This window comes from Ruegeria arenilitoris, from assembly GCF_013035425.1.
Taxonomy (GTDB): domain Bacteria; phylum Pseudomonadota; class Alphaproteobacteria; order Rhodobacterales; family Rhodobacteraceae; genus Ruegeria; species Ruegeria arenilitoris_A.
Window position 1 is genome coordinate 285871 of sequence record NZ_WQHX01000002.1, and the last position, 56138, is coordinate 342008.

Annotated in this window: 57 protein-coding genes, 2 tRNA genes and 2 pseudogenes (2 of these 61 only partly in view); 18 read left to right on the forward strand and 43 right to left on the reverse strand. The window is 52.3% G+C overall.

Going from position 1 to position 56138, the window contains the following annotated elements:
• The 6 genes from GOV45_RS07025 to GOV45_RS07050 form a co-directional block, all read right to left on the reverse strand.
• Positions 1-917: the 5' portion of an aldehyde dehydrogenase family protein gene (locus GOV45_RS07025; RefSeq protein ID WP_170475907.1), read on the reverse strand. Its footprint begins 466 nt before the window's first position; only the first 917 of its 1383 coding nucleotides appear in the window; its start codon is at positions 915-917; its stop codon lies off the left edge, out of view.
• A gap of 97 nt (positions 918-1014) precedes the next feature.
• Entirely contained in the window at positions 1015-2364 is a 1350-nt protein-coding gene (locus tag GOV45_RS07030; protein ID WP_170475909.1) for a glutamine synthetase family protein, read from the reverse strand.
• A 55-nt stretch (positions 2365-2419) separates the two neighbouring features.
• The gene (locus tag GOV45_RS07035; RefSeq protein WP_170475911.1) at positions 2420-3454 is read right to left on the reverse strand and encodes a TRAP transporter substrate-binding protein; all 1035 of its coding nucleotides are present in this window, start codon (positions 3452-3454) and stop codon (positions 2420-2422) included.
• A gap of 51 nt (positions 3455-3505) precedes the next feature.
• Positions 3506-4825 (reverse strand): TRAP transporter large permease, encoded by a 1320-nt coding sequence (locus GOV45_RS07040; protein WP_170475912.1) that lies wholly within the window; start codon positions 4823-4825, stop codon positions 3506-3508.
• Positions 4822-5394, reverse strand: a complete 573-nt coding sequence (locus tag GOV45_RS07045) for a TRAP transporter small permease subunit (RefSeq protein WP_170475914.1) — start codon at positions 5392-5394, stop codon at positions 4822-4824. The genes GOV45_RS07040 and GOV45_RS07045 overlap by 4 nt, the downstream gene beginning before the upstream one ends.
• 8 nt (positions 5395-5402) lie before the next feature.
• On the reverse strand, positions 5403-6188 hold the full coding sequence (locus GOV45_RS07050) for an N-formylglutamate amidohydrolase (RefSeq protein WP_170475916.1): 786 nt from the start codon (positions 6186-6188) through the stop codon (positions 5403-5405).
• Between the two features lie 120 nt (positions 6189-6308).
• Here GOV45_RS07050 and GOV45_RS07055 point away from each other — a divergent pair, with 120 nt between their 5' ends.
• Together GOV45_RS07055 and GOV45_RS23710 are read left to right on the forward strand one after the other, a co-directional pair.
• Positions 6309-7178, forward strand: a complete 870-nt coding sequence (locus GOV45_RS07055) for a MurR/RpiR family transcriptional regulator (protein ID WP_170475918.1) — start codon at positions 6309-6311, stop codon at positions 7176-7178.
• A 77-nt stretch (positions 7179-7255) separates the two neighbouring features.
• A pseudogene (locus tag GOV45_RS23710) lies at positions 7256-8011 on the forward strand (hypothetical protein); the annotation flags it as partial.
• A 7-nt stretch (positions 8012-8018) separates the two neighbouring features.
• On the opposite strand, the gene GOV45_RS07065 reads toward GOV45_RS23710, so the two are convergent.
• Positions 8019-8693, reverse strand: a complete 675-nt coding sequence (locus GOV45_RS07065) for a TIGR04283 family arsenosugar biosynthesis glycosyltransferase (protein WP_170475920.1) — start codon at positions 8691-8693, stop codon at positions 8019-8021.
• Between the two features lie 72 nt (positions 8694-8765).
• On the opposite strand from GOV45_RS07065, the gene ygfZ reads away from it, so the two are divergent.
• Together ygfZ and GOV45_RS07075 are read left to right on the forward strand one after the other, a co-directional pair.
• Positions 8766-9503, forward strand: coding sequence for a CAF17-like 4Fe-4S cluster assembly/insertion protein YgfZ (ygfZ, locus tag GOV45_RS07070; protein WP_170475922.1), 738 nt, complete (start codon positions 8766-8768; stop codon positions 9501-9503).
• 111 nt (positions 9504-9614) lie between these two features.
• The gene (locus GOV45_RS07075) at positions 9615-10556 is read left to right on the forward strand and encodes an ABC transporter transmembrane domain-containing protein (RefSeq protein ID WP_170475924.1); all 942 of its coding nucleotides are present in this window, start codon (positions 9615-9617) and stop codon (positions 10554-10556) included.
• 50 nt (positions 10557-10606) lie between these two features.
• Here the strand turns inward: GOV45_RS07075 and efp are convergent, their stop codons facing one another.
• Positions 10607-11170 carry an elongation factor P gene (gene efp, locus GOV45_RS07080; RefSeq protein WP_170475925.1) on the reverse strand — a complete coding sequence of 188 codons (564 nt, stop codon included), beginning with the start codon at positions 11168-11170 and terminating at the stop codon, positions 10607-10609.
• Between the two features lie 219 nt (positions 11171-11389).
• Here efp and GOV45_RS07085 point away from each other — a divergent pair, with 219 nt between their 5' ends.
• Positions 11390-11710 (forward strand): DUF6280 family protein, encoded by a 321-nt coding sequence (locus tag GOV45_RS07085; RefSeq protein ID WP_039525333.1) that lies wholly within the window; start codon positions 11390-11392, stop codon positions 11708-11710.
• Positions 11711-12088: 378 nt separating this feature from the next.
• On the forward strand, positions 12089-13546 hold the full coding sequence (locus GOV45_RS07090) for a cobyric acid synthase (RefSeq protein ID WP_170475927.1): 1458 nt from the start codon (positions 12089-12091) through the stop codon (positions 13544-13546).
• Between the two features lie 3 nt (positions 13547-13549).
• Here the strand turns inward: GOV45_RS07090 and GOV45_RS07095 are convergent, their stop codons facing one another.
• The 3 genes from GOV45_RS07095 to GOV45_RS07105 form a co-directional block, all read right to left on the reverse strand.
• Complete coding sequence (locus GOV45_RS07095) at positions 13550-14314, reverse strand: hypothetical protein (RefSeq protein WP_170475929.1); 765 nt, start codon at positions 14312-14314, stop codon at positions 13550-13552.
• 75 nt (positions 14315-14389) lie between these two features.
• On the reverse strand, positions 14390-15808 hold the full coding sequence (locus GOV45_RS07100; protein ID WP_170475930.1) for a TolC family outer membrane protein: 1419 nt from the start codon (positions 15806-15808) through the stop codon (positions 14390-14392).
• A gap of 95 nt (positions 15809-15903) precedes the next feature.
• Positions 15904-16557, reverse strand: coding sequence for a protein-L-isoaspartate O-methyltransferase family protein (locus tag GOV45_RS07105; RefSeq protein WP_170475932.1), 654 nt, complete (start codon positions 16555-16557; stop codon positions 15904-15906).
• A 221-nt stretch (positions 16558-16778) separates the two neighbouring features.
• Here GOV45_RS07105 and GOV45_RS07110 point away from each other — a divergent pair.
• Together GOV45_RS07110 and GOV45_RS23545 are read left to right on the forward strand one after the other, a co-directional pair.
• A tRNA-Cys gene (locus GOV45_RS07110) sits at positions 16779-16852 on the forward strand.
• A 492-nt stretch (positions 16853-17344) separates the two neighbouring features.
• Positions 17345-17950 carry a GntR family transcriptional regulator gene (locus GOV45_RS23545; RefSeq protein WP_170475934.1) on the forward strand — a complete coding sequence of 202 codons (606 nt, stop codon included), beginning with the start codon at positions 17345-17347 and terminating at the stop codon, positions 17948-17950.
• 4 nt (positions 17951-17954) lie between these two features.
• Here the strand turns inward: GOV45_RS23545 and GOV45_RS07120 are convergent, their stop codons facing one another.
• From GOV45_RS07120 to GOV45_RS07165, 12 genes and pseudogenes are all read right to left on the reverse strand, one after another.
• Positions 17955-18713: a methyltransferase domain-containing protein gene (locus GOV45_RS07120; RefSeq protein WP_170475936.1), complete on the reverse strand. Its 759-nt coding sequence runs from the start codon at positions 18711-18713 to the stop codon at positions 17955-17957.
• Positions 18710-19330 carry a pimeloyl-ACP methyl esterase BioG family protein gene (locus GOV45_RS07125; protein ID WP_170475937.1) on the reverse strand — a complete coding sequence of 207 codons (621 nt, stop codon included), beginning with the start codon at positions 19328-19330 and terminating at the stop codon, positions 18710-18712. The genes GOV45_RS07120 and GOV45_RS07125 overlap by 4 nt, the downstream gene beginning before the upstream one ends.
• On the reverse strand, positions 19330-20613 hold the full coding sequence (gene bioA / locus GOV45_RS07130; protein ID WP_170475939.1) for an adenosylmethionine--8-amino-7-oxononanoate transaminase: 1284 nt from the start codon (positions 20611-20613) through the stop codon (positions 19330-19332). The genes GOV45_RS07125 and bioA overlap by 1 nt, the downstream gene beginning before the upstream one ends.
• A complete protein-coding gene (gene bioD / locus GOV45_RS23550; protein WP_367648659.1) occupies positions 20610-20876 on the reverse strand; it encodes an ATP-dependent dethiobiotin synthetase BioD in 267 nt (88 codons plus the stop codon). The genes bioA and bioD (GOV45_RS23550) overlap by 4 nt, the downstream gene beginning before the upstream one ends.
• 82 nt (positions 20877-20958) lie before the next feature.
• Positions 20959-21231 (reverse strand): annotated as a pseudogene (gene bioD / locus GOV45_RS23555) (ATP-dependent dethiobiotin synthetase BioD); the annotation flags it as partial.
• On the reverse strand, positions 21228-22004 hold the full coding sequence (locus GOV45_RS07140; protein WP_367648660.1) for an aminotransferase class I/II-fold pyridoxal phosphate-dependent enzyme: 777 nt from the start codon (positions 22002-22004) through the stop codon (positions 21228-21230). The pseudogene bioD (GOV45_RS23555) and the gene GOV45_RS07140, both read right to left, overlap by 4 nt.
• Positions 21985-22350, reverse strand: coding sequence for an aminotransferase class I/II-fold pyridoxal phosphate-dependent enzyme (locus tag GOV45_RS23560; protein WP_367648661.1), 366 nt, complete (start codon positions 22348-22350; stop codon positions 21985-21987). The genes GOV45_RS07140 and GOV45_RS23560 overlap by 20 nt, the downstream gene beginning before the upstream one ends.
• A complete protein-coding gene (bioB, locus tag GOV45_RS07145; RefSeq protein WP_170475941.1) occupies positions 22347-23327 on the reverse strand; it encodes a biotin synthase BioB in 981 nt (326 codons plus the stop codon). Before bioB ends, GOV45_RS23560 begins: the two co-directional genes overlap by 4 nt.
• 772 nt (positions 23328-24099) lie before the next feature.
• Positions 24100-25236 carry a DUF1996 domain-containing protein gene (locus GOV45_RS07150; RefSeq protein ID WP_170475942.1) on the reverse strand — a complete coding sequence of 379 codons (1137 nt, stop codon included), beginning with the start codon at positions 25234-25236 and terminating at the stop codon, positions 24100-24102.
• 361 nt (positions 25237-25597) lie between these two features.
• Positions 25598-26413: a hypothetical protein gene (locus tag GOV45_RS07155; protein WP_174823602.1), complete on the reverse strand. Its 816-nt coding sequence runs from the start codon at positions 26411-26413 to the stop codon at positions 25598-25600.
• Positions 26414-26651: 238 nt separating this feature from the next.
• Positions 26652-26728 (reverse strand) — tRNA-His (locus GOV45_RS07160).
• A 47-nt stretch (positions 26729-26775) separates the two neighbouring features.
• Complete coding sequence (locus GOV45_RS07165) at positions 26776-27258, reverse strand: GNAT family N-acetyltransferase (RefSeq protein ID WP_170475944.1); 483 nt, start codon at positions 27256-27258, stop codon at positions 26776-26778.
• A gap of 74 nt (positions 27259-27332) precedes the next feature.
• Here GOV45_RS07165 and GOV45_RS07170 point away from each other — a divergent pair, with 74 nt between their 5' ends.
• A complete protein-coding gene (locus tag GOV45_RS07170; protein ID WP_170475946.1) occupies positions 27333-27521 on the forward strand; it encodes a DUF6324 family protein in 189 nt (62 codons plus the stop codon).
• 4 nt (positions 27522-27525) lie between these two features.
• Here the strand turns inward: GOV45_RS07170 and GOV45_RS07175 are convergent, their stop codons facing one another.
• The gene (locus GOV45_RS07175; protein WP_170475948.1) at positions 27526-27957 is read right to left on the reverse strand and encodes an MmcB family DNA repair protein; all 432 of its coding nucleotides are present in this window, start codon (positions 27955-27957) and stop codon (positions 27526-27528) included.
• A gap of 110 nt (positions 27958-28067) precedes the next feature.
• Here GOV45_RS07175 and GOV45_RS07180 point away from each other — a divergent pair, with 110 nt between their 5' ends.
• Positions 28068-28388: an ArsR/SmtB family transcription factor gene (locus GOV45_RS07180; RefSeq protein ID WP_170475950.1), complete on the forward strand. Its 321-nt coding sequence runs from the start codon at positions 28068-28070 to the stop codon at positions 28386-28388.
• A complete protein-coding gene (locus GOV45_RS07185; protein WP_170475952.1) occupies positions 28385-28810 on the forward strand; it encodes an SRPBCC family protein in 426 nt (141 codons plus the stop codon). Before GOV45_RS07180 ends, GOV45_RS07185 begins: the two co-directional genes overlap by 4 nt.
• 208 nt (positions 28811-29018) lie before the next feature.
• On the opposite strand, the gene GOV45_RS07190 is transcribed toward GOV45_RS07185, so the two are convergent.
• The 4 genes from GOV45_RS07190 to ribB form a co-directional block, all read right to left on the reverse strand.
• Positions 29019-29324 carry a hypothetical protein gene (locus GOV45_RS07190; protein WP_170475954.1) on the reverse strand — a complete coding sequence of 102 codons (306 nt, stop codon included), beginning with the start codon at positions 29322-29324 and terminating at the stop codon, positions 29019-29021.
• A gap of 69 nt (positions 29325-29393) precedes the next feature.
• On the reverse strand, positions 29394-29879 hold the full coding sequence (gene nusB / locus GOV45_RS07195) for a transcription antitermination factor NusB (protein ID WP_170475955.1): 486 nt from the start codon (positions 29877-29879) through the stop codon (positions 29394-29396).
• Positions 29876-30427: a 6,7-dimethyl-8-ribityllumazine synthase gene (locus tag GOV45_RS07200; protein WP_170475957.1), complete on the reverse strand. Its 552-nt coding sequence runs from the start codon at positions 30425-30427 to the stop codon at positions 29876-29878. The genes nusB and GOV45_RS07200 overlap by 4 nt, the downstream gene beginning before the upstream one ends.
• 2 nt (positions 30428-30429) lie before the next feature.
• Positions 30430-31551 (reverse strand): 3,4-dihydroxy-2-butanone-4-phosphate synthase, encoded by a 1122-nt coding sequence (gene ribB / locus GOV45_RS07205; protein ID WP_170475959.1) that lies wholly within the window; start codon positions 31549-31551, stop codon positions 30430-30432.
• Positions 31552-31872: 321 nt separating this feature from the next.
• On the opposite strand from ribB, the gene GOV45_RS07210 reads away from it, so the two are divergent.
• Entirely contained in the window at positions 31873-32934 is a 1062-nt protein-coding gene (locus GOV45_RS07210) for a phosphatase PAP2 family protein (protein WP_254447934.1), read from the forward strand.
• Here GOV45_RS07210 and GOV45_RS07215 read toward each other — a convergent pair.
• Positions 32929-33516, reverse strand: a complete 588-nt coding sequence (locus GOV45_RS07215) for a riboflavin synthase (RefSeq protein ID WP_170475961.1) — start codon at positions 33514-33516, stop codon at positions 32929-32931. The genes GOV45_RS07210 and GOV45_RS07215 overlap by 6 nt on opposite strands.
• 139 nt (positions 33517-33655) lie before the next feature.
• Here GOV45_RS07215 and GOV45_RS07220 point away from each other — a divergent pair, with 139 nt between their 5' ends.
• The 3 genes from GOV45_RS07220 to GOV45_RS07230 all read left to right on the forward strand — a co-directional run bounded on the left by GOV45_RS07220 (position 33656) and on the right by GOV45_RS07230 (position 38172).
• Positions 33656-34954 carry a capsule biosynthesis protein gene (locus tag GOV45_RS07220; protein WP_170475963.1) on the forward strand — a complete coding sequence of 433 codons (1299 nt, stop codon included), beginning with the start codon at positions 33656-33658 and terminating at the stop codon, positions 34952-34954.
• A gap of 80 nt (positions 34955-35034) precedes the next feature.
• Positions 35035-36168, forward strand: coding sequence for a polysaccharide biosynthesis/export family protein (locus GOV45_RS07225; protein ID WP_367648107.1), 1134 nt, complete (start codon positions 35035-35037; stop codon positions 36166-36168).
• 15 nt (positions 36169-36183) lie between these two features.
• Positions 36184-38172: a capsular polysaccharide biosynthesis protein gene (locus tag GOV45_RS07230; protein ID WP_170476591.1), complete on the forward strand. Its 1989-nt coding sequence runs from the start codon at positions 36184-36186 to the stop codon at positions 38170-38172.
• Here GOV45_RS07230 and ribD read toward each other — a convergent pair.
• From ribD to GOV45_RS07255, 5 genes are all read right to left on the reverse strand, one after another.
• Positions 38169-39272 (reverse strand): bifunctional diaminohydroxyphosphoribosylaminopyrimidine deaminase/5-amino-6-(5-phosphoribosylamino)uracil reductase RibD, encoded by a 1104-nt coding sequence (ribD, locus tag GOV45_RS07235; protein ID WP_170475965.1) that lies wholly within the window; start codon positions 39270-39272, stop codon positions 38169-38171. The genes GOV45_RS07230 and ribD overlap by 4 nt on opposite strands.
• Entirely contained in the window at positions 39269-39739 is a 471-nt protein-coding gene (gene nrdR, locus GOV45_RS07240; RefSeq protein ID WP_170475967.1) for a transcriptional regulator NrdR, read from the reverse strand. Before nrdR ends, ribD begins: the two co-directional genes overlap by 4 nt.
• 121 nt (positions 39740-39860) lie before the next feature.
• The gene (locus tag GOV45_RS07245; RefSeq protein ID WP_170475969.1) at positions 39861-40274 is read right to left on the reverse strand and encodes a secondary thiamine-phosphate synthase enzyme YjbQ; all 414 of its coding nucleotides are present in this window, start codon (positions 40272-40274) and stop codon (positions 39861-39863) included.
• Between the two features lie 17 nt (positions 40275-40291).
• Positions 40292-40687: a hypothetical protein gene (locus GOV45_RS07250; RefSeq protein ID WP_170475971.1), complete on the reverse strand. Its 396-nt coding sequence runs from the start codon at positions 40685-40687 to the stop codon at positions 40292-40294.
• 131 nt (positions 40688-40818) lie between these two features.
• On the reverse strand, positions 40819-41046 hold the full coding sequence (locus GOV45_RS07255) for a hypothetical protein (RefSeq protein ID WP_170475973.1): 228 nt from the start codon (positions 41044-41046) through the stop codon (positions 40819-40821).
• Positions 41047-41141: 95 nt separating this feature from the next.
• Here GOV45_RS07255 and GOV45_RS07260 point away from each other — a divergent pair, with 95 nt between their 5' ends.
• A complete protein-coding gene (locus GOV45_RS07260) occupies positions 41142-42164 on the forward strand; it encodes a helix-turn-helix domain-containing protein (RefSeq protein WP_170475975.1) in 1023 nt (340 codons plus the stop codon).
• Positions 42165-42355: 191 nt separating this feature from the next.
• Here GOV45_RS07260 and rpoD read toward each other — a convergent pair whose 3' ends face one another.
• From rpoD to GOV45_RS07305, 9 genes are all read right to left on the reverse strand, one after another.
• Positions 42356-44344, reverse strand: coding sequence for an RNA polymerase sigma factor RpoD (gene rpoD, locus GOV45_RS07265; RefSeq protein WP_170475976.1), 1989 nt, complete (start codon positions 44342-44344; stop codon positions 42356-42358).
• 113 nt (positions 44345-44457) lie between these two features.
• Positions 44458-46404: a DNA primase gene (gene dnaG / locus GOV45_RS07270; RefSeq protein WP_170475978.1), complete on the reverse strand. Its 1947-nt coding sequence runs from the start codon at positions 46402-46404 to the stop codon at positions 44458-44460.
• 80 nt (positions 46405-46484) lie between these two features.
• The gene (locus GOV45_RS07275) at positions 46485-46781 is read right to left on the reverse strand and encodes a hypothetical protein (RefSeq protein ID WP_170475980.1); all 297 of its coding nucleotides are present in this window, start codon (positions 46779-46781) and stop codon (positions 46485-46487) included.
• Positions 46782-46815: 34 nt separating this feature from the next.
• Positions 46816-47361 carry a sarcosine oxidase subunit gamma gene (locus GOV45_RS07280; protein ID WP_170475982.1) on the reverse strand — a complete coding sequence of 182 codons (546 nt, stop codon included), beginning with the start codon at positions 47359-47361 and terminating at the stop codon, positions 46816-46818.
• Positions 47354-50287 carry a sarcosine oxidase subunit alpha family protein gene (locus GOV45_RS07285; protein ID WP_170475984.1) on the reverse strand — a complete coding sequence of 978 codons (2934 nt, stop codon included), beginning with the start codon at positions 50285-50287 and terminating at the stop codon, positions 47354-47356. Before GOV45_RS07285 ends, GOV45_RS07280 begins: the two co-directional genes overlap by 8 nt.
• Positions 50284-50547 (reverse strand): sarcosine oxidase subunit delta, encoded by a 264-nt coding sequence (locus tag GOV45_RS07290; RefSeq protein WP_170475986.1) that lies wholly within the window; start codon positions 50545-50547, stop codon positions 50284-50286. The genes GOV45_RS07285 and GOV45_RS07290 overlap by 4 nt, the downstream gene beginning before the upstream one ends.
• A 55-nt stretch (positions 50548-50602) precedes the next feature.
• Entirely contained in the window at positions 50603-51856 is a 1254-nt protein-coding gene (locus GOV45_RS07295) for a sarcosine oxidase subunit beta family protein (protein ID WP_170475988.1), read from the reverse strand.
• 141 nt (positions 51857-51997) lie between these two features.
• Positions 51998-52900, reverse strand: a complete 903-nt coding sequence (locus GOV45_RS07300; RefSeq protein WP_174823603.1) for a hypothetical protein — start codon at positions 52898-52900, stop codon at positions 51998-52000.
• Between the two features lie 93 nt (positions 52901-52993).
• Positions 52994-54424 carry a Glu/Leu/Phe/Val family dehydrogenase gene (locus GOV45_RS07305; RefSeq protein ID WP_170475990.1) on the reverse strand — a complete coding sequence of 477 codons (1431 nt, stop codon included), beginning with the start codon at positions 54422-54424 and terminating at the stop codon, positions 52994-52996.
• Between the two features lie 421 nt (positions 54425-54845).
• On the opposite strand from GOV45_RS07305, the gene GOV45_RS23240 reads away from it, so the two are divergent.
• The gene (locus GOV45_RS23240) at positions 54846-55994 is read left to right on the forward strand and encodes a pilus assembly protein TadG-related protein (protein ID WP_254447935.1); all 1149 of its coding nucleotides are present in this window, start codon (positions 54846-54848) and stop codon (positions 55992-55994) included.
• 4 nt (positions 55995-55998) lie between these two features.
• A protein-coding gene (locus GOV45_RS23245; RefSeq protein WP_254447936.1) for a hypothetical protein crosses the window boundary here: on the forward strand, positions 55999-56138 show its 5' portion. The gene runs 127 nt beyond the window's last position; 140 of the gene's 267 nt are visible here — the first part of the coding sequence; its start codon is at positions 55999-56001; its stop codon lies beyond the right edge, outside the window.

The window sequence follows — 56138 nt, forward strand, 5'->3', positions numbered from 1 at the left end:
ATCGGACCAATCGTCGTTTCCGCGTCCAGGGGGTTGCCCAATTTGTATCCTTTAACCGCCTCAATCGCCTTGGCAACGAAATCGTCATAGAGGCTTTCATGGACATAGATTCTTTCGATCCCGCAGCAACACTGCCCTGAATTGAACATTGCCCCATCGATCAAGGTTTCGACTGCTGCATCCAGTTCAGCATCGTCCATTACATATCCTGGGTCCTTGCCGCCCAGCTCAGTTCCGACGCCAGTAAATGTTCCCGCAGCTGCCAGTTCCATTGATTTGCCGCCGCCAACAGACCCCGTGAAATTCACAAAGTCAAATGCGTTACCTGAGATCAGCTCGTTGGTAAGGTCATGGTTTAAGAAAACGTTCTGAAAGACATCCTCGGGTATCCCTGCGGCTTGGAAGGCATTTGCCATACGCTCGCCCACCAAAAGGGTTTGTGTTGCGTGCTTCAGGATGACGGTATTGCCCGCAATAAGTGCCGGAGCAACTGTGTTGATGGCAGTCATATAGGGGTAGTTCCAAGGCGCGACGACAAAGACGACTCCATGCGGAATGCGTTTGATATAGCGTCTGAAAGATTCGTCTTCTCCGACCTCTATATCAGCTAGAGAAGAGTCTGCGATCTCCGCCATATAGCTTGCGCGCTCGTTGAACCCCGCAAACTCACCACCATAACGGACAGGACGGCCCATCATGTGCGCCAGTTCCAGCACAACTTCCTCGTTCATCGCACCGACGGCGGCGACGCCAGCCATCACGAGATCAATCCGTTCGCGCAACGGCCGCGCCGCCCATGCTGGCTGTGCAGCACGTGCATTTGACGCGATCTCGAACGCCTCATCCCGGGATAGAATGTTACGCTCGGCATAAACCGATCCGTCAATCGGCGAAATGCATTTTAACACCTGACCCATGGTCTCTCCGTTATCAAAAAAATGCAGATCAACTGCTTCACCATGTCCAAAAACTGTGCCCGAGGCTAAAGGATGCGCCCGAATACTTGATCAGAGCTCACGCCCGTTCGAACCCCCTGGCCACCTCCCAATCCGTCACTACGCGATCGAACTCTTCGATTTCGACCTCGGCTGCGCGAACGTAATGGTTTACAACTTCATCACCCATCGCTGACCGCAGCATTTTGGAATCGTTGAGCGCATCCCTTGCAGAACGCAGATTTCCAGGGATCATACCAGTTTCTCCCTGATAAACGTCGCCCTTGGCTGGCGGTTGCAACTCCAGCTTTTCCTCAATGCCGGCGATACCTGCCGCCAGCATCCCTGCCATCGCTAGATAAGGATTCATGTCGGAACCCGGGATGCGGCACTCGACCCGGACTGCCTTTGATCCTTCCCCGCAAAGTCTGAAACCAGCCGTTCGGTTGTCTACCGACCAAATGATTCTTGTGGGCGCAAAGGTGCCTTTCATAAAGCGCTTGTAGCTATTGATGTAGGGCGCCATGAAATAGGTGTAGTCGGCAGCGTATTTCAGCAATCCGGCCATGTAATTTTTCATCAGTGCAGACATACCCAGATCGTCAGACTTGTCGTAAAACGCTGGCTGCCCATCCGACCAAAGCGATTGATGCACGTGTGAGGAACTACCAACTTTGTCGTGATGCCATTTCGGTAAAAACGTGGCGGCATGGCCGTGCTGCCACGCGATTTCCTTAACCGCGTTCTTGGCGATTGAGTGGTATTCAGCTGTAGCCATCGCTGGCGCATATTTGATGTTCAGCTCTTCCTGTCCTGTCTCGGCCTCACCCTTAGAGTTTTCTACCGGTATACCCGCATTCCATAGATGATTGCGGATCGGGCGCATCACATGTTCTTCTTTGGTGGTCTGAAGTATGTGATAGTCCTCGTTATAACCCGAAATAGGTTCCAGATCGCGAAAGCCTTCTTTTCGGATCTGGTCAAAGCTTTTTTCGAAAAGAAAAAACTCCAGCTCTGTAGCACACATCGCCTCAAAACCCATATTTTTCAGTCGATTAACCTGCTTTTTCAGGATTGACCTGGGCGCGTGCGGAACTTCTTCGTGGGTGTGGTGATCCAACACGTCACACATTACCATCGCTGTGCCATCCAACCACGGAACCGGGCGCAGAGTGCCAAGGTCAGGCTTCATTACGTAGTCGCCGTACCCCCTTTCCCAACTGGTCGAGGCATATCCGTCCGGTGTACCCATCTCGATATCCGTGGCTAGCAAGTAATTGCAGCAATGGGTTTCTTCCCAAGCCCCAGCCACAAAGTGGCCAGCGTGGAACCGCTTGCCCATCAAGCGCCCCTGCATATCGACCATGCAGACCAGCACTGTATCAGTTTCACCAGCTGCCACCTGCGCCTTGAGATCGTCCAGCGTCATTTAAGCCTCATTCCCAGAGTTTCAGGGCAGGCGCCCTCGCCTGCCCTGTTTCGTCTCAGCCGTAGCGATATGGCCGACCCGCCTTGAGCATTTCGGCGTTATAGCGTTTGAAGATATCGACGACTTTGGCTTTCGTCTCAGATTCAGCTGCTATCTCATCCCAGAACTTCACAGCGGCTTCTTCAACAGTTGCCCATTCTTCGTCTGGAATGGTGGTGAGCTGCATCTTGGTTCCGTTTACACGTAGATTGGCCTCACCGCCCCAATACCACCATTGGCGATAATAATGCGATTGATCGCAGCACACTTTGAACAGGGTCTGCAGATCTTCGGGCAATTCATTCCAACGGTCCATGTTGGCAAAGAAATGACCCGCCCAAGCACCCGAGATGTTGTTGGTCAGGAAATAGTTGGTCACATCTGCCCAACCGACGGTGTAGTCTTCGGTGATGCCCGACCACGCGATACCATCCAGCTCGCCCGTCTGAACAGCAACCTCAATGTCTTCCCACGGCAGAGTTACTGGAACCACACCAAACTGGCTGAGGAAACGACCAGCTGTTGGGAATGTAAAGACACGTTTGCCCTTCATATCCTCCAACGAGTTGATTGGGTCCTTTGTTGCAAAGTGGCACGGGTCCCAAGCGCCAGCACTGATGTGTTTCACGCCGACTTTGGAGTATTCTTCGTCCCAGATCTCGTTCAGGCCCCATTGATTAAATAACACCGGAACATCCAGAGAATAGCGTGAAGCAAATGGGAAGTATCCCCCGAAAACCGTAACCTCAGTCGGCGAAGCCATCGAGTCATCATCAGATTGCACCGCGTCGATCGTGCCTTTCTGCATGGCACGGAACAGTTCACCCGTAGGAACCAGTTGGTCGGCATAGAACAGTTCGATCTGCATCCTGTCACCGGCGATCTTGTTGAACATTTCGATTGCAGGATCGATCACATGCGCCGCCAGTGCAGGTCCGGCATAGGTCTGCATCCGCCATGTTATCGTGCTTTGCGCCAATGCTGGCGTTGCCAAGGGGGCAGCAGCCACACCGACCCCAGCTGTTTTCAGAAACTTACGTCTTGTCGTCATGTCAATTTCCTCTCCGTTAAAGTTCCCGCACCCGTTCGCCGGGCATTCTTGTTAGTTTCCATAAATGTATCCGGGCAGCCAAAGAGCGATCTCCGGAAAAACCATTATTATGATCAAGGCCAAAACCATCACGCCCACAAACGGTATGATCGACCGATAAATGTCACTGAGCCCGATTTCAGGTGGGGCCATCGCACGCATCAGGAACAGGTTGTAACCGAATGGCGGCGTCATATAGGCAATCTGTGTGGTGATCGTGTACAGAACACCGTACCAAATCAAATCAAAGCCCAGTGCTCCGACCAACGGCACATACAATGGTGCCACGATAACCAACATCGCCGTATCATCCAGAAATGTCCCCATTACAATAAAGCTTAGCTGCATCAGGATCAGGATCATCCAGGGAGAAAGACCGAGCTGCTCTGTAAAAAGATTGTCGATGGCTTTCACAGCACCCAGACCATCAAACACAGCACCAAACCCAAGCGCGGCCAAAATGATCCACATGAACATGCAGGAAATCGCCAATGTCTGCTTGGTACATGTCTCGAAAATCTTCCACGTCATTCGACGCTTTAGGACAGAAATAACAAGAGCGGTCAGCGCACCGATGGCCGAGCTTTCTACAAGCGAGGTCCACCCGTTCACGAAAGGCACCATCATCGCGGCAAAAATGATTAGCGGCAGCGCCCCTGCCCCAAGCAGCCGTATTTTTTCGGTTTGCGTTACTTCGTGCACGTCCTCCATTGCAGGACCAAGATGCGGTTGAATTCGACAGCGTATCCAAATGTAAAGAATGAACATGCCCGCCATCATCAACCCCGGTACGATGCCAGCCAACCAAAGTTGACCAACGGGCTGGCGCGCAATCATCGCGTACAAAACCAACACCACCGATGGCGGAACAAGTATCCCCAAGCTGGAACCGGCCTGAATGACTCCCGTCACCATTGTCTTGTCATAACCTCGCCGCAAAAGTTCGGGCAAAGCTATCGTCGCGCCAATGGCCATTCCTGCCACACTGAGACCATTCATCGCCGAGACCAATACCATCAGGCCAATTGTGCCTATGGCCAGACCGCCATTCACTGGCCCCATCCAGACATGGAACATGCGATAAAGATCGTCGGCCAAACGGCTCTCGCTAAGCACGTAGCCCATAAAAATGAACATCGGCAATGTCAGCAGCGGGTACCATTTCATCAGCTTCATCGCTGCAGAAAACGTTATGTCCTGCCCGCCAGTGCCCCACAGCGCCAACGCCGCAATTGTCGCCACAGCCCCGATTGCGCCAAAGACGCGTTGACCCGTAAAGAGCATCAGCATCATTAGCGCGAACATGAAAATGGCGATGTATTCCTGGCTCATGCCCGCCTGACCCCGATTTCCTGCCCGTTTATTCGGGCAATGTCTTTGAAGAATTCGGAAACCGCTTGAAGCAGCATCAGAAAAAAGCCGAAGACCATGATGACTTTTACTGGCCAGATGTATGGGCGCCACGCCGTGGACGAGCGTTCCAGGCGTCCAATTTCCTCATTGCCCGTCAAAAGCCCGGTGAAATATGATAACGGCGCATCGCCCCAATACCCTAGGCTGTAAGCGGTGGAACCCATGCCTCCGTAAAACAATACGCCCAAATACAGAATCAAAAGAAGCACAGTGAACGCATCAAACCACGCTTTTTTGTGCGGGCTCCAATTGTGGTAAAAAAGGTCCATTCGCACATTGGACCCCAATTGGATCGAATATGGCCCCCCTACAATGTAATAGGTGACCATAGCAAACTGCGCCATTTCCAGCGTCCAAAGAGATGGTGTAAAAAAGGTCTTTGATATTGAGGACCACAACAAGATCCCCATCATCACAAAAAGACCCCACATCATAACGCGGCCAACCCGGTAATTTACCGCGTCCACGATCCGGACATATCTGGCCATAAATCCGATCACGCTGAGCGCCTTTCGTTCAAACCAGCGAGCGTTTGCCCAATCCACGGCGTTAACCAGTCAACCATAGTCTTTTGTTGCTGGGGCGTTTCAATTAAGTCGTTTCGGATTTCTATCATTACATTCAGCAGATCGTTTTGAACCGCATGTACATCCAAAGTGTGCGCAACGCCGTCCGCCGCAGAATACGGTTCGTTCAACCGGATGGTGTAAGGCTGTGGTACGGGACGGGTCGCTAACATTGCCTCAGCAAACCGCGCGTCCTTTCCGTGCAAGAGCCCCAACTCGACCGTGCGTGTCTTGCCGCGAAAGACAGGGGTGAAGCTGTGTATTGTAACCATCAACTCCAAGGTTTCGCGGTTTTTTGCGATTTCGTTAGAAAGAACAGAAAAAAACGGGTGGTAGACCTCGGTAACTCTATTCGACTTTTCCTTTTGGGTCATACGCGCGTTCGCTGGGATTGTGATATCCTCGCTCTGAGACGGCATCGCGTCATCGGCATCTGGCGGGCGGTTACAGTCATAAACCAGCCTCGATACCCCGCCGAAAACTAGTGAAGCACACATGCTACCTGCGATGCCGCGTGCCACTGATAACGCTCCGGGGTCCCAGGCAATGTGGGTGCGCAACGCGTCACGACTCAGCCCCATATTATCCAGAAACCCAGGTACCCGATTAGACGCATGCTCACACACCACCACAATCGAAGGCGCACCCTGAGCGGACACTTTGTGCACGACCGGGCCATACCCTGACTTACCTTGATGCGATTCCATCTGGCTCATGCGGAAAAATCTCTACATTGGATGTTCACCTGTCAATATTTTTCCTGTACAAATTTCTTCAGGCTTGCCTCTCATGTCAAAAAATGGACAAACCGGCCTTTGCAAACTAGGGAGTGATCCATGCGAGTGACAGAAAAGCTCCTTGCACACCGGGAGGATATGACCCCGTCGGAACGTCAATTGGTAAACGTGTTGCTCGATGATTATCCTATGGCGGGTCTTGGCAGCATAACTGAGCTGGCCAGTATCGCCTCGGTTTCGACAACCACCGTTGCACGCATGTTGCAAAAGACAGGATTTGAGGGCTACCCGCAGTTCCAAGCCGCCGTGCGTGGCGAAGTCAAAGAGATGATTTCTGGGCCAGAAGCCAAGCGCGACGTCTGGCAGAACGACCTTCCGGAAGAACACATCCTCAACCGTTATTCGCGTCAGGCACTCGAAAACCAAAAGCGTTCAATCGACGAGATCGACCCAGAGGAGTTCGACAGCTTCTGCCGAATGTTGTGCGACCCCGATCGACGCGTGTTCATAACTGGCGGCCGGATCACCGGAACTCTAGCGAGATATCTGTACCTGCACCTGCAAATGATACGGCCAGATGTTAAACTGCTGGCTGATGCCGCGTCTTGGACACATGATCTGTTAGAAGTGCGCAAGGGTGATATTTTAGTGGCTTTGGATGTTCGCCGTTACGAAAATACCACGTTGCTAATCGGGCAACTGTGCCACGAGCGTGAGGCGGAAGTTGTACTGCTTACAGATCAGTGGCGTTCACCTATCCATCGGCTGGCGAAGCACACATTTGCAGCGCGTATCGCCGTTCCATCTGCATGGGACTCAATGGCTGCACTGTTGGTTTTTTTGGAATGCGTGATTGCAGAGGTTCAAGAACGACTTTGGGACAGCGTAAAGGAACGAACTGACGCATTGGAAAAGGCTTTTGATCGAACAAAACTATTCCGCAAATTTGGTCAAAGTGCCAGCTCATGATTGCTGGCCGGGTTTAGCGAATACAACTGCGCGTGAGGACTGTTGCCAGCCTTCACTCAAGACGTACACTCGGTCCCATGACCTTTGTTACGGAAAACCAACTCTCCTTGCTGATCCTCTTTTTTCTCGCCGGTTTGATAGGTACTGCCTTTTTGTTCCGCAAACCCGCCAGACATCGCGCTTGGAAACTCGCCGATCTGGTTTGGGTCGTGTTAGGAGGAATCGGAGCGTTGGTTGCAGTACTGGCTGGTCTGTATACCTCTGATAGCTCACGACTGGACCGCCAAATCGATGTTGCCTACGCCGCGACTTTGGCGTTTGACCGCGATGCAGCCCGGTTTCGCCTGCGATTTTGCGATCCGGCCTATGATCCGGACACTGCCATCTTGTGCGACAAGGTCGAATTCTTGTCTGCATCAACGGCCAGCAACGCCGACCTCCCGCTATTTATCGCAGTTACAAACGAAGTCGCACCGCTCCAAGGGCTTCATCTGCTGTTCGGGCGCGGCTCTAAAGACGAAATGGATGGGGCCCGCGGCATGGCTGCTAAGGCAGATGCATTCGATATTGAACAGTTTCTTGTGTTCACATCGTTAGATGATGCAACCCAATCCGCTATCGAAAGTTTACGGCGCAAAGTACCCGCCATAGCCGGAGATTACATGATTTTGGCGCAAAGCTATGATGATCTGATCGAACAGGTAAGCAAACTGAAAGATGAATGGGAATTCTTACAAGAGAACGCGCATATTTTGGTTTTGCAAATTATTGCTTTGTGCTTGGTCAGCTTTGCCGCTCCGTTCCGATTGGGTAAATCAGTTGTAGAGCTGCGCGCATCTCTCAGCGGCGATACTTCTGGGCCAATTGCTCAGTGTCAGCCCCAAGAAAGTACTGGGCAAGAACCCAAAGATTCCGAGCGCCCCGCCGCAGCCAACCATGATGAATATAGCGTTCCGCATTCGTGACTGCGTCTGCATCCAGCACGGTTACGCGCGGAAGCGCCCTAACAAGGGCTACATCTTCCATCAATGGTTGATCTGGGAAACCTCCAGCTGCGCAATAATCTTGCCTACGAACTAACAGTCCCTGATCCCCATAGGGCAAAGCAAACAGCCGACTGCGCAGGTTCGCCCACCCAGCTACCCAAGCTGGGCCGAAACCAGTGGCACGAAATCGCAAACGAAATGTAGCCGGATGCCCTAAAGGTAGATGATCAGCTACGACCTCGCTCCAGCCTTCCTGCAATCTCGTATCGGCATGTAGTATCAGCAGCCATTCTCCCTTGGCGGGATCACACCCCCTACGCAATTGTCCCCCGCGAGAAGCGGCACCGGCAACAATGACCGCTCCGGCTTGATCGGCCAACTCAATAGTAGAATCGGTGGACCCACCGTCACTGATTATCAGTTCGTGTATAAGACCGGCTTGCACCCCTTCGAACAAAGCCTGCAGGGTCGCAGGTAGTTCGGCGCCTGCGTTTAAGGTCGGGATCACGATGCTGATCGGAGCGGTCATTCACGAAACCCTCTGGTCACGGCGATGCGATCACCTATATCACGGTGCCAAGACGAAAGACGAGGATACTCAATGCACAACCGCCGCATATTGCGCCTAACCGGGTCAGATACAGATAGTTTTTTGCAAGGCATCGTCACTAATGACGTAAACCGGTTGGATGACGGTTTGGTCTATGCAGCATTGCTGACTCCCCAAGGCAAGTATTTGGCCGATTTCTTTCTTATGCGGCATGGATCGGACGTCTTGCTGGACGTATCTGGCGGTTTGGCGGATGGGTTAATCAAACGCCTAAATATGTATAAATTGCGGGCGGATGTATCGATAGAAGACGCTAACTTAAATTTGCAACGTGGAACGGGGGAAACGCCAGCAGGCGCCCTGCCCGACCCTCGGCATCCGGATTTGGGCTGGCGCGCCTACACCAGTGCGGCACCCAGCGAGGATGGAACCGATTGGGATGAAATTCGCGTTCGCCACTGCATTCCGGAAACGGGAATCGAATTGACGCCTGACAGCTATATCCTGGAGTCCGGGTTCGAGGCGTTAAACGGTCTGGATTTCAAAAAGGGCTGTTATGTTGGGCAGGAAGTAACTGCCCGCATGAAGCACAAAACCGCATTGCGCAAGGGCCTGCGGCAAGTCGCCATTGACGGCGCGGCACCGGTTGGCACTGAAATCACTTCGGGCGGAAAATCAGCAGGAACACTTTTTACGCAGTCGGGAGATCGGGCAATAGCTTTTCTTCGCCTCGACCGAGCAGGCAACGACATGCGCGCAGGCGAAGCCAAAATTCGACTAGTTGAATAGCCTTAATTGCCTCCAAGCCGACAAGCTGTTCTGTAAACTCAAGTCAAGTTCGTTTGACCCTGGCGATATGCACGGTATCACTGGATACAAATAACTGGTCAGGATATTCGCATGTTTCGCCTTTACGCCGCGATCTGGCGCGCCAGCGCCGGACGGCAGATCATCCTAATTCTACTCTCTCTTGCGATCGCAGCGTTGGCTGCAGTTCCACTGGAGTTTCAGCGCGACATCATCAACCACCTGACAAGCGAAGAAATCAAAACTGACCACCTCATTATGCTGGGAACCGGTATGATGGGGGTCATTCTATTGAGCCTGGTTTTGAAATGGATACTCGGATTTCGCGCCGGAACACTGGGTGAGGATCTAATTCGTCTGATCCGTCAACGCCTTCTGGTTCGTGCCATCGACGTAAACGAAACGGGTGAGGATGTCCGCAAAGGCACAATGACCACCGCCATATCCGCCGAAGCAGAGGAACTTGGAAAATTTGCCGGTGGCGCATTTTCCGATCCGGTCGTGCAGATCGGAACCCTGATCAGTGTGATTGGCTATATTTCGTCCACCCAACCCGGTCTGGGGCTAATTGCATTTTCCATGATCATTCCTCAGATCATCATAGTTCTCGTCTCCCAACGCAAAGTTAACACTTTTGTCGCCGAAAGGGTCCACATCTTACGCAGCGCCACGGACAAACTGACAATTGGCGACATTAATGAATTGGCGAAAGAAATCGACGTACAGTTTGATGAGATTTTTGAAACGCGTCGCAAGATGTTCATTTGGAAACTGTCCGCCAAATTTTTGCTTAGCGTTATCAATGGTGCTGGGACAGTCGGCGTCCTAATGTTAGGCGGTTGGCTGGTTCTGAACGGAAAAACTGATGTCGGAACAGTTGTGGCGGCGACCAGCGGTCTTGGTCGTATTCAGGGCCCGACTTCGTTCCTTATTGCGTTTTACCGTCAGGTCAGCGCCAACCGGATAAAATACGATCTTTTGTTGGAGCTATTTGGCGACCATCCCGAGCAGTACCGCAGAATACGGCGTCCCTGAAAACGCAAAGGACCGCCAAAGCGGTCCTTGTTGCCAACTGGATGTATAAGTCAGGCGCGTTCCGAATACTCCATGGTTTCGGTGTTAACCACGATCATCTCGTCCTGACCGATAAATGGTGGGACCATAACTTTGACGCCATTGTCCAAAACCGCTGGCTTAAACGAATTTGCTGCGGTTTGTCCTTTGACTACGGGTTCAGTCTCAACGATTTTGCAAGTGACTTTTTGCGGTAGCGTCGCATTGAGCGCCTCGCTTTCGTAGAATTCCACAACTATGGTCATACCGTCCTGCAGAAATGGTCGGCGTTCACCCAGCAGGTCAGCAGGCAGTTCGATCTGTTCGTAAGATTCGGTGTCCATGAACACCAGCATTCCGTCGGTTTCATAAAGAAATTGCTGATCTTTCTGTTCAAGGCGCACGCGCTCGACTTTGTCTGCCGAACGGAAGCGTTCATTCAGTTTCGAACCATTTCGCAGGTTACGCAATTCGACCTGAGCAAAAGCGCCGCCTTTACCGGGCTTTACGTGATCTACTTTGACTGCTGCCCAAAGTCCGTCATTGTGCTCAAGCACGTTGCCCGGGCGAATTTCGTTCCCATTTATCTTGGGCATGACATAAATCCTTCACAAATGGTTGATGCGCCAGTTGTCGTCCCTATATCTGGCGGGAACACCCCTGGCAAGACAACGAAACCTAGTGCTGCACCTGCAGAGAGCCATGCAAATTACGCAACGCAACTATGCATTTTAGGTGTATCCGAATCGCAACAAATAGGTCATAAGGACCGTCACGCCGAAAAATGCAAGAGCAAGAAAAATAGGGAAAACGAGATGAGAGATTTCGTTGACGGCACAGCCTTTAACAATGAGCAAGGCAACCGTGCTCGGAAACTATTCGCGGCCGTCGTACTGGCCGCACTGGATGATGCCATAGCCGACGACAAGAAATACGGTAATGGCCCTGAACAGATTGCCCGATGGGCCCGCTCGCGCGATGGACGCGAGGTACTGTCGTGCGCCGGGATCGACCCAAACGAACGCGTCGTCAGCGGCCTGATGGAGTTTGTCGGTCGTGGCGTCAGGACCTCTGTCGCGTTGTCACGCGAAGAAAGCGAACGCCGTAATGCAGCGCATCAGGCCGAAGCTGCCTGATCGCACTTAATCTGATGGAAAAAACGCGCTCTTTAAACTGGGGCGCGTTTTTCTTTGGAACAGCGTGCGGCAAATTAAGCCGGATTTGTCGAATCCGCCTATGCTGGCGTTAACCGACCCATGGCAGAAGGGCCAGTCCCTTTGAGTGACAGTGAATTGGCGATCACCGGATGCTAGAAGGGTAAATCGAAACCCCGGCCAAACAATTTACGAAACAGATTTTAAACCGCGACCCTTTTATCACCGGCCAAAGGAAACTATCCAAAGCAGGTCGATAAAAGCTGTGGCGCCTGTCAAAACATGGGCGGACTTGTTCAACTTTGGCTTTTCCTTTGTCCATAAATCAGGTCATCTGCGCGTAAATGCTGGAGGCAACTTATGGCTCGGTCCATCATGATACAGGGCACCGGCAGCAATGTCGGGAAATCGGTTCTTGTGGCCGGTCTGGCACGCGCCTTCACCCGTCGCGGATTGAAGGTGGCGCCATTTAAGCCTCAGAACATGTCAAACAATGCTGCGGTTGCCGAAAACGGCGGCGAGATTGGACGGGCTCAAGCATTGCAGGCCCGCGCAGCGAAACGAAAAACGCACACCGATATGAACCCAATTCTGTTAAAGCCGGAAACAGATACTGGAGCACAAATCATCGTACACGGTCATCGCGCCGGAACGATGAGAGCCGCAGATTACCGAAAAGACAAATCCAAACTGCTTGGTGCGGCGCTGGAGAGTTTTGACAGATTATGCGCAGATGCTGATCTAGTTCTGATCGAAGGGGCCGGTAGCCCGGCTGAAACCAACCTGCGCAAGGGAGACATAGCCAACATGGGCTTTGCCTGTGAGGCTGGTGTTCCGGTCATTTTGGTCGGCGATATCCACCGTGGCGGCGTAATCGCGCAAATAGTTGGAACGCAGGCCGTTCTGGATTCTGATGACCTCGCAATGATCCGCGGCTTTTCCATCAACCGATTCAAGGGCGATGTATCTTTGTTTGATGAAGGACGAGATGTAATTGCGGCTCGCACGGGATGGCCATGTCTGGGTGTTGTGCCATGGTTTGATCAGGCATGGAGGCTACCCGCAGAGGATATGATGGATATCCGTTCTCACCCCGGAGGCGTGCTGAAGGTAGTGGTGCCACAGCTGGAGCGAATGGCCAATTTTGACGATCTCGATCCCCTGTCTGCAGAACCCGAAGTTGCAGTTGAAATTGTGCCCGCCGGCCGAGCCTTGCCCGGGGACGCTGATTTGGTGTTGCTGCCCGGAAGCAAGTCAACAATCGGGGATCTTGCTTTCTTTCGCGCTCAGGGTTGGGATGTGGATCTTTACGCGCATGTGCGGCGTGGGGGGCATGTATTAGGTCTGTGCGGTGGCTACCAAATGCTTGGTAAATCAATATCAGACCCAGACGGAGTAGACGGAAGACCCGGGAATGTACCCGGATTGGGCATGCTTGATGTAACCACCACAATGTCTGGGCAAAAGAAGGTGAGCTTACGCAGCGCGATCGCTGTGCCAGGCAAGGAAAGTGTCAGCGGATATGAAATTCACATGGGTCGGACCGAAGGACCCGATTGCACCCGCGCATGGTTGGAGATTGACGGTCGCCCCGAAGGTGCGGCCAGCCCTAATGGACGAGTTCGCGGAAGCTATTTACACGGAATTTTTGCGTCAGATGCCTTTCGCTCCAGCTTTCTCAAAAATTTGGGCGCAAAATCTGACCTGGCCTACGAAGACGGCGTAGAGAATATTTTGGACGAACTTGCTGAGCATCTGGAAAGACACATGGACTTAGATTTGCTTCTTTCTATGGCAGAAAATCCAAAACGCGCTTAGATGCTAACTCGTTTCCTGCGAAGCGATAACCTTGTTAATCTCTCGTCGTACCATCTTGCGTATGTTGCGCGTGATGCCTTCGCCCAACTTACCCTGTAGTTCCTGACGAACAATCTGAGCTACCAATTCGCTAAGCACGTCTTCGTCCAACGCCTTCGAACCCTCTTCCACCGACGCAGGAGCATCGGCACGATGGCTGAAAATCAAAGGCGTTTCCGTTTCCTCCTCTGCCGATTGATCGGCAGGATCCTGCGGCCATTCAACAGCTTGGTTCGGCGTTCCGGAATAAGCGTCATCACTTTCGCCATCCGGTTCCCACTGATCCTCAGTTCTGGCTATCGCGGCCTCTAGCGCCTCGATCTTCGCGCTAAGGCTGCCCGCGAGATCCCGCCTTTCACCAAGCCTTAAAGGGACGATGGGCATTGGCCCGTCGTCGAACTCTTCGTCTTGAATGTCAGGTTCGCTCGTTTCATCATGTGGTCGAACAATATCACTGAGGTGTAAGCGCATTGGCGCAGCGATGCCAGCTGTCTCAGCCCCAGCTTTCTTTGCCTCTTCGCCACCCTCAGATTCTGTGACCAGCTTCAGTGGCGCGGATTTTTCTTCCTCGCCGACACGAAGCGCTTCGGTCAGAACCAACCTGCCCGGTTTGCGCGCGGCCGTCGGAATAAAAATGAACTCCGATTCTTCGCGTACTTCTTCACTGACCAATCGCTTAACCGAGGACAGAACATCTTCAACATCCGCATTCGTTACACTGTCAGACATAGTTCTCAATCACTCTAACCTTTGAGAACAATAGTACCCAATCCGGACCGCACTCACAACCGATTGTATTATCTCTTATTCGCGTCGCAATGCCTTGAGAACGCGGTCAAGGTCACGACTTTGCTTGCTGACCTGCGCAGGCGCCCTTTTGACTAGGTTGTAATACAATGTAGGGTCATAAATCTGCACCGCGAGGCCAAGACGCTCTGCGGTAAGCAAACCCTGCGCCTGAAGCAACTGGTAAGCTGCCAGCGACCGCTCGGTACGCGAAGCTACTTCTGCCAATTGCGCGTCCAAAAGGTCTTGCTGCGCCGCCAGGACGTCCAACGTTGTCCGAGCACCGAGAGTGGCCTCTTCGCGAATTCCATCGAACGCGACCTGCGAAGCACGAACTCGTTCTGTCGAAGCCGTCAGGCTGGCTGTTGCAGTCTGAAAGCGAACATAGGCATCCGTGACTCCTTGGGTGATGTCCTTTTGCACATTCAGCAAGTTCGCTCGCGACGCGTCCCGCGTCGCCATTGCCCGCCGGATTGACGCAGCCAACCGCCCGCCAGCATAGATTGGTTGCGTTAGATCCAAAGAAACTCTTGCGTCATTCCTATAATCGTCGTCGTCGTAGCTTTCAGTAATTCCAGCGTCCGCGTTCAATCTGACGTTGGGCCCTAAGTTTGCCCGTTGTTGCTGAACAACTAGGTCGAGTGCTCGCACCTGGTGCTGGGCAGACAAGATAGCCGGATGATTACGCTGAGCCAAAGATTGCGCCTCGGATTCCGAACGCGGAAGATTTGGCAAGCTGGGTTGTCCCGCCGTGCGTCCGGGTAACTTACCGACAGCATTCACATATTCCGCCTGAGCGGTGCTTAAAGCGCCGCGAGCATCAGCCAAGTCCGCACGAGAGCTGGCAAGCTGGGCCTCTGACAAGGCAACGTCTGTCCGTGTAACTTCACCTACTTCAAAACGGTCTTGCGAGGCCCGAAGTTCCTCAGCCGACAGGTCAACGTTGTTTTGACGGATGCCGACCGTTTCTTCCTGTAAAAGAACGCTCAAATAGGCGGTTGTTGCTCGAAAAAGGATCTGTTGTTCGATATCGATAAGGGACTGCCGGGTTGAAAGCACCGTTTCCTGCGCGGATTGCTTGCCCAGAACAGATGCTCCGCCGTCGTATATCAATTGGCTGAGCGTCAACCCGGTGAAAAAGGTCGACGGTTCATCCGTGGTCAAAACACCGCCGGTGCGAGCGCGCGAAAAATCCTGACGAACACGTGCCGTCCAGTCGATGATCGGCCGCAGAGCGGAAAGCGCAATTGCGACATCTTCATCCGCTGCACGCAACAAAGCCCTGTTCTGTTCTAACAAGCCACTTGTGTTGTACGCGCCAATGAATGCGTCCGTTAGATTATCAGCCCAGGCAGGCCGCCCGGGAAGGGCCACCATAGCAATGCTTGCTGTCAAAGCCATTGCTTTGATCAGCTTTTTACTTGCCGTCCCACGCATGTCAAATTCCTCTCAAACCAAATTTAGGCAGCGACTGGAACAATTTGCGTCTTTGTTTTCAAGTAATCAAGGCAACAAAAAATTTTGCTGAACGACTATAGCGAAAATGCAAACATTTTGGAAAAAGCACTTAAAACTGGGGCCGATGCGTTGAATGCATATCGCCACGTAACGTGCCCGGCCGACTTGTGTCCGATTTTTACGGTTCCCAAGTCTCCTTCCATGAATATGCAGGCGATACGTCCTTGATCCTTTAGTTGATCCAGAATTGCTTCGGGAACCCGCTCGACACCGCCTTGGATCATAATGACGTCATAGGGGCCATGCTCCGCAGCGCCCAGTTCCAACGGACCAGTGTGCACAATTGCATTGTCAACATCTGCATTCATTAGAATTGTCTGCGCATCTACCGCAAGTTCTTCGTCATCTTCGACGCCAACCACCAACTGAGCCATTCGAGCTGCCACCGCCGTTGAATAGCCAAGTGCGGGGGCAATATCCAAGACAACCTCGTCATTGGAAATATTCAGTATGTCCAAAATCTTGGCAAAGGTCCGTGGTTCTAGAATACAGCGCCCGTTACCCAGATCGATCAAATCCTCAACATAAGCTGCCTCGCGCTGTGCGTCGGGAACGAAGTTTTCGCGCTCAACTGACAGCATTGCGTCTATGATGGGAAACTTGGTCACATCTGAAGGTCGGACTTGAGTATCAACCATTGTAAGGCGGCGGGATGCGAAATCTGTCATGTCATCGCTCGTTCATGTTCCATCTTTCTGCGGCTTGTGCCACATCCATTCGGTTGCGGCAACGTCGTTAGGACCAAAACAGTACTGCGAGTCTATAGATACCTGGCCAAAGCTTGATATGACTGCGGTCGTCAGATTTCCGCTCAAACCACTGGACGTCTTCTTAGAAAGCTGGTAGAACGCCCACCACACCACAGCAAGTAATTGATTTTGCTAGAAAAGGCGAGTTGGCGGAGTGGTGACGCAGCGGATTGCAAATCCGTGTACACCGGTTCGATTCCGGTACTCGCCTCCAAACAATCAGAGATTTACTACAGGGTTTTCCGAAATCGTCAGCAGGTCGTTGCAATTGCAGTAGGTTATGATGTCCATCTAATGACACGGATTTAGTACGAAGCACTTAGGCAATACTACAATTCTATCGAAGACAATCCGCAAGCGCAGGTTGCTTCAGTTTTCGTTTATTTCAGCCGACAAATTTGAATGACGTCAATGTTGGGGTGAAGGTTTACTAACGACAATACCACGCTCTTGGAGGCGGATCGTCGATTTCCGCAGGTGAGTATGCGGAGTAATGGTAAGCTAAAACTTCGCTTCCATTACCCAAAGTGATTAACACAGGTCTTTTTCGGCCGGTGTGATCTTTGTTCTCCGCGCGACTTCCTTATATCCAAAGGCGAAAACTCGAACTTGTCGGCAACACCGGGTCAGCCTGTTGTTCTTCAAAACATGTGACTGTATGCGTCTTGATGTACGATCTATCGAGCGTGAGATTGACGGAGGCTAGGTGACGCAGCAACAGATCAAGAAGTCCGACGAATTAGCTCAAAAACTGTCGGTGAAAATCGTTAGAGGTGAGTTTCACCCCGGAGAAAAGCTTCGGCAGGATCTGATAGCCCGAGAATTTGGGGTAAGCCAAGTAACCGTTAGGGAGGCGTTGCTCAGCCTTGCTTCACAGGGGTTAGCTATTAGTTTGTCGCGTCGGGGCATATGTGTGGCCCCGATGGATCAGAATTCCGTCGACGAACTGCGCACTATGCGATGCGCGCTTGAGCCGGTCGCATTGTATCACTCGGTTCCAAATCTGACGGCAGAGCAAATTAAACAAATTGAGAAAATCCACAAAAGTTGCAACGCCGCTGAAACCTCGGAACATTGGGAGGAGGCAAACCGGGACTTTCATATGGCAGTTATTTCTGCTTGCAAAATGCCACGTCTGATCGCTGAAATCGGAAAATTGCAGCTGTTGTATGCCTGGCATTTTAACGCCCGTTACTCGGCCAGATGGCGACGACGCGACGATCCAGATCACGCAGCCATTTTGGAAGCAATCAAAGACCGTGATGCAAATCGCGCACGGACGATCATGCAACGCCACCTGTCGCGGTTATGATAGGTTAATTCAGCTTTCGAGCGATGATCCAAACCGCATGATAGGTCAGCGGCAAACCTGCCTGATCTTTGTAGGTCTGAGTATAATCGTCGATGAACTGTGTCAGTCGGGATTTTGTCCAATTCTTCTGAGTTCGCCCGTTCACACCTGTCTTGCGTAAGTAGTCGAGAACGTGACGAGCAGAGGGAAAACGGGCTTGCTGCACGGATTCTTCGATTTTCACTACCTCTAGGTCATTCTGCACAGCCGCAGCCAGCTCTCTTGCAGAGCACAAGCCGGGAGCACCGGACGAAGACCCTATTCGTACCAGTTCCCGATATTGTCCATCGCCGAACCCAGACACGGCCAGCCATCCGCCCGGAGCAAGTGCCGATACTGCTCTGTGAAGCAATTTGACGGGATCCGGAAGCCATTGAATCATAGATGAAGATGCGATCAAGTCTGGATGTCTAGGCCATTCAATCTCTACTGCATCACCGCAAATAAATCCGGCATTGAAAGCCTCGGCCGTTTGTTGGGCCTCAGGAGCAAGATCATTAAGTGTCAGCGCTCCGAGCTCGAATTCGGCCCGCAACAGTTGCGTTAAATGGCCAGTGCCGCAACCCAATTCCAATGCAGAAGAGAAATGTTGAGGCGCACCACTGTCATGCAGGTCCTGGATCAACCGATCAGCGATACCAGCCTGTTGGTTCGCTGTTTCGTGATAGCTGCTGAAACTTCGGCTGAAACTGCGTCGCACCCGATCTACAAGCTGTGCTGTCATGAAATCCATTCCGCCCAACTTTGTCCTTGTCCAAACGGGATATGCGGACCGGAAACATGTCGAACTGCCTGAAGTTGCGATGCCCATGCCAACTTTTGCGCCCGCGAAGGAATTATCCGGTCGCGTAGCGGTATCCAAATACGGTCAAACCTGGTTTCCGGCGCTGAACCGCGTTCAATAATCGCGTGTAGCTCTGCACGGGCAGCCGCAATATCAATCGCGGGCACAGATGACTTCAAGCCAGCCCGAAGGCAAAACTTGGAAAAACTATCAGCAGAGAGATTGTCAGCTGTTGAACGGATCAGAGTCGGCGCGATACCTTTTTTGCAATCAGCGGGCATTAAAGTACCACTGATCGCAATCTTCCGCGTTGGCTTAAACCCGATCCTCGCCATCCAATGTGCGGCAGAGGCTACGCCGAAGGAAAAGGCAACAACGCTGACTTCGTCGTACTGAGCCAATTCTGGAATAGGGTCGTCCAATTGGGTGTAATCCTCGACCAGTAGGACTGAACCCTTACCCTGAAGCCCGTTAAAAGCCGCCGCGCCTACAGCCCAGCCGCCAAAGACAACAGTAATCGATGCCGAACCCCCACGTGACAACCACTTCCGCTTCATTAAATTTCCTTGGCTAGTGAGACCATGGCCGCTGTCACACAGCTTAGCTCCTCGGGCGAGATGATATATGGCGGCATACAGTAAATATTGCGGGCATGAGGGCGCAGCCAAACACCTGTTTCAGGTGCAAACCGATGAGCAATCGCTGGATCAACACGTTTTTCCATTTCGATTACACCAATCGCACCTAAGATGCGGGTATTGGCAACGCCAGGTAGTTCTCTTGCTGGGGCCAGTTCCTGATCCATCTGGTTTGCAATATTACTGACATCCTTGCGCCAGCTGCGTTGCTTGAGCTGATCCAAGCTTGCTATGGCTGCGGCGCAAGCCAACGGATTAGCCATGTAAGTCGGCCCATGCATCATTACACCAGCTTTACTTTGACCAATGCCAAGCGCCACTGGTTCCGACGTGACCGTTGCCGCCATAGTAATGTGCCCGCCAGTCAGAGCTTTACCAAGACAAACGATATCCGGCGCGATACCTGCATGATCCATAGCAAACAGCTCACCTGTCCGACCGAACCCAGTGGCGATTTCATCAAGGATTAACAATATCCCATGAGCATTGCATAAATCCCGCGCACCCCGCAGCCATGCGGGATGGTAAAAAAACATACCCCCTGCCCCTTGAACCACAGGTTCAAGAATAATGGCTGCTATCCGATCACCCTTTGATTCCAAGAGCGCCTCAAGCGCCCCAAGCCCATTCAAGCGTGTGTCATCTGTCCAATCCTGATCGAACGCAATAGGTGGTCGCGGAACAAAATGCTGGATAGACAAAACCCCGCGAAAAAATCCGTGCATGCCATTCACCGGATCACAGACACTCATGGCTTTCCATGTATCGCCGTGATAGCCACCACGCACGGTGGCAAATTCAGTTCTTTGGGAATTCCCCCTAGCCATCTGGTATTGAACGGCCATTTTCAGTGCCACTTCGACCGAAACAGAGCCGCTGTCACTGAAAAAAATGCGATTTAGCTCTTTCGGAAGCAACTCGATAAGTCGGCGTCCTAACTCGATTGCGGGTTCATGGGTCAACCCACCGAACATTGTGTGTGGCATCTGCGACAACTGAGCCTTCATTGCGTCTGCGATGGCCGGATGACGATGCCCATGGATTACGCACCACCATGAAGACATGGCATCGATCATCCTGACCCCGTCATCGCGCGTCAGCCACACCCCTTCGGACTGAGCGATCAGATGCACCGGCCCCGGGTCCATGATATTTGTATAAGGGTGCCAAAGATGGCGGGCGTCGAATTCAAGGGGTGTCACAAAAATCTCCGGATCGTATCGGTATCAATCGTAGCAAAGGCCTTAGACAGGGTCGTAGGGGACAAAGGATCAAGATAAGGCAACCGGCCCAGAAACCGGGTATTACCCATTTCGACGATCGTTTTCTCTACGTCCGGTTCTGCGTTGCCAACAAAGGCTACCCCGATCACCGTACAATTGGCATTTCGGAGCGCCTGCAGAGTTAGTATCGTGTGATTGATTGTCCCAAGTGCCGTGCGTGCTACCAAAATGACCGGCGCCAACCATTGTCCAAAGAGATCGAGAAAAAAAATGCTGGCGGTTCAGCGGAACCATAACTCCACCAGCTCCCTCAACGACAAGAGGTCCATCAATTTTAGGAAGCGCCAACTGATCCAGCCAAATTTCCACACCAGCATCTTCAGCGGACAAATGTGGTGAAGACGGTCTGTTCAGCCTAAATGCTTCACTCAGCGTTTCTGCACCGGATAAGGACTTGACGGTATCTGTATCCGTGCGGTCCATTAGACCGGATTGCACCGGTTTCCAGTAGCGGGCTTTAAGAGCCATTGTAAGACCCGCCGCAAAGACAGTTTTGCCGACACCAGTGTCTGTGCCCGCCACTATAAGCGCACTCATTCAGTCTTCCTTTGATAATTGTGGATTGTTTCGAACAAAGCGCTGATATCCTCGTGATTAACGTTTCCGGTAATAGAAATTCGGAGCTGCGACCTACCGCGCGGAACCGTTGGTGGGCGAATGCCGCGAACATCAAAACCCTGCTTTTGCAGCGCGGTAGCCATTCTCATGGCCCGCGCTTCATCACCCAGCATTACTGGAATAATTTGGCTATTGAGCGTTTCCTTCGGAAAACCGTATCGACGAGCAGATAAATGAGCAGAGGCGACACGAGACTTTGCCGAGGCGCTCAGGTCGCTTTCGTTTTGTAAAACCTGCAAGGCGGTCCTTACTAACGCGGCGGTGAGCGGTGCCGGAGCGGTCGCGAAAACAAAAGGGCGCGCACGATTAATCAAAGCTTCGATGAATACTTTCGACCCGCAAATCAACCCACCTGATACGCCTAAACTTTTGCCGCATGTGTGTAATGTCAGTACCTCGGCCTTCAAATCATGGGACAAACCTCGGCCATTTGGCCCATAGATACCGGTCGCATGAGCTTCATCCACGACAAGCACCGCGTCGCTCTCGACGGCCAGCGACGACAGGTCTGGCAAAGGCGCAAGATCCCCTTCCATTGAATAAACGCTCTCCACGGCGATCCAGACTTGCCCCAGGCCACCCAAGGCCCGCCATTTAGCAATAATCTTGCGTGCATCGTTTACATCGTTGTGGGCAAATTTGCGGGTCTCAGCACGACCTCGGCGCATTCCTTCATGAGTCCAAAGCGTCAAATAATACTAGGTCTTCGGCAGCAGGGAGGGTTGAAAATATCGCCTGATTGGCCTGAAAACCTCCCCCCATAAACAACGCTGCCTCAGCGCCAAAGAAATCTGCAGCCTCTTGCTCCAAAGCTTCATGTTCCGCATGGTTTCCGCGCAAAAGACGTGACCCACCGGAACCCAGCGGGACCCCTTTGTCCAACGCGTCCCGCGCGGCCTGCTGCATCAGGCTCGACCGCGCCAATCCCAGGTAATCATTCGACGCAAAGTCTAGCCCGACCGGTTTTGAGAGCGTGCGGCATCGGTTTCGGTTACACAAAATCCGAGATGTCGATGAAAGCCGGTCCAAGGCCCTCATTCAGCTTCGCCTTTACGGCTTTCGCATTCCGCAACTTCAACTCGCAGACCCAATTTGGCAAAAAGCGCGGCATCGGCGTCGGCCTCTGGGTTTTGGGCGGTCAGAAGTGTTTCTCCAACAAATATCGAATTTGCCCCAGCCAGAAAGCACATTGCCTGAACAGCCTCGCTCATTTCACTTCGTCCCGCTGACAACCGCACATAAGATCGAGGCATCATGATCCGAGCCATCGCGATCACGCGAACAAATTCAATCGGGTCAATCGGCTTGGCATCTGCCAACGGTGTATTTTCTTGCGGCATCAACATGTTGATCGGTACAGATTCTGGTGCCGGATCCATGTTGGCAAGCGTCACCAGCATTTCGACCCGGTCCCGGGTGACTTCGCCCAGTCCAAGGATACCCCCGGAGCACACTTTTATTCCTGCATCTTGCACACGCCCTAGGGTCTTTATCCTGTCAGCAAACTTACGAGTCGAAATGACTTGAGGATAATACCGTTCGGACGTGTCGATGTTGTGATTATAGTAATCCAGCCCAGCGTCACGAAGACGGCGAATTTTGTCCTCGTCCAGTGCCCCTAGTGTCATACAGGTTTCCATACCAAGACTGCGGACGCCTTTAACCATCTCTACCAGCGCATCCATGTCTCTATCTTTCGGCTCTCGCCACGCTGCTCCCATGCAAAAACGAGTCGCACCAGCGTCTTGGGCCTTGCGCGCTTCGTGCAATACTCTCTGAACCTCGATCAGTTTAGACGCTGGCAGTTTCGCTCCGTTAAGCGCCGATTGGGAGCAATAAGCGCAATCTTCGGCACAGCCGCCCGTTTTTATGGACAGTAACTTGGACGTCTGAATCCTGTTGGGAACAAAGTTGTCGCGATGCACGATCTGCGCACGAAACAGCAAATCCATTAACGGAAGATCATGCAAGGCTTGCGCGGCCTCCAGCTCCCAATCTTTTATTGTGTTGCTCATTTTATCGATATTTTTAGCCTTGATTCTTGTCTTTGGCTTTTTTATCGATTTTTTCTAAGGTCACAATGTTTTTCTTCAACATTACATTGAGTTAATAGCGCTCAGATGCTTAGGCTTCGTTTCGTTGTAAACTTCAAGAATAATCAGATTCGACACTTTTCCCCTATTCGTCAAAGCTGTGACTTGAAAACACTCAGCCAACCGGGTGGAAAGGGGTTTTTGAGACGAGCAAAACTCAGGCTCTATACTAGTCAGAAAGTCGGCAAGAGAGTTGGATGCGAATTTACCGTCACTGCAAATCCTAGGGCATCATAAAGTAGCTGAGGGTGCGCATTATTTGCGTGGAGAATAATCTCAAAGAACTAAACTCGGTCTCGGTTTTGCGAACACCGTTTTTGCCCCGGCGTTAGTCGTCGCTAAACAAAGAGTGGCACTGGTAAATCAAAGTAGATTTTCTGTCGTCGACCCCGGAAAATTAACGTTTCAACGCATCTCAACTGACAAATCGTTTTTTTGTAGATCGCACTCAACCATTTCAGCCTCCTTTTGATCGAGCCTCACAACTACTCCTCGCGACCCTAGCAACGTCCACCACTGTGTCTTTTCAGCGCCAAGTGTTTAGTGCGGCAAAATCAAAAAGAACAAAGCACTCCGGTGAATGACACTTCGTCACAATACAGACGCCCATTGGCTTTAGGAGAAATCAAGGACGAGACCTTATCGGGTCTACAGCCAGGCATATCAAAGATCTCCGCGTTCGACCTCCAAAAGCCTAATGATTGTGATTAAGCATCCATGGCCATCCCTTAAGCGCTGCAGGCGTCGAAGACACCCCATCTGCAACTTTGAAATCACCGTATACTCGACTGCCATCTGGCGCAAAAAACTGATCATGCTGGTGCGAATGCAGATCGGGGCCGCACTCTGAGACAGCATCGCGCATGCAATTCGCCATAATTTGTGCGGATTCTTCTGTCCAACCGGCGACATAGTCAGCATGAGCGGACGTACCCTTTGGCACATTGTCCATACGATCTGATGCAAAATACCAGTCAGAGTCAAACGGTACATCCGACCAATTAACATTCTGGGTCAGCTGCGGAATCGTATAAGGGTGAGAGCGCGGGCAACGGCCATGAACGGAGTACGCGACGTGCTTGGTGCCGCCCGGGCTGGAAAGTATCGGCGATCCGTCGGCATTCACGGCAACGCAATCAGGAAAAATGACTTCTAATGTCAAACCGTCGTGAGGAGAAATCCGAATGTCACCCCCCCAAATTTCTTGATCTTTCTTGCTTACAACGACACCGCTAGACCCCTTAACATCTGCGTTGGTTAAAATTTCAAGGCCTTGCGGAATTGGTTTGATCTTGCTGCGATCATTCACCCAACTCTTATAATAATTCGTTATAGCTGTAGGGAGAACAACTTCCCCTCTTTCGTTAAAAAGCGCCGGAATCCAATAAGCAGAACGGTTCGTGACACCGCCATCGCAGGTCGTCCGACCCGAGTGGATAATGTCACTACTAGTGCTGTCGGCATCGACCTCGGCATTACCAAAAAACATATGCAGATGAGCTGCACCGGGTTGCCCGGGATAAACAACCGGGTCATCATACGAATAGTGTGAAGGCACGCAAAAAAAGCGAAAACCATGACCGTCTATGTTGCCCTTCTCACCGCGAGGTACAGGCATAGACCCCTTATCGGTGCCGCGCGTAACGACATGGTGGAAATCCGACGAAGCGTGTTGCGCGTTTGTTTGGCTTGCTGTCCCTCCGACGGCTAATATGCACATCGTTATTAGCAAATTGACGTAACTAGATGCAGCGACAGACCTGCGCTTGGTTTGCCCTGAGGATCTTGAAAAGCTCTCGACAAAGGCCGCCAGAAAAAAACGATCGGTCATCTTTGCTGTTCCTTTCACTAACTACAAACTACCACCTCTATGGCGGGCACACGGTTCAATACTAAAATAACTTAGTTATCCCCGCTCTCATATCAAATCCTGCAAAAAAATTGTCGCAGCTTCTTTAAAAAACGGACGTCTTTGTGAATAAATGCACCCAAATCAAAACTATTGTTTAATCCTTTAGGTCTGCTGCCCCAATGAGCTCTTCAATTTCGCGAGAATGTCGCTCGACTATGGTCATTTTGCCCGGCCCGAGGCCTTAAAGACCAGGTCGACGACGCAATCCGACAAGAATCCACTCGATTGTGAATCCATAGACCGTTACTCAGACGCTTTGGTCTGCGAAAATCACGGCAGCTCAGAAGTGAAACGCCACCGCTGCATAAATCCCGTTCTGGTCGACATCATAAGCAAACTCGCCACTATCGCGATCAGTGGAATAGTCTATTCCATAGAATTGATAGCCGAAGCGCAAAGACGTATTCTCCCACCCCTGCCAGTCAAAACCGGCCAAGACTAAATACTGAAGATCATCGCCGTTCACGCCAAATCCGCTCAGTTCCGCACGGGCTCCAAAACCCCATTTATCATTGATTTCAGTCGCATACCGCAGGGTAATCAGCGGCTCGAACCATTCTTCAGTACCACCAAGGGAAAGACTTGGACCCGGGGTATTTATGTCAATTTCTTGCTTGAGCCGATTCCATTTAACACCAATCGCCGCATCAGCAGCGTATCTTCTGCCCGAAGCATTTACACCGTTTGCGAACCGGTAAGCGCCCTGCAGGTTAAAAAACGTTTGACGGACATCCACTTCGACATCCGTTCGTCCTGCGCCAATTGGTAAAGTGCCATCTTCGCCAAGCTTTACATAGTAGAGCTCGGAAACGATGCCAAAATCTCCGTTCCATCCCTCATACCGAACGGACAGAGCACCCTGCAAAATGTCCAACACTTCGTTCAGACTCAAATCCAAATCGACACTGCTACCGTCGACCGTTGATGTGCCCTTGGTAGAGAATGGCAGAAACAAATAAGGAGTAATCGAATGGCGCCAAGATCCATCATCAGCCGGAGATCGTGAAAGCGCCTGGGCATCAGCAATACTCGGCGTCGAAATCGCAATACATGCGCCTAACGCTGCAAACGAAGCAACCTTTCTAACATTCAACATTCTTCATATCCAAATCTGATTTCATGTAATCAGTATGGTAGAGGGTCAGTGGGTGTGCCGACCAGAAAAAAATCCGTTTTGTTGTCCGAAGGATAGAAGACAAATTGCGTTGACGCCACCAAACGTCAGGTGAAAATGGTGTCTGGCATAACAGCCGATCACTAGCGGCAGCCCATCAAAGCGACCAATCACGCAATTGGTGACCCGAACCTTCTGCCTAGAGTTTTTGTTTGAGAAGTGGTACCGCCTCCCTGGCTTGAACAGGGGACCTCTGGATCCACAATCCAGCGCTCTAACCAACTGAGCTAAGGCGGCACTCGTGGAGGGCGATTTATCGAACACGCACTGGGATTGCAAGTCTATTAAAGTTGAATTCTCCAGCTTTGTTCGACCAAATCCACGCCGAAAGAATACACCGGCTTACTATCGACCAACTGCCACCCAAACGCGCGGTAGAGAGCGCAGGCCGCGCGATGGCTTTCATGTGTCCAAAGCACCATCTCGCGATAGCCTGCAGTCCTAGCAAACTCCATACACTCATTTAACAAGTGCCTCCCAATCCCCTGCCCCCGGGCTTCAGGCACTAACAGGAACAAGCGCAGCTTGGCACTATGATCGTCCTGAGCAACACAAAAAATGCTGCCTAAGTGTAATCCGTTCTTCTCGGCGATCCAGCCGCACTCGCGCCTGGGGTCAAAATCCGCAAGGAAGTCATTCAGGATTTGGGCCACCAATCGCCCGAAGGATTCGTTGAACCCTTCATCGCGCGCATATAGCAAGTCATGCTGTTTGACCAACCATTGCGCATCATCGGCGTGAAAGGGCCGAAGGGTAACATTATCCATACTTCTTTTGTGCGCTTTGGTCGCTTGATTCTCAACCCATCGCGCTGTAGCAAAAAGGCTCATCGGAGGCGCACATGGGCATAAATACCGAACGCGACATAGAAGCGAACCTGCAGATCGGACCGACTGATCAGGGCATGGTTCGTCTGTTCATCGAAGCTTCGGATGCTGAGATTCCGATGGACTTTGACCCGGACGAAGCTGAAGAGATCGCCGAAGAAATTCGCGCCGCAGCCCAAGCAGCGCGGGCGTTAAGGGACTAGGCTGTCAGACACGCGGGTCACGCAACACGTGCAATCTGCGTGCAGCGTCGGTGGCGAATTTCTGGATCATTTTCTTTCGCCGCGCTGGTGCGACCTTGGTCTCAGGACCGATGCGGATAATTTCAGCGTCATAAGCATCTGCAATGATCAATCCGGTTTCAGGCGGCAAAAGATCGACGGGAAATTCCGTGTCGACGGCCCAAAAAAATCGATCGCACCATTCCAGATAGCCCTGCCATTTCGAATCTGACTGATAGTCGGCCCGACTTGATTTGCATTCAATCACCCAAAGCTCACCCTTTGGTCCCAATCCCATAACGTCTACACGCAAACCGCGGGTCGGGACAAATTCCTCAATGGAAACATAACCATGGGTTACAAGGTGCCGCGAAACCCCTCGGGCCAATCTTTGTCCAGGATGCAATTCTAGATTCATTCTCAAAATGTGAACAATTAGTGAACAAAAATCAAGCACGACTTCTCTTGACATGATACCTTTCGGTACCGTAAAAACACGAAACCAAAAGGTATCTAATCGAGGAGCGCATGAACACACAAACTCAAAACGCGTTTCGCGCGCTGGCAGATCCAACACGCAGGGACATAGTTCAAATGCTGGCGTCCGAAGACATGACAATCGCGCAGTTGACCGGACATTTCGATATGACCCGCGCTGCCGTCAAAAAGCACTTAACCGTTCTTTCAGACGGCGGACTGATCACGTTCGAGGCTCGCGGACGGGAACGCATCAACCGACTTGAACCTAAGGGAATGGCCCCTGTTCTGGACTGGCTCAGATACTTTGACCGGTTCTGGGACGACCGCCTCGCCAATCTCAAAAATGCTATTGAAGGAACAAATAGATGACTGACGCAGTTTTGCAGAAAACCATTTTTCTTCGCGCAACACCCGAAACGGTTTGGGACTATCTAACCGAACCTGACCGGCTTGCGGAATGGTTTCACAAACCCGAACGCCGTCTGGCAGATGGTCAAAAACTTGAAATGTTTGGAACGACAAGCGGCGACCTATTGATCTGGGGCGAGGTCCGTCAGGCGCGGAGGCCGGAATATCTTGAGTATACTTTTACGGTCAAACCCATGGGAGATGCAGTGAGCGTCGTAAGATGGACGCTAGAGCCAGTTTCAGGTGGCACGCGGCTTGGCCTTGTTCACGAAGGCCTCCCACAAGGAGCAGAGGCCTTTGGGTTGATCCTGGCGTTGGACAATGGTTGGGACGAACACTTTGGCAAGATGCGAACGGCATTACACGAAACTGTTGACGCATGACCTCTTGTGGAATCCCACTTCAGACCCTAACTAGGCGCGTGGCGGGTTCTGCCCTTCTCGTGTTAGGCAGCATTCCGGTGGCCTTAAGCAATTCCGAGGGAGCTGGCTCTGTTCAGGTCCTGGCCTGATTACCTGGCGCCCACCTGTATTAACAGGTCCTCGGGAATCAAAGCCCCACGGATGACTGGCGGTCCCGCCACTTGATCCTTCAACGTGAGGATCGCGACTCTTGCCGGATCAACGCTGGTTTCAAACTTTGCGTGATCGGCGTTCCTCGACGCGGACCATCGTGCTTTTCAGCCAAATTCATGATTGCGTAAGCGAATTGGACACCCGCGAAAACGATCCCGTTCATAAACCAGATCATCAGCAAGGCCATCAGACCAATCTCGGACCCCAAAATGAGATCGCGAAGATTAGCAACGTTAAGTACCAGAAGAACCGCGACGAATATTGCCGAAATCAAAAAACCAAGTGCAACTTGGGTGATGTAAAGACGGATGAGCTTAGGCATTTCAGACCTCCTTACGCGCCTCTCGAAGCTTAGCTCGAATTTGGTCTGGGTAAAATGGTCGGCGGCGTGTCAGAATGCCTCGGGCTTGGCCTCACGCGCCATGTGATCAAGCACCGCGTTAACGAATTTTGGCTCTTTTCCCTCGGGGAAAAAAGCGCGCGCAACGTCGACAAATTCGGTAATGACGACCTTTGGCGGTGTCTGCCCTTGGGTCAATTCTGCACCAGCGGCTCGGAACGTGGCTCGTAACGTCGGGTCTATCCGGTCGATGGGCCACTTTGCCACCAAAGCTCGGTCGGTCATCTGATCAATGGGTGCTTGGTAGTTTACCGCGTCATCCACAAGCTTGCGAAAGATCGAAATGTCGCCGTCCAACATTTCTTCGCCCTCATATACAGCGCCGAAACGGTGATCCAAAAATTCGCGAACCACTTGATCTGTTGTTTGCCCGGACTGTTCCATCTGAAAAAGGGCCTGCACGGCGTAGAGCCGCGCGGCAGATTTCATCAAACGCTTTTTGTCGACCGGTTTTTGGGTCGCTTCTTTTCGGGTCATGCCGTTGTGGATCCGTTACTGCCGTCCGCCAAGAGAATGGACTCTGACGGCGGTTTGAACCCGACGCCCTTACGAGAAGCCCCCCACTTACGGCTGAGCGCAATCAGATGCAAGGCTGCTGCGGCCGCTCCGCCGCCTTTGTTCATTTTTTCAGGGTTAGCGCGTACTTCTGCTTGCTCTTCATTCTCAACAGTCAAAATGCCATTGCCAATGCATAAACCTTGAAGTCCCATCAGTTGAATTGCACGGCTGGAGTCATTGCAAACAGTTTCATAATGAGTTGTCTCACCTCGAATGACGCAGCCCAGTGCGACGTAGCCGTCGAAGTTGCATTGTCGATCCGCCATCGCGATCGCTGTGGGAACTTCCAACGCACCAGGTACTTCGACCACTTCACACGTGCCGCCAACTGCTTCGATCTGGGTTTTGGCACCGGCAACCAAATTGTCAGAAATGGCGCGATAGAAAGGCGCAACGACGATCAGAAGTTTGACCGGATTGTCAAATTCGGGCGTTGGCAGTACGCCATGTTTGTCTTGTTCAGCCACGATCAATCATCCCCAAGAATTGCGCGGGTGCCAACGATGGACAAGCCAAATGCGTCAAGCCCCAGATATTTGGTTTCCGGTGAATCGGTCAGTAGAACCAATTCCTGAATACCCATCTTGGACAAGATCTGAGCCCCAAGACCGGTTTGCTTAATGGTTCTAGGACCTTCCTCTTCCGCAGCGTACAGCGAATTGCGAGGCTGGCGAAACAGGCAAACAACACCACGCCCTTCTTCCGCGATCTTTTCCATCGCACGCGGTAGCTCACGCGGTGACTTTGGGCCCAATCCCAAGATATCCGGCGCTTCGTGCAGGGCATGTGTTCGGGTCAGAACCGGTTCAGGGGTGGTAATGTCGCCCTTTACCATAACAACATGTTCAATGCCGTGCGTTTGGTCAGTGAAAATGCGCATTTCCCACTCACCACCATATTCCGAATTCACCACCTCGCGCGAAGTTTCGACAACAAGATTGTCATTGCGCGAACGGTAGGCAATCAGATCGCTTATCGTACCTATTTTCATATTGTGTTGTTTCGCGAATTCTACCAAATCCGGCAGTCTGGCCATTGTGCCATCCGGATTCATGATTTCGCAAATCACACCAGCGGGTTTCAGACCCGCCAAACGCGATATATCGACTGCCGCCTCTGTATGGCCAGCGCGCACCAGTACACCGCCCCTTTTTGCCCGCAACGGAAAGATATGACCGGGCGTCGCGATGTGGGCCATCGTGTTCTGTTCGTTGATGGCCGTAGAGACTGTCAAAGCGCGATCTGCAGCTGAGATACCCGTCGATACGCCTTCGCGTGCTTCGATCGACACAGTGAACGCGGTTTCATGACGGGACGAGTTGTTTACGGCCATCAGCGGCAGCCCAAGCGCATCAATGCGCTCAGCCGTCATTGGCAAACAGATCAACCCTCGGCCATGCGTGGCCATAAAGTTAATAGCCGCCGCATCCGCGAATTCCGCTGCTATCACCAGGTCACCCTCGTTTTCACGATCTTCGTGATCAACCAGAATGTACATCCGACCCTTACGCGCTTCGTCGATGATTTCTTCGATCGGGCTGATCGCCTCACTTAACTGGGCCTCGACCGGTCCTGGAGTTTCAAAGCTCATTTGGCAGCCTCTCGCTGAGCATTCATGCTGGGCGGGATAGACCAGTCGAACCCCAATGACCAGAGTGCTTAAAGGACCATGCGGTTGAAATGTGCATTCGACTAAGTATCTCGGCTCATTTCCCGCCCCTTTTGCCCGCTGTCAGAGATTGGTGTCGATTGCCACCTCCTGCGGATTTCCCGAATTTCATTAACCAAATGTTAACTAATTTGCGCTTAGCAGATTGTGATTATCCAAAAAGCGGCGCACCAAGTCGCCCATTTTAATTGATGCCGAGCCTGATCGGTCAAAAATTGATTTTACAAATTTAGGACCAGTGAATTGACATATCCGTTGGGCAGTACGGCCTCCGGCGTCTCTCTGAGAGAGGTAATTTGGCGAAATCGGCTTTTGGTGTCTATTGTCGCGCTCCACGCACTTGCTGGAATAGCCGTGGGACAGCATCTTGGCATATCGTATTGGTCGTCGGCTTCCACAAAAATACTGGGTGTTTTGTTAAACCTGTCTGCATTTGCTTTCGCCAACTACGTATTGTGGCGATTTGCGGTTGCAGTTTTTCGTGTGAAACCAAAGAAACCAATAAGTTGGATGATCGCGGATTTCCGAAAGATCGTTTCAAACCGTTCCGCGACCTCAGACACGTTGATTGGTTTTATGTGCATCGCCGTGCTCACAGTTTCATATTCTTATCTCAAAACCGTTTTACCTTTGCTTCAACCTTATTCCTGGGACCCGTTGTTCGCGAATTTAGACAGAACTTTGCACGGCCAAGATACTTGGCAACTGCTGTGGCCGGTTCTTGGAAACCCTTACGTAACGACCTTGGTCAACCTTGCCTACCACAGCTGGTTTTTCCTTATTTATATAGCAGTATGCCTTGCTTGTTTTGACAGGCGAAATCCTGGCCGCAGCATGGTTTTCCTAGTTGCGTTCGCATTGTGTTGGTCACTCGGCGGCAACCTGTTCGCGACCTTGTTCGCATCAGTTGGGCCCGTTTATTTCGAAGTTTTCGGTTTTGGTGACACATTTACTCACCAGATGGAACTCTTGCACGCATCCAACGAAATCAGCCCGGTCGCGGCCTTGCAATGGCAACAAGTCCTGTTCGATGGACATTTCAACGGCGGTCCAATTCGCGGCATTTCAGCAATGCCCAGCATGCATGTTGCGACCAGTACCCTGCTGGCGATTTACGCTTTCAGTTATACACGCTGGTTAGGATGGTTGATGACGGCTTTCGCGGTGGTCATTCTTGTGGGATCCATCCACTTGGCATGGCACTATGCAGTCGACGGCTATGCAGCGCTACTACTGGCGATTTTGTGTTGGCGAACTGCCGATTTGTTAAACAGGCGATTTGGCCCGACAGCGCCACGCCTATGACATCTCGGCCAATCGAGCAACATACCGCGCCAAAGTGTCTATTTCCAAATTAATCCGATCACCGATGGCGACGTCTCCCCATGTAGTGACCTCTTTCGTGTGGGGAATAAAGTTTATGCCAAAGTCGCATCCTTCCACGTCATTGACTGTCAATGACGTGCCATTCAGAGCAACGGAGCCTTTTGGTGCAATAAATCGTGCCAATTCCTTGGGAGCGCGCAATGTCACGCGGGTACTGTCGCCTTCGTCTTCAACAGCCACGACCTCGGCAACACCATCCACATGACCCGAGACAATGTGACCGCCTAGTTCATCCCCAACTTTTAACGCGCGTTCTAGGTTTACGCGCTTACCCAGCTTCCAAGAATCCAGATTGGTTTTTGAGATAGTTTCTGCGCTCACCTGCACGTCGTACCAGTCTTCACCCAACGCAACCACGGTAAGGCACACGCCGTCGCTGGCGATGGAGGCTCCAATATCGATAGAGCTGGTATCATAGCTGGTGCGAATGCGTGCGCGAAGATCGCCCTGCTGATCAAGCTCGGTGATTGTGCCAATGTCAGTGACAATCCCTGTAAACATGCGATAAATCCTTTGAGCCTAGCGTTGAGAGCCGAGGTAAAGGTCACCGTCCCTCCCGGCAAGACCTGTCTTGCCGGGAAACTGACAAACCGGCATTATTCTGGCAACAAACATAACCAAGAGCAGCACATAAAAGACAATGTTTCAGGTCGCAGACAATTCCAAACAGCGCGTGTTCCTGTTTCTGCAAGGGCCACACGGTCCATTTTTTTATTCACTGGGCCGTATGTTGAGAAAAGCAGGTGCTCATGTCTGGCGCGTGGGATTCAACGCAGGCGATCAGGTATTCTGGACAGATCCGGCTAGTTATATCGCCTTTCGGGAACCGGTCGACGAGTGGCCAATTTTTCTTGAAGGTCTAATCAGAGAACGGAATGTGACGGACATCGTTCTCTACGGAGATACCCGCCCAATCCATGCCCACGCGGTAGAAACTGCCAAGTCCCTAGGTCTTGTTGTCCATGTGTTCGAGGAAGGGTACCTGCGGCCATGGTGGGTGACGTATGAGCGCGATGGCTCCAACGGGAACTCGCGTTTAATGGACCTTGACGTTGCTCGCATGCAGGACGCGCTTGCACAGTCCCATGTTCAAAGCCCCCCGCCACCGTCGCATTGGGGGGACATGAGACAGCATATTTTTTATGGCGCCGCTTACCATTGGTGCCTGCTGTTTCTAAATCGCGGTTACCGCAACTTTCGCACTCATCGAGAGCTGCCTGTACCGACAGAGTTCCGGCTTTATTTCAAGCGCCTGCTATTCATGCCGATACATCGCCTACAGCGCAGGTGGGCCACCAATAGGGTGCGCCGTGGAGCATTTCCCTATCATTTGGTTCTGTTACAACTTGGGCATGACAGTTCAGTGCAATCCCATTCTGAGTTTTCAGGAATGTGCGAGTTTCTTCAGCAGGCCATAGCCGGGTTCGCCATGGGCGCACCCTCGCACCATCATCTCGTGATTAAGGAACACCCATTAGAGAACCATCGCGAACCATTGCGGAAAAGGGTTCGACAGCTAGCGAAAGAATACGGAGTCAGCGAACGAATACATTATGTCCCGGGTGGCAAAATGGCTGGATTGCTGGACGAGGCGTGTTCGGCCATGACTATAAACTCGACAGCCGGCCAGCAGGCGTTATGGCGCGGCATTCCGCTCCGCGTTTTTGGGCGTTCAGTCTATGATAAACCGGAATTTGTATCCCGGCAGCCAGTCGCTGCATTCTTTGCCAATCCTGAAACGCCGGACGCAGCAGCATATCGCACTTACCGTCGTTTTCTTCTTAAAACCAGCCAAGTGCCTGGCGGGTATTATTCTCGCCGCGGACGGCGGCAATTGTTGAGACGGGCCGTAGATATGATGCTTCAGTCGGAGGACCCTTATCAAATCGTCCTAAATGGCGACGCGGCTGTCACGCCACAGTTGAAAATTGTAAACTAAACAACGGCTACCTGTTGCTGGAAGTTGCAAACAAAACCGTGTAACCTACCCAAAAGAAAGAAAACTGAGGACAATCGGCAGTGACTCGAATTCCTACCCGATGGATACGGGCGGCATCTTTTGTGGTGGTCGCTGGCTTGCTGGCGGCCTGCCAACTTCCTAAGGCCGGCCCTAACAAGGACGAGATTCTGGCCGGGTCTACCGTAAACGGCGGCAATGCATATGTCGTTGAAGTGGATGATCGTGTGACCCGTGCGACTGCTGCCGTGCCGAAATACGGCTTCTCGCAGTCATTTCGTAGTGCGCAAAGTCTGGCATCGGACACTGTGCGCCCTGGTGATGTTTTGGGCTTAACCATTTGGGAAAACGTCGACGATGGCCTGCTGACAACTGGAACCGGTTCCGCCACTGCGCTGGAAGAGGTCCAAGTAGATAGCGATGGTTTTATCTTCGTCCCTTACGCAGGTCGTCTTCGCGCAGCTGGAAATACTCCTGAGCAATTACGCAACCTTATCTCATCCAGGCTTGAGGAGCAGACCCCAGACCCTCAGGTTCAAGTTCGACGCGTTGCTGGCGATGGTGCGACTGTTTCCTTGACAGGTACCATTGGTGCGCCGGGCGTGTATCCGATCGAACGGCCCACCCGTACTCTCTCGGGAATGCTGGCTAACGCGGGCGGTGTAACGGTGGCTTCGGACATTGCGATGGTGACTGTGATCCGAGGCAAACACAAAGGCACGGTCTGGTATGAGGACCTGTTCCGCTCACCTGGCACCGACATCGCCCTGCGCAACGGCGACCGGATTTTGGTCGAAGAGGACAGCCGATCCTACATTGCTCTGGGTGCCACGGGCGGCCAATCCCGTGTGTCTTTTGAAAGCCAGGATCTTTCTGCACTCGAGGCGCTCGCTCAGGTTGGCGGTCTCCAGCCTCTATCCTCGGACCCGACAGGCATTTTTGTGCTTCGTAGGGAGCGACAGGATATTGCCCGCAACGTCATAGGCCGCGCCGATTTGCAAGGCGATCAACGGATGATCTACTTGTTGAACCTGACCTCGCCCAATGGCCTGTTTGTTGCGCGGGACTTTGTCATTCGCGATGACGACACGATCTACGTGACCGAAGCGCCGTATTCTCAGTGGTCCAAGTCCGTTTCCTTGATTGCCGGAGGTCTAACGCCCTTTGCGAACGTAGCTACCCTGACGGGCGGTTGAACTGTGCGTCCTGAAATGGACCACGCAGCCGGGACCGAGCGCAGGCGGTTGTTTGTCTATAATGGCGGGTTTCTTGCACAGCGACAAGTTCGCCGAATTTTATCCCTATCCGGCTACGACCTGAGGATTGGTCTGCCCGGAACCGACGATATGGTCGGGATTTGGGGCGACAGTCCCACATCGCATCGTGGAAGGCGCATAGCCGAAAATCGCGATTCCCCGCTTCTGCGCGTCGAGGACGCTTTTTTGCGGTCACTGCACCCCGGTCGCGGGGGCGAAGCACCGTTGGGATTGTTGCTGGATCGAGCCGGGGCGCATTTCGACCCTTCGAAACCATCAGATCTAGAACAGCTACTAGTGACTCACCCACTAGATGACACCGCGCTTCTGGATCGCGCGCGCGGCGCAATCGAACGTTTGCGCGAACTAAACCTCAGCAAATTTTCCGCATTTGACCCGGAATGCGCCCCACCCGACCCCGGATATGTACTAGTGGTTGATCAAACGCAGGGCGATGCGGCGGTGAGGGCCAGCGCAGGCGACCCGGCGCGGTTTCGTGAGATGCTGGTCATGGCGCAAGAAGAAAACCCGGGTGCTCGGGTAGTCATTAAATCGCACCCTGAAAGCATCTCTGGTTACCGACAGGGTTTCTACTCAGATTCAGATCAAAATGAACGAGTGTCACTGCTGACTGATCCGATAAGTCCGTGGCCGTTGCTGGAAGGTGCAGTAGGTGTTTACACCTTGTCCTCTCAACTTGGGTTCGAGGCGATATTGGCTGGTCACAAACCAAGGGTGTTTGGGCAGCCATTTTATTCAGGATGGGGACTGACAAATGATGAAGATCCCCTACCCCGTAGGCATCGGAACCTTACCAGGGCACAAATATTCGCTGCGGCCATGATCCTGTATCCCTCTTGGTACGACCCCTATCGAGATCAGCTGTGTCAGTTAGAGACAGTTCTGGACACTCTTGAGGCGCAGGTTCGTGCTTGGCGCGAAGATCGAAAAGGCTGGACTGCTTCTGGAATGCGCATTTGGAAACGCCGACACCTTCAAAAGATGTTCGGACGCGAGCAAAAAATGCGATTCACGGGCGGCCCTCCGGCAGACAGTGACCGCCCCCATATGATGTGGGCCCGATACGCGGGGCAGGATCCAGATGTAACACGGATAGAAGATGGATTCCTTCGGTCTCGTGGGCTGGGCGCCCAACTTGTGCCGCCCATGTCACTGGTGACAGACAATCAAGGCATCTACTACGATCCCACTCGGCCAAGTAAATTGGAGGACTTGATTGCAAAACGCGAAAGTTTGCGCGCAGATCAACGGCTTCGCGCGGAACGCCTGACCGCTCGTTTGATATCGGATCGTTTGAGTAAGTATAATATCGGCAATTCCGCTCCTGATTTACCAAAAGGGCATCGTATCCTTGTGCCCGGACAGGTTGAGGATGATGCCTCGATACAGCTGGGAACTGGCAGTATCAGAACCAATCGAGATCTTTTGCTTGAGGTACGCAAAGCTAACCCGAATGCAATTCTGATTTATAAACCTCACCCCGACGTCGAAGCCGGTCTGCGAGAGGGACATTTGGACGCAAACTATTCAGCAGATTATGTTGCCCAAGGCTGTGATCCCGCGGAATTGCTGATCCAAGTAAATGAGGTTTGGACTATGACCTCTCTATTGGGGTTCGAGGCTTTACTGCGAGGTGTTCCGGTTACAACGCTTGGTGCTCCGTTTTATGCCGGATGGGGGCTGACAACGGATTTGGACAACGTTCCTGCCCGGCGCGGTGCTCGACCCTCTCTGATGGGATTGGTGCATGCGACTTTGATCGACTATCCACGCTATCTGGACCCAATCACTGGGCAACCCTGCCCCGTCGAAGTGGTTGTGGATCGTCTGGCATTGCGGCAACAGGCCAAAAGGGGCCTTGGCAATAGCTTATTGTCGAAACTGCAGGGGGCGCTGGCGACTCATGCGCACCTTTGGCGTTAAGCCGATCCAGCGCGTCCCCACCGATGCATGACGTCTCCGCCAATAACGGGTGCTTCAATCAGATCGAAACGTGGGGCACCGTCAAGCGTATCCAAGCCCAAAGAACCGATTGCTGGCAACCCCTCGGCGCCGATGGCTAACCCGGCACTGAACACCACAAGTTCATCCACTAAATCCTCGGCCAAAAGAGATGCCGAGAGCGCAGATCCACCTTCACAGAACACTCGTGTTAGTCCAGCTTGTCCAAGTTGCTTTAACAAATCAGCGGCATCAATCTGATGGTCGTCCAATGCGCACGGGATCAAACGCGCACCCAAACCTTCCCATGTACGGGCCTTTTCCGCGTCCGGATGCGGCCCGTGACATAACCAAAGTGGAATTTCGGCAGCCGTTCGCGCCAATTGCCCAAGCAGGGGAAGATCAAGGTGCCGAGAAACAACAACTCTAACCGGTTGGCTGTCGATACCAAGGTCCCTGACTGTAAGTGAAGGATCATCGGCACGTGCTGTTCCTGCGCCAACCATCACCGCATCGTGACGCGCTCGCATTACATGAACGGCCCGTCTAGCCTTGGGGCCAGTAATCCACTTACTGTGGCCGGTCCCGGTCGCAATTCGACCATCGAAACTGCTGGCGAGTTTAAGTGTAACAAACGGCCGTCCCTGCTCGGTTTTCAGAAAGAAACCCGATAGATCGCGGGATGCCTGTTCCATCAAAACGCCGGTTGTTACTTCGACGCCAGCGTCTTGCAACATGGCAAATCCCTGCCCGGCCACACGTGGATCGCTGTCTTCGATTGCACACACGACCCGGTCAACGCCAGCGTCAATCAGGGCCTGAGCACAAGGTGGGGTCTTTCCAAAATGCGCACACGGCTCCAACGACACATAAGCCGTCGCGCCCCGCGCAAATTGACCAGCCTGCGTCAGGGCCTCAGTCTCAGCATGCGGTCGACCACCAGCTTGCGTCCAACCTCGACCTACGATCCGCCCATCGCGCACAATAACACAACCGACCGAAGGATTTGGCCAACAAACCCCTTGACCGCGCCGCCCAAGAGAAAGGGCCAACGCCATGAATCGCTTATCTGTTTCGCTCACTCGTCCGAATTAGGCTGCGGCGGGCGCAGCTCGTGGACAAATTCCTCGAAGTCATCGGCCGCCTGGAAATTTTTGTAAACACTCGCAAACCGAACATAAGCAACTGTGTCGATCCGGGCCAGCGCCTCCATGACGATTTCACCAATTTTGTTGGATGGAATGTCTGTGTCACCCATGCTTTCTAAGCGGCGCACAATTCCCGAAATCATCTGATCGATTCTTTCCGGATCGATTGGACGCTTCTGCATCGAGATGCGGATCGATCGCTCAAGTTTGTCGCGATCAAAATCCTCACGTTTTCCGTTGGTTTTGATGACGACGAGATCGCGCAGCTGCACCCGTTCGTACGTGGTGAAACGGCCACCACATGCAGGACAAAATCGACGCCTGCGGATCGCGACATGATCCTCCGCCGGGCGTGAATCTTTTACCTGAGTATCAATATTTCCGCAAAACGGGCAGCGCATACGCCGTCTCCTCGTCCCTTTTTCCGCCTCTTATTGTAAGCGCTTCGGCTCACTTATCCACAACTATAGGGCAGCCGCTAGAGTTTGGGTAGTCGGAAATTTCAACCGCAAGATAAAGGGGTCATGCGAAGTGGGCGGCTACTTTGCGGTTATGTGGAGCATTGCGGTGCTCGAACAGGAATATTCCTTGCCAAGTACCAAGTGCCAGTTGACCATTTGAGACCGGAACCGACAGTGACACCGGCAACATTGCAGCCTTGATATGCGCTGGCATGTCATCTGGCCCTTCATAAGTGTGACACAGATAAGACATTTCGGGATGATCCGCAGATGGCACCAACCTGTCGAAGTATGCGCGAAGGTCCATCTGCACATCAGCATCAGCGTTTTCCTGAATCAGCAATGAACAGGAGGTGTGGGGTACGAACAGCGTTAACAAGCCATCCCCCGCGATCTGATTGACCCATTCACTAACAGAGCCGGTGAACTCGTAAAGTCCGGCTCCGTTTGTATTAATGACGAACTCGCTCAACATTTAAAAACCTGACCTCGTCATCGCAAAATCGGGATTGCGCGGCACCTTCCATTCGCTCCTTGCACAGACATGCTTTCGCCCACAGCAAATGCCTGAAACGAGCTGTTCTGTTGCGGAACATTTGTAGGCATTTTGAGAGAGAACTGAACGGCAGTGCGACGACCCGTTGTCAAACTAGGGCCATAGCCGCGCAGAACATATATCCGCTGCTGCCAACCTGCACCAAGCTTTCTGCGTGCGAAATCAGCAGCAGCACACCAATACCCGTCGACATCCTGACGCGCCCGCGGGATCACTTCAAAATCCGTGGAATTCATAGGTTCCGTTCTATACCCGTTCGGAGCAGAACTTGCTGCAGTCGGAACAGTCAAAGCAATCGCCGCGGCGATTGAATAGGCAAAAAAACTTTTCATCTTTAACTTCTTTCATGTTGGAACATGAATGGTAGACTAGGCCTTATCTCCAGGTAAAAAAGTACACCTCACGCACTTTTAAGCGTGATCCGTATCATCGTGAAATCGAGTTAGCCAGTCGTGATTTCGGATCAACCTATCCAACCCCGATCATAATGGCATATTGCGGCACGATTTGATTTTGTTGTGTCGGGGAGCCCACTGAGCGGGTTGGTAATCCGCACATCCAGGCTCTGCCCCATCCCCATAGGGTTCTTACCCGACAACGCGGCAAACTTATTCTCACCCTGCCATCCCGTCTTGGTCGCGTCTGACAGTTCTTTTCGAATTCCAGCCAAAAACGTAAGTGTCGGCGACATAAATGCTCGTTCTTTGCGGAAATCTACTAATTTTTGCTAACAAAACGTTTTCAGATGGGCTTGACGTTTGGTCAAGCCGACGGTCAGACATTAGTATGGATGTAGATATTGCAAGGATTCAATTACTCACCCGTGTCTTGGAAGACCGCACACAGGATCCAACATTGGTGGATCAGGTCTTGCAAGACAGCGGTTTGAGCAGATCTGAAATTGCGCCACCTGCAACGACTTACAACTCCCACGGAGAAGCGCGGTTTGTACGAAAAGCATGTGACGCGGTTGCGGACATCACGTTCGGCGCGCAAGCCGGATTGCAATTCAGTTCATCTTCAAGTGTCACCGCATATATCAGCAAATATTCGCGTGATCTGAAACAAGTCTTGGAAAACACTTCGCGTTTTCACAAGATCATTGACCCCTCGCTGGCATTCAACCTGCATGTGTCGGGAAATTCCGCAACTCTGGAGGCGGAATGGAAGGATGCAACGTTTTCTCGTTATCACAGAAGGACCGAATTCCTTCTGTTCGCAGGAGTTTCACGGATGAGGGCGCTGACCCAAGTGAACGTTCGTCCAATCCAAATGCGTTTTCAGCATGAGGTCGGGCGTCACGCTGCAGCATATGAGAAAATCGGCGGGTTCCCGGTGGAGTTTGGCACAGAGCGACTGGAAATCATCCTTTCGCTGGAATCGCTGGATCTACCAGTGCCAACCTATGATCCCAGTTTGAGGGAGCATTTATTGGAATATGGCGAAAGACTATTGGCCGAACAGTATTCAGCAAGACCAAAATCCCGGGCATTGGTCGAAGGCTTGGTTACCCGATCCATGCCGGGCTGCATCCCTAACGTAGAAAACGTGGCTGCCGAACTTGGCTTCAGTACTCGAACACTTGCGCGTCGCTTGACGGACGAGGGCACGACGTATCGGGAGATTGTCGACGATCTCAGGTGTGATCTAGCCCAGACCTTCATCAAGAACGGTATGAACCTTTCTGAGATATCCTATTCCCTAGGCTACGCCGATCAGGCCGCATTTTCGACCGCCTTCAAACGGTGGACCGGTCAGTCTCCTTCCGCTTTTCGTGATCGCGTCGATCATCCTTTGCGGCCGGGATGAGGATGGCCGGGGGTCATCAGCGCGTTCAACCTCACCCCGGCCCGTCCCGTGAGTGGACACAATCGATATAAATGCCAGGGCATAACCGTCCTTGCGACTTCGCGCCAATATTATCCGATTTCCAGCCAAAGTGAGTTTGGTTGATAATTGGAAACGCCAAGAAAAAGGCGCCCGATTTGGGCGCCCATTTTTTACTGATCTAGAAAGGACCGCAGTTTTCGCGATCTGCTGGGATGTTTAAGCTTGCGCAGCGCTTTGGCCTCAATCTGACGAATTCGTTCGCGGGTAACGCTGAATTGCTGACCCACTTCTTCCAACGTGTGGTCGGTATTCATTCCGATACCAAATCGCATCCGAAGAACCCGTTCTTCGCGTGGGGTGAGCGAGGCTAAAACTCGCGTTGTCGTTTCTTTGAGGTTCTCTTGAATGGCGCTGTCCAGAGGCAGCACAGCATTCTTATCCTCGATAAAGTCACCAAGCTGGCTGTCCTCTTCGTCGCCAATCGGCGTTTCCAGAGAGATCGGCTCTTTGGCGATTTTCATCACCTTGCGCACTTTCTCAAGCGGCATCTGCAGCTTTTCAGCCAGTTCTTCCGGCGTCGGTTCACGACCGATTTCGTGCAACATCTGGCGACCAGTCCGCACCAACTTGTTGATCGTCTCGATCATGTGAACTGGGATACGGATCGTTCTTGCCTGATCCGCGATCGAGCGCGTTATCGCCTGACGGATCCACCAAGTCGCGTAGGTCGAAAACTTGTAGCCGCGGCGATACTCAAATTTATCCACCGCTTTCATCAAGCCGATGTTACCTTCCTGAATTAAATCAAGGAATTGCAGGCCACGGTTCGTGTATTTCTTGGCGATCGAAATAACAAGGCGCAGGTTCGCTTCGACCATTTCCTTCTTAGCCTGACGCGCCTCTTTCTCGCCTTTCTGAACTTGCTGGACAATGCGACGGAATTCGCTGATGTCCAGACCAACATACTGTCCGACCTGAGCCATATCGTTGCGCAATTCCTCAACCTTGGCAGTTGAGCGTTCGATGAACATTTGCCAACCCCGGCCCGGTTTTTCCGCCATCTCGGCCAACCAGTTCGGATCGAGTTCACGACCCCGGTAAGCATCAATGAATTCACGACGGTTGATACGCGCCTGATCCGCCAGCTTAACCATAGAGCTGTCGAGCGACATGATGCGACGGTTGATACCATAAAGCTGATCAATCAGTGCTTCGATGCGGTTGTTGTGCAAATGAAGACCATTAACCAGCTCAACGATTTCGGCACGAAGCTTCTGATAAGTCTCTTCGTCTTTATCGGTAAAAGATCCGTCTTCGTTCAACGTGGCAGAAATCCTGCTGTCCTGCATTTCTGACAGCATGGCAAAGTCGGTGGAAATGCGTTCCAGCGTTGTCAGGACCTGATCCTTAAGCGCAGCCTCCATTGCCGCCAGGGACATGTTGGCTTGATCGTCTTCGTCATCGTCGTCATCAGAAGCAATCGGATTGCCGTCCGCATCCAATTCCGGCCCGGTGTCTTTTTCAGGTTTTACCGCTTGCACTGCAGAGGTATCGACAACCGGTTCTTCGACATCGCCGTCTTCGTCCATCTGGTTACCAAAAGTGGTCTCCAAATCGATAACATCCCTCAATAGAATGTCCTCGGACAGCAATTCGTCATGCCAGATCGTGATCGCCTGAAATGTAAGCGGGCTTTCACACAAGCCCGCGATCATAGTATTGCGACCAGCTTCGATCCGCTTAGCAATGGCAATCTCGCCTTCGCGGCTCAGTAACTCAACCGAACCCATCTCGCGCAGATACATTCGGACAGGGTCGTCGGTTCTGTCCAGCTTTTCAGTCTGCGCACCAGCCAAAGTTACTTCACGGTTGGTGTCTGTGGCTACAAGTTCGGTAGAACCCTTGTTCTCTTCGTCTTCAGCCTCTTCATCTTCGATGATATTGATGCCCATCTCAGATAACATCGACATAACATCTTCAATTTGTTCTGAACTGACCTGATCGGGTGGCAACACCTGATTAAGCTGGTCGTAGGTTATGTAGCCTTTCTCGCGGGCTTCGGCGATCATCTTCTTGACCTGAGCTTGGCTCATGTCCAGCGAGATTTCCTGTTCCTGCTCGTCGGATTTGCGGTCTTCGTTCGTATCCTTGGCGGCCATTCAATGCTCCTGCAGGGATGGGTGATTCGTTTGAACCGAATCATTAGCGCGTAGAACTGATTCGGCCACCCGTTTACCCGTTTTTCTTTACCAGTGCCTTATGAAAACATCACTTACTGGCGTTTACGTTCGAATTTGATACCTGACATGATTGCCGCGAATGCATCCTTCTCGTCACGGTTGATTCGCGCTCCGTTATCGGCAACGTCGAAATGACCCCTGTCTTTGTTCTGACTCCGACTTGCTTGATTACGTTCCTCGGCGGCTTGAGCCAACCGATAAGTCAGCGCTTCGTCGTCCAAATTAGACAGCTCCTCGGCAGCTTCGGCAATTTCGGCATCCAACCCCCGGAGCGCTTTGATTTTTGCGAGTTCCTCGGCCAGTGTCATCTCGGCCTTTTCAACGTCGCCTGGTTTGAACACACAGGGGATTACAGCGACATGGCGAAGGTTCAAAAGGTTTTCAAGGGCCTGTGATCCCAAAGTTTGAACAATGTGCTCTTTCAGATTTTCCGGGTCGTCAATTGCATGCCTCAGGACGGCATCGCGAAGCTCAGCGTGGTTAGGATTCTGACATTCCATATCCTCGAGCTGATGCTCGAATTGAATGACAACTTGCGGGTTCAAGATTGCGATGGCCAAGATAGCCGCTTCGCGCAGTTGGATATCAGCGTTTTCCGAAGAGGCAAGAAACGATGCGCGAGCACCAGGTGATGCTGGCTGCTGTTGTGGCTGCCACTTTCCGCCCGATTGCCAGTTGCGGTTTGGCCTTCGTTCCGGACGGAACAATTGCCAGCGTAGGTCTTTGATTTCCTGCCCATAATGGGAACGGATCGACGGATCACGGATTAGCTTGATCTTTTCACGAAGGGATTTGTCCAACGCCGCCTTGCGTTCAGGACTGTCAAAAACCTTTCCTTCGACTTCCCTCTGCCACAGCAACTTGACCATTGGAACGGCGGCATCCAATACCGCCTGTACAGACTCTGCACCTTCGGCCCGCAGCAAGTCATCGGGGTCCTTTCCTTCTGGCATAAGGGCAAACCGAAGCGACTTACCCGCCTCCAGCATTGGCAAGGCCAGATCTACGGCCCTCATTGCCGCGCGTAATCCTGCTGTATCGCCGTCCAGAGCAATAATTGGTTCGTCTGCAATACGCCAAAGCAAATTCAACTGGTGTTCAGTTATCGCAGTACCCAATGGTGCGACTGAGGCTCCGAAACCTGCCTCTGCCAGAGCGATAACGTCCATATAACCTTCGGCAACAATCAGGGGATGTCCCTTCCCCGCTGCTTGCCGAGCAGGCCCGTGATTGTACAAGCTCCGGCCTTTGTCAAACAAATCTGTTTCTGGCGAGTTCAGGTATTTTGCATTGTCAGTGGGGTCCAACGCACGGCCACCAAAAGCGATACATCGCCCACGTGGATCGCGGATAGGATACATAATTCTATTGCGGAAAGTGTCATAAGGCTTTTTGCCTTGGTTCGAAGGTTTAGCCAGCCCTGCGCCGATGATCAAATCCTCGGTCACGTTCTTACCGCGCAAGTGGTCCCACAAACCCTGCCAGCCATCGGGGGCGAAGCCAATTTCCCAACGGTCCAATGCTTGCGCATCTAGGCCGCGACGCGTCAGGTATTCTCGGGCGGCGGTTCCAGCACCAGTCTTCAGCTGGAGTTTGAAAAATTGGACCGCCTGTTCCATCACATCAGACAGTTGAGTTCTACGATCCTGTTTTTCCTGCGCCTTCGGATCGCGCGCTGGCATAGGCATTCCAGCTTCACGCGCAAGAATTTCAACTGCTTCGATAAACGAGACGTTCTCGGTCTCTTTCACAAAGCTAATTGCGTCCCCCTTGGCGTGGCACCCAAAGCAATAATAGAATCCCTTTTGGTCATCGACGTGAAATGAGGCCGTCTTTTCGTGGTGGAACGGGCAAGGCGCCCACATATCACCCTTGCCCTGATTGGATTTGCGCGCATCCCAGGTAACTTTCCGCCCGACAACCTGCGACAGGCTTAGACGCGTACGCAATTCATCCAGGAATCCGGGGGGCAAAGACATATGTCAAACCTGACAGAAACCGGAACGCCCGCCAAGGGCACGAAGCCGGATTGTCCACAGCGAATTTCGCTGCCTGTGGATTATTGTTGTAAACACAACTCCAACCAAGCGGCACCCAAGTTCTTGTTTCTTACGTCCCGCATTTTCTGTTGATAGACCCAAGGCGTTATCAACGGAATTGCAGCATTGTAATTTTCAGGCCAAGATGGATTGCCGTCAGCCACCGCCTGGGCGACATCCCGTTCTTTCACCTTGTTAAGCCGAGCCTGTTGAATAGCGTAGACAACATCCGACTGATATCGGCAGCTTTGTGCTTTCGTCTCCTGAGCAACCGTAGGGGTGGCCAGCAGGATAGCGACGATGGCAATACGCAACATTGATGTCTCCCGGATTCGTTTCTTTGCGCGCAGTTTAGCTGCGCGATGCGACACCTTCCATGGCCCTTTTCAAATCGTGAACCAAAGTGTGCGCCATGGATCTGAAAACCATGATCTGAAAAGCTTTTTCTCCGACACGTGTCACGGAAGCCGACATATGGAACAATAAAGTTCGCGCCGTGTGCCCACGTTTAAAGCTTGTGCTTCGCAAATCAACCGGTACCAATCGAGCCAGAACATCTTCGACCGCGGGACCCTCAAGCCGCACTACTGCCCAAGCATCAGTTTGATCAACAACGGCGGCGAGTTCCGACAATTCTCTGTTCGGTTCAGGACCCATTAACATAGCTTGAGCATGGCCAAACCAAACGATTCGAGCACCCGCTTTCCCTGCGCTACGATTGGCCGCTGGATAGGCCATCCCATAGGCAGATTTCATAGCGACCGACAGCGCCTTTTTCTGTCCTTTGTAGGGAGAGACCGAATGGATCACGCCGACATCTTCCTCGCTCAGCGTAACGGATCCGATAGTGATTGGCAGAATTCCATGGCAGGGCGATTTGGCGATCAGATTAACCACGTACGCGTCCTCCGTCAGGATCAAAGAACACCGGATTTGTAATCTCACACAAGGTTGTCACACCTCGCAGGTGATCGACCATCTTGACGATTTCACCGTATCGCTCGGGTCCATCCGCAAGAAAAGCAAGGCCAAGCATCGTCTCCAATGTAGGAGAGTAACAGACCGATGTCACATATCCCTGATCGCTGGTGCGTACTGGCTCGGCCTCTTCATTGTAAAGATGGGCCCCGGCCAGTAATTGCTTGCTTTCACCGATGGGTTTGAGGCCCACCAGACGTTCACGCCCCGCCTCTTCCAACCCTGGTCTTTCTGACATTGTTTTGCCAATACAGTCCTTTTTTTGGGAAACCATCCTACCCATGCCTACGTCGTAAGCCGTTGTGCGGCCATGGATTTCAGCATGAGTGATAAATCCCTTCTCAATCCGCAAAACGTTGAGCGCCTCCATACCGTACAAGCCGCCGCCCAGCGCCTCGGCACGCTCTGAGAGGACATCGAAAAGGCTAGCGCCATAGCTTGCAGGTACGGCGACTTCGTAGGCATGTTCGCCCGAAAACGAGATACGGAACAAACGCCCGGGGATACCCAGAACCTGAACCGACCCACAAGCCATAAACGGCCAGCTTTCGTCGTCGATAGTTTCCTCGATAAGTTCATCCAACAAGTCACGTGACTTTGGACCCGCAACGGCAAATTGCGCCCATTGTTCTGTGACAGACGTAAAAGAAACGTCCAAGTCAGGACGCAATCCTTGATGCACGAATTCCAGATGCTTCATGACATCGCCCGCACCGGCGGTGGTCGTTGTCATGACATAGTGGTTTTCGCCAAGCCGTGCCGTTGTGCCATCATCCATGACATATCCATCTTCACGCAGCATCAGGCCATACCTGACGCGACCGACCTTCAAAGTCGAAAACACATTGGTGTAAACAAAGTCCAGAAACGCGCCCGCATCTGGTCCCTGAATGTCAATTTTGCCCAGGGTTGAAACATCGCATACGCCAACCGCTTGGCGCACCATGTTGACTTCGCGATCGCAAGACTGTCGCCATGTCGTTTCGCCCTGCTTAGGGAAATAGCTTGGGCGGTACCACAACCCTGCTTCGATCATAGGTGCATTGCGAGCGACCGAAGCATGATGCGAAGTGGTGAAACGCTGCGGTTTGAACCCAGAGCCTTCGGCCCCTGCGCCAAACGCGGCAATTGCAATCGGGGAATATGGCGGGCGGAATGTTGTTGTTCCCGTCTCAGGAATGCCCCGCCCTGTTGCGTCCGCAAGAATTGCCAGAGCTGCCACGTTCGAGTTCTTGCCCTGATCGGTGGCCATCCCTTGCGTAGTATAACGCTTCATGTGTTCGACCGAACGGAAATTCTCGGTTGCCGCCTGTTTGACATCCTTGACTGTTACGTCGTTCTGAAAATCCAACCACGCCCGTCCTCTGCCGGGTACTGACCACAATTGAGTAATTTCATATGGTGCGTTCTCAGCATCAGGTGCCGAAACATTCGGTGTTTTCAAACTCAATGCAGTCAGCGTGGCTTTGGCAGACTCGATCCCCTGCCGTAAGCAAGCTGCGGTGCTAAATGCGCCGTTGCAGGCACCAGCCGCAATCATGCCAGGAACTGCGTCCGGGCTTGGAACGAACGCAGCCAGCTCTCGATCCCAAACCGGGCGTCCATTCATGTGGCAGGTCAAATGAACCGAGGGGTTCCACCCGCCAGTCATTGCAAGGCAATCGGTGTGAATACGATCTTCGCCGCTCGCGCGACGAACAGTGATGGATTCAAGTCCTGTTCGGCCCGCGCTACCGCAGACCTGTGCACCTCGAAGCACCTGATAATCATCCGACAAAGGCGCGTCGTGGCGGCTGTCGATAACTGCGGCTACATGAACACCTGCCGAAAGAAGGTCCCGCGCGGTTCGATGTATATCGTTAGTGTTGCCGAAAATGGTTATGTTTCGCCCGGGGCTGACTCCCCAATGGTTTAGGTAAGCGCGGACGGCTCCGGCCGTCATTATTCCCGGCCTGTCATTGTCGCGAAATGCGATTGGGCGTTCCAAAGCTCCCGCAGCTAAGATTGAACGTTTTGCTGAAATTCTCCAATAGGTTTCCAGCGGAGCGCCATCGGGTCGATCGTTGGTATGGTGAAGCACTCGCTCTAAGGCGGAAAAAGTACCTTGATCGTAAGCACCCGAAACCGTGGTACGCGTCATCAGGCGAACATTGTCCATTGCTCGAAGCTCGTCGAGAACTTCATCAACCCAGATGTGACCCGCTTTGCCGTCTACCGCATCGGTTTCCGCCAAAAGACGTCCGCCCATAAGGGTGTTTTCATCAGCTAGAATTACGTCAGCGCCAGCTCGTCCGGCAATCAAAGCAGCCATCAATCCGGTCGGCCCCGCGCCTATCACTAAAATGTCACAAAAAGCGTATGCGCTTTCGTATTTATCGGAATTGTTCTGACCAGACAGCGCACCCAGTCCTGCAGCACGGCGAATGATGGGTTCATACAGTTTTTCCCAAAAACTCTTCGGCCACATAAAAGTCTTGTAGTAGAATCCCGCACCAAGAAATGGCGCTGCCAGATTATTCACCGAAAGCAGGTCAAAGTTCAAACTGGGCCAACGATTCTGGCTGCGGGCGGATAGGCCAGAATAGATCTCTTGCATGGTTGCACGAACATTTGGTTCCTGCGTGCCTCCTTGGCCCACAGTAACCAACGCGTTCGGTTCTTCGCTGCCAGCCGTCAATACGCCCCGAGGCCGATGGTACTTGAAAGAGCGCCCCATCAAACGTTGTTCGTTTGCTAACAAGGCTGAAGCCAGAGTGTCGCCCTGATACCCTGAATAACTGACGCCGTCGAATTCAAATTCGATTGGTGAATTGCGGTCTATCAAACCCTTCCCGTCAATCCTCATGACCGCGCCTCCGAGGCATGCTCAGTACGCAAAATCTCATGCGTCACAGTGTTTCGGGTTACAACAATCCAAGCACCGCATCCCCCTTCGTGATACCAAAGTTCACGTGTTTCACCCGCCGGGTTTTCGCGGAGATAGACAAACGCGTCCCAAACGTCGGCACCAGCACCCGGCAACGGACGTTCCAGATCCACTGCGGCTCCACGATAATAGAACTCGCGGCGGTCTCGCTCACCACAAAATGGACAGCTGATCCTCATGTGCCCTACCCCTGCTTCGTCTTTTCACCGAAATTCGAATCTGGCATCACAATCCTCAATGCAGGTTGTGCTGAGAGCCTTTGCCCTCTTCGTCGATGATGCCCCGCCCCGTACGGAAACGGTCGAGCCGAAACCCGGTAGCGTTTTCATGATATCGATCGGTCGCGAGCAGATGGGCAAAGACGTTGCCAGAACCCGGCACCGCTTTGAAGCCGCCGTAATTCCATCCGCAGTTCAGATAGAGTCCTTCGATGTCTGTCCTATCGATTATTGGGGATCCGTCCGGCGACATGTCCATAATCCCACCCCACGACCGCAGCACCTTGGCTTTGCCGATCATCGGCATTAGGGCCATGCCCGCTTCCATTACGGTCTCTACCGTCGGCAGGTTACCTCGTGCCGCGTAGGAAGCGTAGAAATCAAGGTCGCCACCAAAAACCAATCCGCCCTTGTCGGACTGGCTTATATAGAAATGTCCCATGCCAAACGTGACGACATGATCGATGCACGGCTTCAACCCTTCGGTCACAAAAGCCTGAAGTACGTGGCTTTCAATCGGCAGTCGCATCCCGGCCATTGCCGCAACCTGACCTGAACGACCTGCAGCAACCATCGCAACTTTCTTAGCTCGGATCGGGCCGCGCGAGGTCTGCACACCCCGCACCACACCATTCTCGACATCGATTCCTGTTACTTCACAGTTTTGTACCAGGTCTACGCCGCGTTGATCCGCTCCGCGAGCAAAACCCCAAGCTACGGCATCATGCCGCGCTGTGCCGCCGCGTGGGTGGTAAAGCCCGCCATAGAGCGGAAACCGTAAATCATCGAAATTCAGGTAAGGCACCATTTCCTTCAATTCGTCCCGGCCAAGAAGGATTGCATCGTCACCTTGACTAATCATCATGTTGCCCCGGCGCGCTGCTGCATCACGTTGTCCGTCAGAGTGAAACAGATTAATGATGCCCCGCTGCGAGTGCATGACATTGTAGTTCAAATCTTCTTCCAAACCCTCCCACAATTTTAAAGAGTGAGAGTAGAATTCAGAATTGCCCTGAAGAAAGTAGTTCGCCCGCACAATCGTGGTATTGCGTCCGACATTGCCGCCACCGATGTAACCCTTTTCCAATACGGCCACATTTGTAAGGCCGTGCTCTTTTGCCAAATAATACGCAGTGCTCAGACCATGACCTCCGCCACCGATGATAACGATGTCGTATTCGACCTTCGGCTGCGGATCGCGCCAATGTGGCGTCCAGCCTTTATTGCCGGTCAGTCCCTCCTTGAGGACGCGCAAGCCGGAAAAACGCATTCGAACCTCCCTGCGGCTGTGTTGGCATCAAACCAACTCTGGTTAGCAGTAGCAACGTCTCAGGTTGGTTCCACCTCCGTTTTCGACCCGCATTTGCCTGTGCGCGACGAAATCTATCGCACTGCAGTTCAAATAACGATTTCAAAAGCGAAGTTGAAATGCGACTCCAGCAATTGGAGCAGTGTCATAACTTTGGCGACTAACCTCGCGCCCCGCCGCGTTTTCCAGTTTCAGTTCGCCATTTAGTTCGGCTCCGGCAAACGCAGTGAAAGACACACCTGGATTGGGGGCATATTGTAAGGACAAAACAACCGGAATACTGCTGTCTTCGCCGATACCATCCGGCGCCAAGCCTTCATCATCCAGTTGGAAACGAATGCTCTCGGATCGTACCGCCATACCTACTTTGACTGCGTCAGAAACCGCGTATTCCAATGAAACACCGGGGCCTTGCGTCGCGCCCAAACCGCTACCGGTACTAAGGTTCCAACTTTCGGCAAAAGTCCAATCCACAAGAACGGCCGGGAAGACTTCCAGATCATCGGTGCCAATTTCCGAGAAGACTCCAAGCGCCGGTCCGATCCGTAAATTGGGACTTAATGCCCATGAAATTCCGCCAAATACGCCGTAGGTGAAACCGTCCGATGCGCTGGCACCACGCTCGTAATCCCACCTTAACTGAGGGGAAATGAAAACACTTGCGCCGCCATCCAACGCAAAACGCAACGGCACCGAAATCCGTATGTCGCGGACATCCTCCCACGGCTGGTTTCCGGGGAATCCAAAATCGTAGCTGAACTGTCCGTAGCTTAAAACCAGCCCCGCAAACGAACCGTCCGCGAACCGATTGATGATGCCCGTTCGCAAAAAAGCCCGCGATGCGCTAAAGTCGCCACCATCATCAAGGTCGGCTTTGCCCTGATAAACGGCTAGACCGTCGACTATGCCGCCCCAACCGAAAGGTTGTTGCGACTGGGCGGCGCCAGCGGCAAAATTTGCCGCAACTGCTATAGCGGCTACGGCGATCTTTTCTGAAACTATCATCTGCTCTGAGTCCTTCTTGGCTTTCTGTGAGCCAGTTGAAAAGGTATGGCAACCGAACCTTTCGTCCATGTCCGGTTACCTTTTTTCGTGTCGTCAGAGGCCTTTAGCGCGATAGCTTTTCGAGACCCTATCGATAGCAACGATATAGGCCGCGGTACGCAGGTCCTCGACGTCGTCGCGATCATGCCACACCTCACTCATAGCCTGATAAGCGATACGCATGGTGTCATCGAGCCCCGAACGCACTAGTTCCAGTTCATCTGCACCCTTTAAGTATTTGGACTTAAAATCTGGAGACATCGACCAAGCGTCTCCGAGATACCTATCGAGCCTTTGCAGCTCGCTTACGATCAACTCGTGACGCGCCTCTTCCTGTCTGCGCTGCATTCTGCCAAATCGAATGTGACTCAGGTTCTTGACCCATTCAAAGTAGGACACCGTTACCCCACCCGCGTTGGCATACATATCCGGTATGATAACGGTCCCTTTTTTACGTAGTATTTCATCGGCTCCAGCAGTCACCGGACCGTTGGCTGCCTCGATAATCAAAGGTGCCTTGATGCGCTCGGCGTTGGACATGTTGACAACGCCCTCCAGAGCCGCCGGAATAAGGATGTCACATTCTTCTTCCAGCACAGCGCCGCCTTCAGCAGTATGCGTGGCGTCCGGATAGTTTTTTACGCCACCATGCTTGACGATCCATTGGCGCACAGCTTCGACATCGATCCCATCTGGATTGAACAGTGCGCCATCCCACTCAATGATACCGATGACACGTGATCCATCTTCTTCACTCAAGAATTTTGCGGCATGATAACCCACATTTCCCAACCCTTGAACGATCACTCGCTTCCCGTCCAATGAACCAGATAGACCTGCCTTTTGCACATCCTCGGGATTTCGGAAGAACTCCCGCAGAGCGTATTGAATTCCGCGACCCGTGGCCTCAACGCGTCCAGCAATCCCTCCCGCATTCAACGGTTTTCCCGTAACACAGGCCCGAGCATTGATATCCGTGGTGTTCATCCGCGCATACTGGTCGGCCATCCAGGCCATCTCGCGCTCACCTGTTCCCATATCCGGGGCGGGAACGTTCTGTGACGGATTGATTAGGTCTCGTTTGGCCAATTCGTAGGCAAAGCGACGGGTGATTTGCTCCATCTCATGTTCTTCGTATTGCCGCGGGTCAATGCACAACCCCCCTTTCGAGCCTCCAAATGGTGCCTCTACCAAGGCGCACTTGTAAGTCATCAACGCGGCAAGCGCTTCCACTTCATCTTGGTTAACCGCAAGCGCATAGCGAATACCGCCTTTTACCGGCTCCATATGTTCAGAATGAACCGAGCGATAACCAGTAAATGTGTGTATCTGGCCCCGAAGCCGTACACCGAAGCGAACTGTATAGGTTGCGTTGCAAACACGGATCTTTTCCTCCAGACCCGGCGGCAGGTCCATCAAAGACGCCGCCCTGTTGAACATCAGATCAACGCTCTCGCGAAAACTTGGTTCTTTAATGCCGGTCATAAATTCCTCCGTGCTGGTAAATGACAAACGTCATGACTTTTTGTCGCACCACTAAGCCTGTGCTGCAATTCTCATCTGCACTTTTTTTCACCAATTTACGAAGAACCCGTTACGGCCATTGGTGAGTCGGCTGAACTAAAAAACGGCGCGACATTGTCAAAATTCGGGAAACAAAGAGGGCGATTTCGTTCGCACTAAAGACAAATATCTTTTAATAATAACATTATAGCATCCTAATGGCCCAAATCTCGCCACGATCCGAAACTAATTTATCGTCGTCGCAAAGAACCATTTGCGTGCCTTTTCGGCACAAGGATTTGTTATGCAAAATTTGATTTGGAAGTCAAAATTCGTTATCTCGTTTAGCTCTAACCTCAGTCTCCAGCATGCGCGCAGGTTTGCAAATTCAACCGACGGATCCATGACGATCCTGTCGTTATTCTTTATAATGGCGGTCTTCATGGTAGCCGGATTTGCCGTCGACATGATGCGTTACGATCGCGAACGGGTGAAACTTCAGTACGCCTTGGATCGCGCAGTGCTTGCGGCCGCCGACCTTGATCAGGAATTGTGTCCTGCCGACGTGGTCAAAGACTACCTGAGCAAAGAAAACCTCGATCAATACTTGGTCGAAGGTTCCATCAATGTTACTCCGGAAACCTGCGGTGCAACGGACGCTCGTTTGGCAGGCAAGCGTAAAGTCGAAGCTAGCGCTGAAATGAACGTCGCAACGCATTTCATGCAATGGAATGGCGTCGATTATATTGCGTCCAATGCCACCAGCGTCGCAGAAGAATCCATCGGTAACGTTGAGATTTCCCTGGTTCTTGACGTTTCCGGTTCAATGGACGGAACAAAACTGGCCAATCTTCAGACTGCAGCCAAGGATTTTGTTGATGAGATGGTTAACAAATCCGAGGATGGTAAGTTGTCTATTTCGATCATCCCATATTCGGAACAAGTTTCAGTCCCGAACTACCTGATGAACGAGCTGACCACTATCGGCGCTAATGAAGTTGCGAATTGCATCGACTTTCCACTTGCCGATTTCTCGACCATGGAATTCGATAATTATGATATCTTTGACTCCGGCGGCACTCTGATCCGCCCGGGCACTGCTATCCCTCAAACACTTCACTTTGACGACTATGGGTCCACTGACTTTCGTCAAAGTGATAACTTGGTTGCCAGTAATGTGTGCCGACGGGAAACCAGCACCGATCGACGAGCGATGGCTGTCATTCAAAACGACGTAGACACGCTGAAACAGCAGATCGATCTTTTGAATGCAAGTGGTTGGACATCCATTGATGTCGGCTTGAAATGGGGATTGACCCTGTTGGATGACAGCATTCAGCCATTGATTGCGCGCCTTGCAAGCACCTCTGCCATTCCAAGCGAGTTCGCAGGGCGACCCGGGCGAAACAGAACAGCCGACTCTTTGAAGGTTCTGGTACTGATGACCGATGGAGCCAATACAAAACAGCACATGGTCAACGCGCCCTACTACACGGGCCCGTCAGATATTCACTGGAACGATGGGGCACAAACGTACTCTGTCTATGATTAAGCGAATGATCGTTATACTTGGTCAAATGTTCGGCAAACTGTACGTCACAACGACGGCTCTCGCTGGACCAGAGATTACTATCAAAACCACGCCTACGGCGCCCGAAAGTCTGACGGCAGCAGAGAAACATTCCGCCGCTATCGC

Excerpts from the sequence above, each read along its gene's own strand:
- GOV45_RS07030 (WP_170475909.1), bottom strand. The coding sequence starts at position 2,364 with ATGACGCTGGACGATCTCAAGGCGCAGGTGGCAGCTGGTGAAACTGAT.
- GOV45_RS07035 (WP_170475911.1), bottom strand. The coding sequence starts at position 3,454 with ATGACGACAAGACGTAAGTTTCTGAAAACAGCTGGGGTCGGTGTGGCT.
- GOV45_RS07040 (WP_170475912.1), bottom strand. The coding sequence starts at position 4,825 with ATGAGCCAGGAATACATCGCCATTTTCATGTTCGCGCTAATGATGCTG.
- GOV45_RS07045 (WP_170475914.1), bottom strand. The coding sequence starts at position 5,394 with ATGGCCAGATATGTCCGGATCGTGGACGCGGTAAATTACCGGGTTGGC.
- GOV45_RS07050 (WP_170475916.1), bottom strand. The coding sequence starts at position 6,188 with ATGAGCCAGATGGAATCGCATCAAGGTAAGTCAGGGTATGGCCCGGTC.
- GOV45_RS07055 (WP_170475918.1), top strand. The coding sequence starts at position 6,309 with ATGCGAGTGACAGAAAAGCTCCTTGCACACCGGGAGGATATGACCCCG.
- GOV45_RS07065 (WP_170475920.1), bottom strand. The coding sequence starts at position 8,693 with ATGACCGCTCCGATCAGCATCGTGATCCCGACCTTAAACGCAGGCGCC.
- ygfZ (WP_170475922.1), top strand. The coding sequence starts at position 8,766 with ATGCACAACCGCCGCATATTGCGCCTAACCGGGTCAGATACAGATAGT.
- GOV45_RS07075 (WP_170475924.1), top strand. The coding sequence starts at position 9,615 with ATGTTTCGCCTTTACGCCGCGATCTGGCGCGCCAGCGCCGGACGGCAG.
- efp (WP_170475925.1), bottom strand. The coding sequence starts at position 11,170 with ATGCCCAAGATAAATGGGAACGAAATTCGCCCGGGCAACGTGCTTGAG.
- GOV45_RS07085 (WP_039525333.1), top strand. The coding sequence starts at position 11,390 with ATGAGAGATTTCGTTGACGGCACAGCCTTTAACAATGAGCAAGGCAAC.
- GOV45_RS07090 (WP_170475927.1), top strand. The coding sequence starts at position 12,089 with ATGGCTCGGTCCATCATGATACAGGGCACCGGCAGCAATGTCGGGAAA.
- GOV45_RS07095 (WP_170475929.1), bottom strand. The coding sequence starts at position 14,314 with ATGTCTGACAGTGTAACGAATGCGGATGTTGAAGATGTTCTGTCCTCG.
- GOV45_RS07100 (WP_170475930.1), bottom strand. The coding sequence starts at position 15,808 with ATGCGTGGGACGGCAAGTAAAAAGCTGATCAAAGCAATGGCTTTGACA.
- GOV45_RS07105 (WP_170475932.1), bottom strand. The coding sequence starts at position 16,557 with ATGACAGATTTCGCATCCCGCCGCCTTACAATGGTTGATACTCAAGTC.
- GOV45_RS07120 (WP_170475936.1), bottom strand. The coding sequence starts at position 18,713 with ATGACAGCACAGCTTGTAGATCGGGTGCGACGCAGTTTCAGCCGAAGT.
- GOV45_RS07125 (WP_170475937.1), bottom strand. The coding sequence starts at position 19,330 with ATGAAGCGGAAGTGGTTGTCACGTGGGGGTTCGGCATCGATTACTGTT.
- GOV45_RS23560 (WP_367648661.1), bottom strand. The coding sequence starts at position 22,350 with ATGAGGGCCTTGGACCGGCTTTCATCGACATCTCGGATTTTGTGTAAC.
- bioB (WP_170475941.1), bottom strand. The coding sequence starts at position 23,327 with ATGAGCAACACAATAAAAGATTGGGAGCTGGAGGCCGCGCAAGCCTTG.
- GOV45_RS07150 (WP_170475942.1), bottom strand. The coding sequence starts at position 25,236 with ATGACCGATCGTTTTTTTCTGGCGGCCTTTGTCGAGAGCTTTTCAAGA.
- GOV45_RS07155 (WP_174823602.1), bottom strand. The coding sequence starts at position 26,413 with ATGTTGAATGTTAGAAAGGTTGCTTCGTTTGCAGCGTTAGGCGCATGT.
- GOV45_RS07165 (WP_170475944.1), bottom strand. The coding sequence starts at position 27,258 with ATGGATAATGTTACCCTTCGGCCCTTTCACGCCGATGATGCGCAATGG.
- GOV45_RS07170 (WP_170475946.1), top strand. The coding sequence starts at position 27,333 with ATGGGCATAAATACCGAACGCGACATAGAAGCGAACCTGCAGATCGGA.
- GOV45_RS07175 (WP_170475948.1), bottom strand. The coding sequence starts at position 27,957 with ATGAATCTAGAATTGCATCCTGGACAAAGATTGGCCCGAGGGGTTTCG.
- GOV45_RS07180 (WP_170475950.1), top strand. The coding sequence starts at position 28,068 with ATGAACACACAAACTCAAAACGCGTTTCGCGCGCTGGCAGATCCAACA.
- GOV45_RS07185 (WP_170475952.1), top strand. The coding sequence starts at position 28,385 with ATGACTGACGCAGTTTTGCAGAAAACCATTTTTCTTCGCGCAACACCC.
- GOV45_RS07190 (WP_170475954.1), bottom strand. The coding sequence starts at position 29,324 with ATGCCTAAGCTCATCCGTCTTTACATCACCCAAGTTGCACTTGGTTTT.
- nusB (WP_170475955.1), bottom strand. The coding sequence starts at position 29,879 with ATGACCCGAAAAGAAGCGACCCAAAAACCGGTCGACAAAAAGCGTTTG.
- ribB (WP_170475959.1), bottom strand. The coding sequence starts at position 31,551 with ATGAGCTTTGAAACTCCAGGACCGGTCGAGGCCCAGTTAAGTGAGGCG.
- GOV45_RS07215 (WP_170475961.1), bottom strand. The coding sequence starts at position 33,516 with ATGTTTACAGGGATTGTCACTGACATTGGCACAATCACCGAGCTTGAT.
- GOV45_RS07220 (WP_170475963.1), top strand. The coding sequence starts at position 33,656 with ATGTTTCAGGTCGCAGACAATTCCAAACAGCGCGTGTTCCTGTTTCTG.
- GOV45_RS07230 (WP_170476591.1), top strand. The coding sequence starts at position 36,184 with ATGGACCACGCAGCCGGGACCGAGCGCAGGCGGTTGTTTGTCTATAAT.
- nrdR (WP_170475967.1), bottom strand. The coding sequence starts at position 39,739 with ATGCGCTGCCCGTTTTGCGGAAATATTGATACTCAGGTAAAAGATTCA.
- GOV45_RS07245 (WP_170475969.1), bottom strand. The coding sequence starts at position 40,274 with ATGTTGAGCGAGTTCGTCATTAATACAAACGGAGCCGGACTTTACGAG.
- GOV45_RS07250 (WP_170475971.1), bottom strand. The coding sequence starts at position 40,687 with ATGAAAAGTTTTTTTGCCTATTCAATCGCCGCGGCGATTGCTTTGACT.
- GOV45_RS07255 (WP_170475973.1), bottom strand. The coding sequence starts at position 41,046 with ATGTCGCCGACACTTACGTTTTTGGCTGGAATTCGAAAAGAACTGTCA.
- GOV45_RS07260 (WP_170475975.1), top strand. The coding sequence starts at position 41,142 with ATGGATGTAGATATTGCAAGGATTCAATTACTCACCCGTGTCTTGGAA.
- rpoD (WP_170475976.1), bottom strand. The coding sequence starts at position 44,344 with ATGGCCGCCAAGGATACGAACGAAGACCGCAAATCCGACGAGCAGGAA.
- dnaG (WP_170475978.1), bottom strand. The coding sequence starts at position 46,404 with ATGTCTTTGCCCCCCGGATTCCTGGATGAATTGCGTACGCGTCTAAGC.
- GOV45_RS07275 (WP_170475980.1), bottom strand. The coding sequence starts at position 46,781 with ATGTTGCGTATTGCCATCGTCGCTATCCTGCTGGCCACCCCTACGGTT.
- GOV45_RS07285 (WP_170475984.1), bottom strand. The coding sequence starts at position 50,287 with ATGAGGATTGACGGGAAGGGTTTGATAGACCGCAATTCACCAATCGAA.
- GOV45_RS07290 (WP_170475986.1), bottom strand. The coding sequence starts at position 50,547 with ATGAGGATCAGCTGTCCATTTTGTGGTGAGCGAGACCGCCGCGAGTTC.
- GOV45_RS07295 (WP_170475988.1), bottom strand. The coding sequence starts at position 51,856 with ATGCGTTTTTCCGGCTTGCGCGTCCTCAAGGAGGGACTGACCGGCAAT.
- GOV45_RS07300 (WP_174823603.1), bottom strand. The coding sequence starts at position 52,900 with ATGATAGTTTCAGAAAAGATCGCCGTAGCCGCTATAGCAGTTGCGGCA.
- GOV45_RS07305 (WP_170475990.1), bottom strand. The coding sequence starts at position 54,424 with ATGACCGGCATTAAAGAACCAAGTTTTCGCGAGAGCGTTGATCTGATG.
- GOV45_RS23240 (WP_254447935.1), top strand. The coding sequence starts at position 54,846 with ATGACGATCCTGTCGTTATTCTTTATAATGGCGGTCTTCATGGTAGCC.